Annotated in this window: 50 protein-coding genes and 1 tRNA gene (1 of these 51 running past the window's edge); 24 read left to right on the top strand and 27 right to left on the bottom strand. The window is 52.6% G+C overall.

The window, feature by feature from the left end:
• Positions 1 to 1166, top strand: partial view of a SusD/RagB family nutrient-binding outer membrane lipoprotein gene (locus F7231_RS26475; protein ID WP_166694242.1) — the 3' portion only. Its footprint begins 268 nt before the window's first position; only the last 1166 of its 1434 coding nucleotides appear in the window; its start codon lies off the left edge, out of view; the stop codon is at positions 1164 to 1166.
• Positions 1167 to 1174: 8 nt separating this feature from the next.
• Positions 1175 to 2659, top strand: a complete 1485-nt coding sequence (locus F7231_RS26470) for a calcineurin-like phosphoesterase C-terminal domain-containing protein (RefSeq protein ID WP_166694241.1) — start codon at positions 1175 to 1177, stop codon at positions 2657 to 2659.
• A gap of 74 nt (positions 2660 to 2733) precedes the next feature.
• Here F7231_RS26470 and F7231_RS26465 read toward each other — a convergent pair whose 3' ends face one another.
• Positions 2734 to 3042 (bottom strand): plasmid stabilization protein, encoded by a 309-nt coding sequence (locus F7231_RS26465; protein WP_166694240.1) that lies wholly within the window; start codon positions 3040 to 3042, stop codon positions 2734 to 2736.
• Between the two features lie 243 nt (positions 3043 to 3285).
• On the opposite strand from F7231_RS26465, the gene F7231_RS26460 reads away from it, so the two are divergent.
• The gene (locus F7231_RS26460) at positions 3286 to 6570 is read left to right on the top strand and encodes a S41 family peptidase (RefSeq protein WP_166694239.1); all 3285 of its coding nucleotides are present in this window, start codon (positions 3286 to 3288) and stop codon (positions 6568 to 6570) included.
• 198 nt (positions 6571 to 6768) lie between these two features.
• A complete protein-coding gene (locus F7231_RS26455; protein WP_085413056.1) occupies positions 6769 to 7230 on the top strand; it encodes a VOC family protein in 462 nt (153 codons plus the stop codon).
• A 60-nt stretch (positions 7231 to 7290) separates the two neighbouring features.
• Here F7231_RS26455 and F7231_RS26450 read toward each other — a convergent pair whose 3' ends face one another.
• Positions 7291 to 8301, bottom strand: a complete 1011-nt coding sequence (locus tag F7231_RS26450; protein WP_085413057.1) for an alkaline phosphatase D family protein — start codon at positions 8299 to 8301, stop codon at positions 7291 to 7293.
• Between the two features lie 349 nt (positions 8302 to 8650).
• Here F7231_RS26450 and F7231_RS26445 point away from each other — a divergent pair, with 349 nt between their 5' ends.
• Positions 8651 to 10237: a M28 family metallopeptidase gene (locus F7231_RS26445; protein WP_166694238.1), complete on the top strand. Its 1587-nt coding sequence runs from the start codon at positions 8651 to 8653 to the stop codon at positions 10235 to 10237.
• 95 nt (positions 10238 to 10332) lie between these two features.
• Here the strand turns inward: F7231_RS26445 and F7231_RS26440 are convergent, their stop codons facing one another.
• The 3 genes from F7231_RS26440 to F7231_RS26430 all read right to left on the bottom strand — a co-directional run bounded on the left by F7231_RS26440 (position 10333) and on the right by F7231_RS26430 (position 14397).
• Positions 10333 to 11466 (bottom strand): formylglycine-generating enzyme family protein, encoded by a 1134-nt coding sequence (locus tag F7231_RS26440; RefSeq protein ID WP_166694237.1) that lies wholly within the window; start codon positions 11464 to 11466, stop codon positions 10333 to 10335.
• 90 nt (positions 11467 to 11556) lie between these two features.
• Positions 11557 to 13269 (bottom strand): arylsulfatase, encoded by a 1713-nt coding sequence (locus F7231_RS26435; protein ID WP_166694236.1) that lies wholly within the window; start codon positions 13267 to 13269, stop codon positions 11557 to 11559.
• 69 nt (positions 13270 to 13338) lie between these two features.
• Positions 13339 to 14397: a glycoside hydrolase family 2 TIM barrel-domain containing protein gene (locus F7231_RS26430; RefSeq protein ID WP_166694235.1), complete on the bottom strand. Its 1059-nt coding sequence runs from the start codon at positions 14395 to 14397 to the stop codon at positions 13339 to 13341.
• A gap of 170 nt (positions 14398 to 14567) precedes the next feature.
• Here F7231_RS26430 and F7231_RS26425 point away from each other — a divergent pair, with 170 nt between their 5' ends.
• Both F7231_RS26425 and F7231_RS26420 read left to right on the top strand, forming a co-directional pair.
• Entirely contained in the window at positions 14568 to 15971 is a 1404-nt protein-coding gene (locus F7231_RS26425; RefSeq protein ID WP_166694234.1) for a hypothetical protein, read from the top strand.
• Positions 15972 to 16172: 201 nt separating this feature from the next.
• Positions 16173 to 16796 carry a hypothetical protein gene (locus tag F7231_RS26420; protein ID WP_166694233.1) on the top strand — a complete coding sequence of 208 codons (624 nt, stop codon included), beginning with the start codon at positions 16173 to 16175 and terminating at the stop codon, positions 16794 to 16796.
• Between the two features lies 1 nt (position 16797).
• Here the strand turns inward: F7231_RS26420 and F7231_RS26415 are convergent, their stop codons facing one another.
• The 4 genes from F7231_RS26415 to F7231_RS26400 all read right to left on the bottom strand — a co-directional run bounded on the left by F7231_RS26415 (position 16798) and on the right by F7231_RS26400 (position 21955).
• A complete protein-coding gene (locus tag F7231_RS26415; RefSeq protein ID WP_166694232.1) occupies positions 16798 to 17556 on the bottom strand; it encodes a ZIP family metal transporter in 759 nt (252 codons plus the stop codon).
• Between the two features lie 121 nt (positions 17557 to 17677).
• Entirely contained in the window at positions 17678 to 20191 is a 2514-nt protein-coding gene (locus F7231_RS26410) for a bifunctional glycoside hydrolase family 9 protein/polysaccharide deacetylase (RefSeq protein ID WP_374757389.1), read from the bottom strand.
• A gap of 77 nt (positions 20192 to 20268) precedes the next feature.
• Positions 20269 to 21315: a sensor histidine kinase gene (locus F7231_RS26405; RefSeq protein ID WP_085413066.1), complete on the bottom strand. Its 1047-nt coding sequence runs from the start codon at positions 21313 to 21315 to the stop codon at positions 20269 to 20271.
• Positions 21284 to 21955 carry a hypothetical protein gene (locus tag F7231_RS26400; RefSeq protein WP_166694230.1) on the bottom strand — a complete coding sequence of 224 codons (672 nt, stop codon included), beginning with the start codon at positions 21953 to 21955 and terminating at the stop codon, positions 21284 to 21286. The genes F7231_RS26405 and F7231_RS26400 overlap by 32 nt, the downstream gene beginning before the upstream one ends.
• Before the next feature lie 281 nt (positions 21956 to 22236).
• On the opposite strand from F7231_RS26400, the gene F7231_RS26395 reads away from it, so the two are divergent.
• The gene (locus F7231_RS26395; RefSeq protein ID WP_166694229.1) at positions 22237 to 22812 is read left to right on the top strand and encodes a hypothetical protein; all 576 of its coding nucleotides are present in this window, start codon (positions 22237 to 22239) and stop codon (positions 22810 to 22812) included.
• A 101-nt stretch (positions 22813 to 22913) separates the two neighbouring features.
• On the opposite strand, the gene F7231_RS26390 is transcribed toward F7231_RS26395, so the two are convergent.
• From F7231_RS26390 to rpoN, 6 genes are all read right to left on the bottom strand, one after another.
• Positions 22914 to 22987 (bottom strand) — tRNA-Arg (locus F7231_RS26390).
• A 49-nt stretch (positions 22988 to 23036) separates the two neighbouring features.
• Positions 23037 to 23831 carry an enoyl-CoA hydratase/isomerase family protein gene (locus F7231_RS26385; protein ID WP_166694228.1) on the bottom strand — a complete coding sequence of 265 codons (795 nt, stop codon included), beginning with the start codon at positions 23829 to 23831 and terminating at the stop codon, positions 23037 to 23039.
• A gap of 133 nt (positions 23832 to 23964) precedes the next feature.
• Positions 23965 to 25161 carry an acyltransferase family protein gene (locus F7231_RS26380; protein WP_166694227.1) on the bottom strand — a complete coding sequence of 399 codons (1197 nt, stop codon included), beginning with the start codon at positions 25159 to 25161 and terminating at the stop codon, positions 23965 to 23967.
• Positions 25162 to 25283: 122 nt separating this feature from the next.
• Complete coding sequence (locus tag F7231_RS26375; RefSeq protein ID WP_166694226.1) at positions 25284 to 26531, bottom strand: helix-turn-helix domain-containing protein; 1248 nt, start codon at positions 26529 to 26531, stop codon at positions 25284 to 25286.
• 13 nt (positions 26532 to 26544) lie between these two features.
• Positions 26545 to 27183 carry a hypothetical protein gene (locus F7231_RS26370; protein ID WP_229370415.1) on the bottom strand — a complete coding sequence of 213 codons (639 nt, stop codon included), beginning with the start codon at positions 27181 to 27183 and terminating at the stop codon, positions 26545 to 26547.
• 104 nt (positions 27184 to 27287) lie between these two features.
• The gene (gene rpoN / locus F7231_RS26365) at positions 27288 to 28745 is read right to left on the bottom strand and encodes an RNA polymerase factor sigma-54 (RefSeq protein WP_085413072.1); all 1458 of its coding nucleotides are present in this window, start codon (positions 28743 to 28745) and stop codon (positions 27288 to 27290) included.
• Positions 28746 to 29066: 321 nt separating this feature from the next.
• On the opposite strand from rpoN, the gene F7231_RS26360 reads away from it, so the two are divergent.
• The 7 genes from F7231_RS26360 to F7231_RS26330 all read left to right on the top strand — a co-directional run bounded on the left by F7231_RS26360 (position 29067) and on the right by F7231_RS26330 (position 38331).
• Positions 29067 to 29774 (top strand): HAD family hydrolase, encoded by a 708-nt coding sequence (locus tag F7231_RS26360; RefSeq protein WP_166694225.1) that lies wholly within the window; start codon positions 29067 to 29069, stop codon positions 29772 to 29774.
• Positions 29775 to 29855: 81 nt separating this feature from the next.
• Positions 29856 to 30494 (top strand): vWA domain-containing protein, encoded by a 639-nt coding sequence (locus F7231_RS26355; protein WP_166694224.1) that lies wholly within the window; start codon positions 29856 to 29858, stop codon positions 30492 to 30494.
• A gap of 107 nt (positions 30495 to 30601) precedes the next feature.
• Positions 30602 to 31732 carry a hypothetical protein gene (locus F7231_RS26350; RefSeq protein ID WP_166694223.1) on the top strand — a complete coding sequence of 377 codons (1131 nt, stop codon included), beginning with the start codon at positions 30602 to 30604 and terminating at the stop codon, positions 31730 to 31732.
• Between the two features lie 12 nt (positions 31733 to 31744).
• A complete protein-coding gene (locus F7231_RS26345; protein WP_166694222.1) occupies positions 31745 to 32203 on the top strand; it encodes a hypothetical protein in 459 nt (152 codons plus the stop codon).
• Between the two features lie 121 nt (positions 32204 to 32324).
• Positions 32325 to 34373 carry an NAD(+) synthase gene (nadE, locus tag F7231_RS26340; RefSeq protein WP_085413077.1) on the top strand — a complete coding sequence of 683 codons (2049 nt, stop codon included), beginning with the start codon at positions 32325 to 32327 and terminating at the stop codon, positions 34371 to 34373.
• A gap of 105 nt (positions 34374 to 34478) precedes the next feature.
• A complete protein-coding gene (locus F7231_RS26335) occupies positions 34479 to 35369 on the top strand; it encodes a DMT family transporter (protein WP_310589399.1) in 891 nt (296 codons plus the stop codon).
• Between the two features lie 106 nt (positions 35370 to 35475).
• The gene (locus F7231_RS26330; RefSeq protein WP_166694221.1) at positions 35476 to 38331 is read left to right on the top strand and encodes a T9SS type A sorting domain-containing protein; all 2856 of its coding nucleotides are present in this window, start codon (positions 35476 to 35478) and stop codon (positions 38329 to 38331) included.
• A 61-nt stretch (positions 38332 to 38392) separates the two neighbouring features.
• Here F7231_RS26330 and F7231_RS26325 read toward each other — a convergent pair whose 3' ends face one another.
• The gene (locus tag F7231_RS26325; protein ID WP_085413079.1) at positions 38393 to 39184 is read right to left on the bottom strand and encodes an OmpA family protein; all 792 of its coding nucleotides are present in this window, start codon (positions 39182 to 39184) and stop codon (positions 38393 to 38395) included.
• Positions 39185 to 39385: 201 nt separating this feature from the next.
• On the opposite strand from F7231_RS26325, the gene F7231_RS26320 reads away from it, so the two are divergent.
• Positions 39386 to 40444, top strand: a complete 1059-nt coding sequence (locus tag F7231_RS26320) for a hypothetical protein (RefSeq protein WP_208295703.1) — start codon at positions 39386 to 39388, stop codon at positions 40442 to 40444.
• A 58-nt stretch (positions 40445 to 40502) separates the two neighbouring features.
• Here F7231_RS26320 and F7231_RS26315 read toward each other — a convergent pair whose 3' ends face one another.
• Positions 40503 to 41549: a glycoside hydrolase family 130 protein gene (locus tag F7231_RS26315; RefSeq protein WP_445451890.1), complete on the bottom strand. Its 1047-nt coding sequence runs from the start codon at positions 41547 to 41549 to the stop codon at positions 40503 to 40505.
• Positions 41550 to 41642: 93 nt separating this feature from the next.
• On the opposite strand from F7231_RS26315, the gene F7231_RS26310 reads away from it, so the two are divergent.
• The gene (locus F7231_RS26310) at positions 41643 to 41873 is read left to right on the top strand and encodes a hypothetical protein (protein WP_085413081.1); all 231 of its coding nucleotides are present in this window, start codon (positions 41643 to 41645) and stop codon (positions 41871 to 41873) included.
• 16 nt (positions 41874 to 41889) lie between these two features.
• Entirely contained in the window at positions 41890 to 42066 is a 177-nt protein-coding gene (locus F7231_RS26305; RefSeq protein WP_157510639.1) for a hypothetical protein, read from the top strand.
• A gap of 112 nt (positions 42067 to 42178) precedes the next feature.
• On the opposite strand, the gene F7231_RS26300 is transcribed toward F7231_RS26305, so the two are convergent.
• Together F7231_RS26300 and F7231_RS26295 are read right to left on the bottom strand one after the other, a co-directional pair.
• The gene (locus tag F7231_RS26300; RefSeq protein WP_085413082.1) at positions 42179 to 42820 is read right to left on the bottom strand and encodes a LysE family translocator; all 642 of its coding nucleotides are present in this window, start codon (positions 42818 to 42820) and stop codon (positions 42179 to 42181) included.
• A 110-nt stretch (positions 42821 to 42930) separates the two neighbouring features.
• The gene (locus F7231_RS26295; RefSeq protein ID WP_166694220.1) at positions 42931 to 43479 is read right to left on the bottom strand and encodes an NUDIX domain-containing protein; all 549 of its coding nucleotides are present in this window, start codon (positions 43477 to 43479) and stop codon (positions 42931 to 42933) included.
• 50 nt (positions 43480 to 43529) lie between these two features.
• Between F7231_RS26295 and F7231_RS26290 the strand changes: the two genes are divergently transcribed.
• Positions 43530 to 44531 (top strand): cation diffusion facilitator family transporter, encoded by a 1002-nt coding sequence (locus F7231_RS26290; RefSeq protein WP_085413084.1) that lies wholly within the window; start codon positions 43530 to 43532, stop codon positions 44529 to 44531.
• Between the two features lie 325 nt (positions 44532 to 44856).
• Positions 44857 to 45771 carry a sugar phosphate isomerase/epimerase family protein gene (locus F7231_RS26285; RefSeq protein WP_166694219.1) on the top strand — a complete coding sequence of 305 codons (915 nt, stop codon included), beginning with the start codon at positions 44857 to 44859 and terminating at the stop codon, positions 45769 to 45771.
• A gap of 79 nt (positions 45772 to 45850) precedes the next feature.
• On the opposite strand, the gene F7231_RS26280 is transcribed toward F7231_RS26285, so the two are convergent.
• From F7231_RS26280 to F7231_RS26260, 5 genes are all read right to left on the bottom strand, one after another.
• Positions 45851 to 46276: a BrxA/BrxB family bacilliredoxin gene (locus F7231_RS26280; protein ID WP_085413086.1), complete on the bottom strand. Its 426-nt coding sequence runs from the start codon at positions 46274 to 46276 to the stop codon at positions 45851 to 45853.
• 149 nt (positions 46277 to 46425) lie between these two features.
• Positions 46426 to 46737 carry a DUF59 domain-containing protein gene (locus F7231_RS26275; protein WP_085415149.1) on the bottom strand — a complete coding sequence of 104 codons (312 nt, stop codon included), beginning with the start codon at positions 46735 to 46737 and terminating at the stop codon, positions 46426 to 46428.
• 23 nt (positions 46738 to 46760) lie between these two features.
• A complete protein-coding gene (locus tag F7231_RS26270) occupies positions 46761 to 47177 on the bottom strand; it encodes a SufE family protein (protein WP_085413087.1) in 417 nt (138 codons plus the stop codon).
• Between the two features lie 13 nt (positions 47178 to 47190).
• Complete coding sequence (locus F7231_RS26265) at positions 47191 to 48429, bottom strand: cysteine desulfurase (protein WP_166694218.1); 1239 nt, start codon at positions 48427 to 48429, stop codon at positions 47191 to 47193.
• Between the two features lie 180 nt (positions 48430 to 48609).
• Complete coding sequence (locus F7231_RS26260; RefSeq protein WP_166694217.1) at positions 48610 to 49347, bottom strand: phytanoyl-CoA dioxygenase family protein; 738 nt, start codon at positions 49345 to 49347, stop codon at positions 48610 to 48612.
• 444 nt (positions 49348 to 49791) lie between these two features.
• On the opposite strand from F7231_RS26260, the gene F7231_RS26255 reads away from it, so the two are divergent.
• From F7231_RS26255 to F7231_RS26240, 4 genes are all read left to right on the top strand, one after another.
• Complete coding sequence (locus tag F7231_RS26255; RefSeq protein ID WP_229370413.1) at positions 49792 to 50379, top strand: acetylxylan esterase; 588 nt, start codon at positions 49792 to 49794, stop codon at positions 50377 to 50379.
• A gap of 87 nt (positions 50380 to 50466) precedes the next feature.
• Positions 50467 to 51909, top strand: coding sequence for a family 43 glycosylhydrolase (locus F7231_RS26250; protein ID WP_166694215.1), 1443 nt, complete (start codon positions 50467 to 50469; stop codon positions 51907 to 51909).
• Positions 51910 to 52648: 739 nt separating this feature from the next.
• Positions 52649 to 53377, top strand: a complete 729-nt coding sequence (locus tag F7231_RS26245) for an acetylxylan esterase (RefSeq protein WP_166694214.1) — start codon at positions 52649 to 52651, stop codon at positions 53375 to 53377.
• Positions 53378 to 53431: 54 nt separating this feature from the next.
• Positions 53432 to 54883 carry a family 43 glycosylhydrolase gene (locus F7231_RS26240; RefSeq protein ID WP_166694213.1) on the top strand — a complete coding sequence of 484 codons (1452 nt, stop codon included), beginning with the start codon at positions 53432 to 53434 and terminating at the stop codon, positions 54881 to 54883.
• 109 nt (positions 54884 to 54992) lie between these two features.
• Here F7231_RS26240 and sufD read toward each other — a convergent pair whose 3' ends face one another.
• The 3 genes from sufD to F7231_RS26225 form a co-directional block, all read right to left on the bottom strand.
• Positions 54993 to 56315, bottom strand: a complete 1323-nt coding sequence (sufD, locus tag F7231_RS26235) for a Fe-S cluster assembly protein SufD (protein WP_085413093.1) — start codon at positions 56313 to 56315, stop codon at positions 54993 to 54995.
• 113 nt (positions 56316 to 56428) lie between these two features.
• Positions 56429 to 57184 (bottom strand): Fe-S cluster assembly ATPase SufC, encoded by a 756-nt coding sequence (sufC, locus tag F7231_RS26230; RefSeq protein ID WP_085413094.1) that lies wholly within the window; start codon positions 57182 to 57184, stop codon positions 56429 to 56431.
• Positions 57185 to 57370: 186 nt separating this feature from the next.
• Positions 57371 to 57671, bottom strand: a 301-nt coding sequence (locus tag F7231_RS26225; RefSeq protein WP_166694212.1) for a hypothetical protein, incomplete at its 5' end; no start/stop codon positions are given.

Genomic DNA, 57671 nt, shown 5'->3' with positions numbered 1-57671 from the left:
GGAATAACTATTACCTGACGCTGACAAACGTGCAGGATATGTATGACCGTGCCAGGCAGACGAACAATCGCAACCAGATGGCGGCAGCCCAGACTGTTCGGGCGTGGCTGTATCAGAACCTAACCGACGCCTACGGTGATGTGCCGTATTCGGAGGCCTTAAAGGGCTATCCTGATTACCTCATCGCGCCAAAATTCGACGCGCAGTCAACGATCTACGCCGATTTGGTGAATCAGCTCGACTCGGCGAATGCGCTGTATGACGTCACAAAAACAATGACGCCGGGTACCGATGCGTTGTTTGGCGCCGATAAAAGCGCGGCAGGTACAGTGAAGTGGCGCAAGTTCACGAACTCGCTACGACTACGTTTACTAATGCGGGGTGAAGCCAAATCGGACGTGTTCAAACAGAAAATCCGGGAGATGCTGGCCAATCCCATGAAGTATCCGCTGATGGCCGCTCCTGAAGAAAGCGCGTCGCTCGTGTTTACGGCCGTCAACCCGCTGCTGAACCCATTTGCCGATGACCGTGATTACGATTTCAACGGGGCTAATGCCTACTCGACCTTCTTTATCAATACGTTATCCGCCTGGCAAGATCCGCGCCTGAATGTGTGGGCTACCAAAGTGAGCGGAAAGTTTGTGGGCGTTCCCAGCGGTTATCCGTTGGGTGATGCAGCAAAAGTGGCCGCCATCTCATCATCACGGTTGAACAAAACCCTGAAAACGTCGCCCTTGCTGGGGAACATCATGCAGTATGCCGAAACCGAATTTCTGCTGGCCGAAGCTGCGTTGAAAGGCTACAGCAGCGATTCGCCCAAAGACCATTACGAGAAAGGCATCCGGGCGTCGATGGCCTATTGGGGGGCTGCCATGCCGGCCGATTTTCTAACGCGCAAAGGTGTAGCCTACGCCGGTACGATCGAGCAGTTGATGACCCAGAAGTACATCTCCCTATTTTTTACGGAAATGCAGCAGTGGGCCGAATACCGCCGCACGGGCTATCCGGTATTGCCTAAAGGAACGGGGCTGGAAAACAATGGCCAGATGCCCGCCCGGATGATTTACCCCCTCTCTGTGCAGTCGCTTAACCGCGCTAATTATGCAGAAGCGTCGGCGCGTATTGGGGGCGATAACATCAACACAAAAGTATGGTGGGCTAATTAATGAAACCGATGGTAAACAGACGATCTTTCCTCAAATATATTGGCTGGTCGGGGGCCGCTGCCACCGCCTCGGCTCCGGTAGCGCTGGCCACTACGTACCCAGTTCAAACCGCTCCTAAGAGTGTTTCCGGTCGGGTTCTCAGTAACGGCAAGGGTATCGCCAATGTGGCTGTTACGGATGGGTATTCGGTGGTCGTGACAGACAAGGCCGGGCATTACTCGCTTATGCCCCACGCGTCGGCAGGCTTTATCTATATCAGTCTGCCGGCTGGCTACGTGATTCCGAATGAACGGGGCATGGCTCGGTTCTACCAGCCGATCACCGCCGGTAACGGAACGGCTTCCATTGACTTTAGCCTCGAAAAGCTTCCCGTCGATGACCGGAAACATCAGTTTGTGGTTTGGGCTGATCCGCAGATTATCTCGAAGAAAGATGCAGAGCAACTGAAAGCTCAATCGGCACCCGACCTGCGCGACCTGATAGCCAGCTATCCGAAAGGGTCCCTTTTTCACGGCATCGGTTGCGGCGACTTGGTCTGGGACCACTTCGAACTGTACGCTGACTATAAGGAAGCCATCGGTACAACGGGCGTACCTTTTTTCAACGTCATCGGTAACCACGATCTGGATCTTGATGCCCGAACAGATGATTACTCGGCTACTACCTTCAAGCAGCAGTTTGGTCCTACCTACTACTCGTTCAACCGGGGTGAGATTCATTACGTGGTCCTCGACGATGTGTTTTTCATCGGAACGGCAAAGAAGTACATTGGCTACCTGACCGAAAACCAACTGCACTGGCTTGAACAGGACTTAGCGCTGGTAAAACCCGGCACAACGGTGGTGGTAAGCCTGCATATTCCGACGCAGACGGGGCACAAACGCCGGGAAAACATCAAAGAAGACGAACTGGGTGGGAGTGTGTCGAACCGGAAACAGCTGTACGAGATGCTGAAGCCCTTCAACACACACATCATGTCGGGCCACACACACGTAAACGAGAAGTGGCAGGAGGGGCCGGTGATGGAACATGTGCACGGCACGGTATGCGGTGCCTGGTGGACGGGCCCGATCTGTACGGACGGCACGCCGGGCGGCTATGCCGTGTACGAAGTCGACGGCGGGGCTATTCGCTGGTATTACAAGTCGACGGGCAAGCCACGCGAACACCAGTTGCGGATTTACGAAAAGGGACGCGTAAAAACGGCCCCGGACCATATGACCGTGAATGTCTGGAACTGGGACCCCAAGTGGAAGCTGGAATGGCTCGAAGATGGAGTGGTGAAGGGGGTACCCGAACAGCGCGTTGCCCATGACCCTTGGGCGGCCGAATTGTACGCGGGTCCGGACCTGCCTAAAAAGCACAAGTTTGTTGACCCCACCATGACGGATCACCTGTTCTTTTTTCAGCCATCGCCCTCTGCGAAGAAAATCACGGTGCGGGCAACCGACCGCTTTGGTACGGTATATTCTGAGTCAATGACGTTTGCATAGTCCCGTCTTGGCTTTGCCTCCAACATACAGTGGGGGTAAAGCCGAGACGAGACTACGCAAATGTCATTGACCAATTATTTTGCTGCTGCGTTGCGCTTCCGCGTTTCGGCGGCTTTTTTGGCGGAGGTAGATCGCTCTTCAGCGGTGCGCGAGGCCGAGGCAGCACCCCCCTTTTTTCCGCCTGTTTTCACCGGCTCTTTATTCTCGGCTTTTCCACGGCCCGAACCGCTTTTTTTGCCGCCGCCCGAAATTTTATTCACCGTGGCCCAGGCCCGAGCCTCCGCTTCTTCTTCGGGTACGCCTTGTTTTTCGTACCCCTCTTCAATATGCTCGGCCTGACGAATCTGCTTATCCGTGTACGCCGATTTATCTCCTCGTGGCATAGCTGTAGGTTGTTAAGTTGTATTTATATTTTTGTCGATATAACAAATAGGTTTATTAACTGTTTTTGCCAGACCCAGTCAGGTGCTACACTGTTTGCGTAAGATTATACCGCGAAAAGGCTAGACAAAAACAAGCTATTGCAATGCGTAAATGAACTGATTGTGAACGGCGTTCCTCTAGCGGCTATATTTAAAATACCGCTTCAGGTACGTTCAACAACTTTCTTCATCATACCGATGCATATGCGCAACCCTATACGTTTTTTCGTTCCTCTAGTAGCTTGTTGGGTTAGTAGTTACCCAACGGTTCACGCGCAGTCAGCTAGCCCGACGCCTAAATACGCCTTCGCTGAGCCTACGGTATCACCCGATGGCAGTGAGATCGCCTTTGTTTCAGGAGGCGATATCTGGACCGTGCCCACCACTGGTGGCGAGGCACGTCTGCTGGTTGCCCATGCTGACAATGAATCAAGACCCCTCTATTCGCCTGATGGCAAGCATATTGCGTTTAGCTCATCACGTTCCGGCAACGGGGATATTTACCTGTTGACGCTGGAAACCGGTGACCTGCGGCGATTGACCTACGACGATGGGGCTGAGAGCTTGACGGCCTGGTCGAAAGACGGCAAGATGGTTTACTTTCAATCGACTAGCCGGGATATTGCCGGGATGAATGACATCTACCGGGTAGCCATTACCGGTGGAACGCCCATGCCTGTTACGGCTGATCGCTACGCCAGCGAATTCTTTGGTGCCCCCTCGCCCGATGGGACTACCTTGGCTTTTTCGGCCCGGGGAATTTCGGCGGCGCAATGGTGGCGGAAAGGCAGTAGTCATCTCGACCAAACCGAAATCTGGACGTGTAAGATCGGTACGAAAAAGGGGGATAAGCCAACTTATGAACGCCTGACAGAAGGTGGTGCCAAAGAGCTCTGGCCGCTCTGGAGTACCGACGGCCAATCGATCTACTTCATGTCGGACCGTACTGGCAGCCAGAACCTATGGTCGAAACCGCTAAAAGGCCAGCCCACCATGCTGACGACTTTTAAAGAGGGTAGGGTACTATGGCCGTCCATGAGCAACAATGGCAAGACGATTGTTTTTGAGCGCGATTTTCAGATCTGGAGCTACGACATGGCGTCGAAAAAAGCCAGCCCGGTAGCCATTCGGTTGCGGGGTGCGGCGGCTGGCTTATCGGTCGATCACCAGAAACTGACGAGCCAGTTTCGTGATCTGGCCGTTTCGCCGGATGGCAAGAAAGTAGCCTTTACGGCGCATGGGGAGGTGTTTGCGGCGTCGGCCAAAGACGGTGGCGATGCCATTCGGGTTAGCAACAGCCCCGCCGTGGAGTCGCAGGTGGTTTGGCTGCCCAATAGCCGGAGCCTCATTTACGCCAGTACGCGTCACGGCATGGCTAATCTCTTTCAGTACGACTTCGCGACCCGCGCCGAAACCCGCCTGACCGATTCGCCGCTCGATGACAGTTCGCCGGTCGTGTCGCCAGACGGGCAATCGGTTGTGTTCATGCGCAATGGGCAGGAGTTACGCTTGCTGGAAATGGGCTCGAAAAAGGAGCGGGTGCTGTACAAAGGCTATCTGGGTCGGGCACCGTTCGCGGGATCAGGTACCTTGACGTTCTCGCCCGATGGCAAATGGGTCGCCTTCGTGGCTTATGGTACCAAAACGTTCCGCAATGTGTGGGTGGTGCCCGTGGCTGGTGGCGAAGCGAAACCAGTGAGTTTTCTGGCCAACACGTTTGGCGGTAACGTGAACTGGAGTCCGGACGGAAAATACATTCTGTTTGGTACGAACCAGCGCACCGAAACGGCTCAGATTGCCCGCGTAGACCTTGTACCCAAGTTGCCGAAGTTCCGCGAAGACCAGTTCCGCGATCTGTTCAATGAAGAAGTCCCCCGGAACGTGCGGACCACCACACCAACCAGCACGTCGGTAACTCCACCAGGCCGCACGCCGATTGATACAGCCTTGGCAGGTAAAAAAGGGGCAGGTAAAGAAGCAACAACTGTTGTGTTTGATGGCATCCGGCAGCGACTCAGCCTGTTGCCGGTGGGAATTGAGGTCGATCAACAGTCGATCAGTAAAGATGGCAAAACGCTGTTGTTAGTGGCCAGCGTAGCCGGTCGGCAGAATTTGTATACGTTCTCGCTGGACGAAACAAGTAGCGAACGCCCGGTGGCTCGTCAGTTGACCACTACGCCAGGCCAGAAAAGTAGCGCCCAGTTTACGGCCGACGGTAAAGAGGTATACTACCTCGAACAGGGGCGCATTCAGTACATCTCGCTGGCCTCACGCGAACCCAAACCGCTGGCTGTAACAGCTGAATTAGACGTCGACTTTGCGACTGAAAAGCTACAGGTATTCCAGCAGGCGTGGGATGTGCAGAATAAAGGATTTTATGACCCTGAGTTCCACGGCACCAACTGGAACGCGATCAAAGCCAGTTACGAACCCTACGCCGCCGGAGCCCGCACGCCCGACGAACTGCGCCGATTGCTGAGCCTGATGGTGGGCGAACTGAACGCGTCGCACTCGGGTGTATCGGGTCCGCAGGGCTCAACCGACATCTCAACCGGGCGATTAGGTCTGCGCTTCGACCGGATCGTGTACGAGAGTACGGGTAAACTGCTGATCACCGAAGTAGTTAACCTTGGCCCGGCGTTTCTGGCGGGTACCATCAAACCGGGCGACTACCTGCTTGCCGTTGACGGAACAACCATCGATGCGGCTACCAATCTGGACCAGCTGCTGAGCAACAAAATCAATCGCCAAACAACACTGGCCATTGCTGCGTCACCCACGGCACCGCCAAAAGAGATCAGTGTGATGCCGGTCAACCTGGCTACCGAGAAAGGCCTGCTTTACAAACAGTGGGTGCAACAGCAACGCGATTTCGTTGATAAAGCCAGTGGCGGCCGACTTGGGTACGTGCATATGTTTGATATGTCGGCCGAATCGCTGAACCAGCTATACATCGACTTGGACGCCGATAACCACGCTCGTGAAGGGGTCGTGGTCGATGTGCGGAACAATAACGGTGGGTTCGTGAACCCGTATGCCATTGACGTATTTGCCCGGAAAGGCTACCTGACCATGACGTCGCGGGGGCTGCCCGCCGCGCCTGCCCGTTCGCAATTGGGTCAGCGCTCGCTGGAAACACCAACGATTCTGGTGACGAATCAACATTCGCTGTCTGATGCCGAAGATTTCACGGAAGGCTACCGGACCCTGAAGCTGGGTAAAGTCGTTGGCGAACCGACCGCTGGCTGGATCATTTTCACCTCGGCGGCGCAGCTTATCGATGGTTCGTCGATTCGGCTACCGTTCTCGAAGATCACCGACAACACGGGTAAAGACATGGAACTGGCCCCGCGCCCTGTCGACGTACCTGTGTCGCGGCCCATTGGGGAAAGCTACACCGATCAGAACCTGCAATTGAGCACCGCCGTGAAAGAGCTAACCAAACAGCTGGACGACGCGAAATCGGGCAAAGTGATGAGCGGAAAATAGCGTGATAGAGTTGGTGTAGCGCGAAGCCACAATACAGTTCACAATCAGAAATGCCCCGAAGCATAATTGCTCCGGGGCATTTCTGATTGTAGCATCTACACGGTATATTGGCATAATCGCCCCCTCTTTCTGTCGTTTTCGCCCTTAGTCGATTGTCGACACATTGCTACATTTGCTCACGACAAACCTGTAAACAACATGCAAAAGATTACGACATTCCTGACGTTCAACAACCAGGCCGAAGAAGCCGCGCTGTTGTACACGTCGATCTTCAACAATTCAACGATCAACCACATAAGTCGATACGGCGATTCTGGACCGGGGGAGCCGGGAAGTGCTATGTCGGTTACGTTTCAGCTCGACGGGCAGCCGTTTTATGCCTTGAATGGTGGCCCACATTTTAGCTTTACAGATGGTATTTCGCTCTTTATAACCTGTGAAACGCAGGCTGAAATAGACCATTTTTGGGAGAGGCTATCAGCCGATGGTGAGAAAGGACAGTGTGGATGGCTCAAGGATAAATTTGGCGTGTCGTGGCAAGTTGTGCCCTCAGCATTGGGTCGATTACTGGGCGACAAAGATCCGGCGAAAGCGAAGCGGGCAATGGCTGCTATGATGAAAATGACTAAACTCGACATCGCTGCATTGGAGCAGGCGTAGGCCAGTCGGCTAGTTATTGGTTACCGGACTTTCTGTCAGCCAGTAACCAATAACTACTACTTAAAACTCAACCGCCTGGGTAAGGTACGTTGCCTGATTGTCGCCCTTGATTTTGACAGTTGCGGTCAAGGGTTTCCTGGCCCAGTCTATCGTGATCAGGCCGTAGTTGAGTTGGGTGATCATCTCGCCGACGCGGTGTTTGTTCGGCTCTTCGTGGGCTTTCGAAACGTGGGTGAGGCCGCTGCTGGTAATATCGAAGAGGTCGTACCCAAGGCCAGGTACGTTAACTTTCGATACTTCGGCCATGTGCCGGTCGCCGCTGATAAAGAGGGCTCCTTTGGGTTTAGTCTTAGCAAGTAAGTCCAGCAGGCGCTGGCGGGCGGTGGGGAAGTTGGCCCACTTTTCATAGACATGCTCTTCGGGGAGGACCTGAACGCCCGAACCGATCACGTGGACATCCGCATCCGAATTGGTCAACTCGTTTTCCAGCCAGCGCCACTGGGCGTCGCCCAGCATATCGCCCGACGGGTCAGGTACGTTGGTCTTGCCTTCCTTCTTCAGCGGATCCCGAAAATAACGGGCATCCAGCAGAATTACCTTCACCCGTTTTCCTTTGGGCCCGTACGTGTGCGACGAGTAAGCGCCCTCCTGTTTCCGTAGCGGGCTAGTGGTGGGTACGTCCAGAAAGTCAAGCATCAACTGCTGGCTTTCTTTCCGGCGTGGATACTCTTTTCCGCCATCGTTCACGCCGTAATCATGGTCGTCCCAAACGCCGATGACCTTCGCTGCTTGCCGAAGTTGCTGATACACCGGATTCGACTTTTGTCGGTCATACTTGGTCCGTAATGTATCCATGCTTTCCGAATCACCATAGATGTTGTCGCCAAGCCAGATCCAGACATTGGGCTTTTGCGCCACAATATCGTCCCACAGCGGTTGCGGTCGTTTCTGATCGCTGCACGAGCCAAAGGCAATGGTCGTGATGGGTTGCTGGGTGGTTTCGGGCCGGTTGGTACGGCAGTTGGCGAGTAGCACACAGCTTAGTACAGCAACTTGGATGAGGTGTTTCATGGGTATACGTTGACTCACAGAGCTGGCAAAAATAGTCGTTTAAGTCGGGCAGTGGGGTAGGGTCATTATTTGTTAACAACTCGAAGTTTCGCTGGTGAAGCTAGCGGCAATGGCTACATAGCCCCGTTGCCGCTTACCTGGAGGGGGCGGGCGGAGCTTTAGGTTTTGCCATTAAGTCCAGTCAACGGAACCGTAACGGGGAAATTAGCTGCTTCGCAAAACTATATTCGGCTAAAGGTGGTATTTGGGGACGAAAATATAGGCCGAAAGCAGTAACGTGTAGCCTTAAAGTAGACCCGTGTGTTGAAATCCTTATCTTCGGGCTACTTCCCCAACTTTACCAAATTACATGACAAACAAACTACTACTCACCGGACTGCTCGTTGGCGGTTCGTTACTTGCTTACGGCCAGGATGAGAAAATCGACATGGCGACGATGGACAAGATCCGGCAGGAAGGAATGCAAAAGTCGCAGGTGATGGAAACGGCTTTCTACCTGACCGACGTAAACGGCCCACGGATTCAGGGGCCCGGCTACATGAACGCCGCTAATTACGCCAAAGGAAAACTGGCGGGCTATGGCCTACAGAACTCCCGGCTTGAGTCGTGGGGCGATTGGGGCAAAGGCTGGAACGTGGAGCGGTGCTATTTCGCCATGACCGCGCCGTACTATAAGTCGATGATTGCCGTTCCCCGCGCCTGGAGTGGTAGCACCAACAAGCTACAAACGGCCGATATCCTGTTTATCACGGATACCGACACAATGGCGCTGGAAAGCTATAAGGGTAAGCTGAAGAATAAGATCATTCTGATGGATCAGACCTATAAAGTATCACCGTCGTTCAAGGCCGACGCTGACCGGTATACGGAAGAGGAACTTCAGAAAATGGCGAGTGCTGAAGCCCCACGGGGTAGCGGTGGTCAACGCGGTGGCGCGGGTGGCGACTCGACTATGCGCCGGATGATGCAGACCATGCGTACGCGCAACGTATTCAACCAGAAAATGCGCAAAATGGCCAAGACAGAAGGGGCTGTTGGTATTCTGAACAGCACTCAGACCAGCAAAGACGGTACACTTTTCGTCAGTGGCGACTACGCCAATGCCGCCCTGGGTGCCGTTCCCGACGACCTGGCCGATCTGTCGATTTCAGCCGAGGACTACATGATGCTGTGTCGCCTGATGAAAGCCAAAGTGCCGGTTAAACTCGAAGTTGACGTGAAGACCAAGTTCTTCGCCGATGACATCAAGGGCTACAACGTACTGGCTGAAATTCCGGGCACCGACCCTAAGCTGAAGGAAGAAGTGGTGATGCTCGGCGCTCACCTCGACTCCTGGCATGCTGCCACTGGAGCCACCGACAACGCCGCCGGCAGTGCCGTAATGATGGAAGCTGTTCGCATCCTGAAAGCAGTTGGTGCTAAACCACGCCGGACAATCCGTATTGCCCTTTGGAGCGGTGAAGAACAGGGCCTGTTTGGCTCGCGCAACTACGTGACTAACCACCTCGTCGACGCTAAAACATCTAAACTGACGAAGGACGGCGAAAACATCTCTGCCTATTTCAACGTCGACAACGGAACGGGTAAGATCCGGGGTATCTATTTGCAGGGCAACGTGGCGGCCGGTCCGATCTTCACGCAATGGCTGAAGCCGTTCAATGATCTGGGGGCGACAACCGTTACCGCTCAGAACACCGGCGGTACTGATCACCAGTCGTTTGATCGGGTGGGCGTACCGGGCTTCCAGTTCATTCAGGACCGGATCGAATACAACACACGTACCCACCATACTAACATGGATACGTATGATCACCTGCAACCCGACGACCTGAAGCAGGCCGCTACAGTTGTCGCCGCTTTTGTGTACAACGCAGCCATGCGTGATCAGAAAATTCCGGTGAAAGAACCAGTAACGGCCCAGCAGTCGAACCGGTAAATTTCTGCTCTGTCTGTTCATGCAAACGCCCACAAATGGTAAGTTCCAGCGGGACTCGCCATGTGTGGGCGTTTGCATGAATAGACTGCCTTAACTCAATCGGCTACGCAGCGGAAGCCAGTATGCGATAGGCCGGTATCGGGGCTGGATTTCATGCGGGCGGCTGATCGGTAGCTGCTGCAATACGAATCGTTGCAGAGAAAAGAACCGCCACGCTGCACGCGCTTGGGTATCGTTGGCTCGTCGGGATCGAAGCTTTGTGCAGGGCCGGTGGGGTTTTTGACCTGGCCCATCCTGGCCTGGGTCTCGTAATAATCGGGCCGGTAAAAATCGCTGCACCACTCCCAGACATTTCCGGCGATGTCATACAGACCATAGCCATTCGGGATGAATGATTTCACAGGAGCTGCCCGGTCAAAGCCGTCGCGTTTGGTATTCAGCGTCGGAAATTTCCCCTGCCAGCTATTCGCTTTCGGCTTTCCTTCATCAACAGGTTCGTTTCCCCAGGGGTAGATTGCCTGTTTCAGGCCGCCCCGTGCGGCCCATTCCCATTCCGCTTCGGTGGGCAATCGCTTACCTGCCCAGGTGGCGTAGGCAACGGCATCGTCCCAGGAAACCTGAATGACGGGGTAGTTGTCTTTCCCGGCAATAGAACTGCCCGGTCCTTCCGGGTGACGCCAATCAGCACCAGCTACCCACTGCCACCATTGGCTGTAATCGTCGAGGGAAATGGCTTGTTTTGGCTCGGTAAACACCAGTGAGCTGGCCACCAAAAGGTTATCGGCAGGTTTGGGTGTTCCGGGGGGCAACTGTTTTCGCATCTCCTCCCAGTCGGGTTTGCGCTCGGCCGTTGTTACGTAGCCAGTTGCCTTCACAAATCGGGCAAACTGGGCATTGGTCACTTCGGTGGCGTCCATCCAGAAGGCATCAATGCATACGGTGTGTTTCGGGTATTCATCGGGGCGCCCCTGATCAGCATCGGCCCCCATCGAGAACGTACCTGCCGGAATGGCCACCATCCCGGTTCGGTCAACTTCTTTGCCTGCTATACTCGTTGTCGATGACCCGGGAGCCAGTCGGCCCGGGAGAGTCGTGTGGCAACTGGTGATGGTATCAACTGACGATTGGGCCGTTTGCTGCGTGTTCTGTGACCCGTTTTTCTGACAAGCCAATAGGCAAACCAGCGCGGCAACACCACTACTTGCCCGGCGAAGGAGGCGGACTAACATACGTACCTGAACGAACCGTTGAACTTGAGAACCACTAGACAAAGGTACCTGAATTGGCTCACTTACTTCGCTGCTTTAACCGACAAACGGCTAGTTACGCTGGGGTTTGGGCAGTACCTGATGCGTATTGGCCCACTGTTGCCATAGCCCACGAAGCTGCCGTACTTTATCCGGATGCCGGGCCGCTATATTCTGCGTTTCTGATTTGTCGGTCGCCAGATTGTAAAGTTGCCAGGTAGTGTCGCGGCTCGACGATACGAGTTTCCAATCGCCCGACCGGGCGAAACGCGCGCCAAAGTGCTCATTGAACAGGGTTGCATGGCCGGCTGATTTTTTGCCGGCAAATGAAGGTGCCAGACTAATCCCTGTCGTGGGCGTGATGGCGTGGCCCTTGAAGGTAGTTGGGTACGCGGCACCGGTCAGCTCCAGAAATGTCTTCATGAAGTCCATAACATGCCCAACCTGGTCGCTGTAGCTGCCTTTTTTGGCGGTAATGCCCTTGGGCCAGTATGCAATCAACGGCGTATGAGCACCCCCTTCATTCGATTCCGCTTTCCAAAGTTGATACGGTGTGTTCGCTACGTTGGCCCAGCGCTGCCCAATCGATGCGAACGTGGTTTGCGAACCGGGCATAACCTGCTTTTTCAGGTCATAGACAACCTGTCGTCCGTCGCGGGTCGCGCCGGGTCGGTCAAAGCCGGGGCCGTAGCCAGCTGAACTTTCGGAACTGGCCCCGTTGTCAGACAGAAACAGAATCAGCGTATTGTCGAGTTGGCCGGTCTCGCGCAGGGCCTTAATCATCCGGCCAATGCCCTGATCCATGCGGTCAATCATGGCGGCGTGGACAGCCATGGCCCGCGCATCCCATTCTTTGTCCGGATTGGCATCCCAGCTCAGGTCATTGCCCCAGCGGTCGGATAGTTTAGTTGTTTTTGGGTCAATCAGCCCCAACCTGATCATCTTTTCGTATCGCGCTTTCCGGATCGCATCCCAGCCTGCTTTATAGGTGTCTTTGTACTTGTCAATGTCGTCGGGCAGCGCCTGCAAAGGCCAGTGTGGCGCTGTTTCGGCAATATACATGAAGAAGGGAGCCGACGAGGTGGCGAATGACTTAATGTACGCCACGCTGGTATCACTGATGGCGTCGGTGTGGTAGTAGTTCGCTGGAACGCGCTTGACCGGCCTGGTACCACTGACGAGGCTAAACGGATCGAAAAAATCGACCACTCCCCAAATGTTGCCAAAATACCGGTCGAAGCCCCGGCTGGTGGGGTATTGGCTACGTGGTGAAAAGTCGCCGAACTCTTTCTGGTGCGTCAGCCAGGCCATCTGATCCTGTGCATTTTTCTGAACAATCGTGTTCGAAACGTGCCACTTGCCTGTCATGGCCGTTTGGTATCCCGCTGTTTTCAGCACCTCGGCCAGCGTCACGGTGTTTTCGGTCATATGGCCCCGATAACCCGGCGTGTGGTCGTCGTCGGTCATTTTGCCAATTCCCGCCTGGTGGTTGTATAAACCAGTCAGCAAGGCCGCTCGTGTGGGGCAACAGCGCGAGGTATTGTAAAACTGCCGGTAGCGGATGCCATTGCTGGCCAGATAGTCCAGGTTCGGGGTCTTGATCTCGCTGCCGTAACAGCCTAAGTCTGAGAAACCAAGGTCGTCGGCCATGATCAGAATAATATTGGGTCGACGGGCCGCCTGCAAAACCGATGACCCCGGTTTTGTCTTGTGAAATCCGCTTAGGAGGAGAACAGCTGATACGGCGATGCAGGCTACTGAAACACCAATTAGCCACTTTTTCATACCTTGTATACTTGAATGGAAAGCCAATACGTCCGTCTGCTAAAGCAGACGGACGGAAGTGAAGACAGCTTATTTCTTGCCTGTTACGGCCTTAATCGTGTTGATCTCGTTCGGGCTGAAGGGCGTGCCATCTTTCCGGAAAATGTCGTGAAACCAAAGTTCAGGCTCCCGGCCATTGGCAATTGGAGTGTCCCAGGCGAAGATCGTATTGGTCTTGCCCGACACGAATCCCCAGTTAATTGCGCCTATGTTTTCCTGCTTCAGCATAGGCATGATTGTCTGGAACAGGCTCCCGTTTCGGCGGGCCATGTATTCGGTGCAGATCAGCGGGCGGTTGTGCTGCCGAAGGTCGTTGATACGCTTTATATGGGCATCGATGTATCCATATTGGTGGTATGTTACTACGTCCGAGTTTTCGAGTTGGAACGCATTTAATTCATTGAACCGGGGTCCCCAATTCCATAGGCCCGCGCTGATGGGTTGCGATGGGTTTACCGCCCGCGCCCAACTGAACACGGCTTTCAGCAATGGTAGGCTTTTGCTGGTGTAACCGCTGTTGCCAGGCTCATTATACAGGTCCCAGAGCAAAATACGCTCGTCGTTTTTAAACGTGGTCATCACATCCTTTACGTAGGCTTCCAGCATCGGGAGGCTGTCGGGCTGGTTCAGGATCATTGTGCCGGGGTCACGTACCCAGCCGCTGTTATGTACGCCCGGCTTTGGTTCGGGTTGCTTGCCGGGGCGGTATTCGTCGTTCCAGCAATCGTCGAAAAAGACCAGGATCGTCTTGATTTTGTGTTTGTTGGCGATCTGCAGGTATTGATCGAGGCGACTCTTGAATCCGGCTTTGTCAGAGGTCCAGGCAATGTGGTGGAGGTAAACGCGCATGGCATTCATACCCAGACCCTCGGCCCAGCCCAGCTCACGATCAATCGTTTGCGGATCGAACGTGGCGGCCTGAAACATCTCCAACTGATTGATGGCGGTGCTTGGCTGGAAGTTGCTGCCACTGACCCACCCTTGTTTTTTATACCAGGCATTGGCCTTCTCGGTAGTCCATTTTGTCTGCGCCCGAAGTCCTGAGATAGTCAGCAGCAGGCAGAGGGAGATGGTCAACAATTTTTTCATACAATATAAGGTAACTGGTTGGTTAGGAATAGATTAACTCGGTTGAGTGAATACACGTCGTACGCTCCAGTAAGAAGCAGCAAATCGGTAATGGCTACTTAGCAACGGCATAGGAACCTCGACAACGTTACGCTACACTTGGTCTGAGGGTAGGTGAAAAACAGAAGAGAATGGGCCGAATAGTAACGGATTCGCCGTTGTCGATAAAACAGGCGTTACTATACGTACCTGACATTCTGCCAATGATCCGCTTTGTTGCCATAGCCCTGCTTGCTACCTGTTGCCATATCACGAACAACCAGTCGCTCGCCGCTGGTCGTCTGCTTCCGAAAGTGCCAGCCGACAGCAGCCGAAACCGGGTGAACGTAGCCAGCATGACCGATGTGTCCATCCGGTCAGTCGAAGCGTTAAAGCAGTTTTTGGCGACGCCGCAAACCAACAAGCGGGCGCTGTTGACGGGCGTGTATGACCTGGGCACAGGCAGCGCCGAACGAACCGGAGAGTGGAACAACGTACTGGTGACCTCGTTGAAGGGAGCTACCATCCGTACGGCGGGCACAACGGCAATGATCTTTCAGGGCACGAAAGCGGTCAACCGGGTGAAACTCGACAACCTGACGTTTCAGTCGACGGCCACAGGGGGGGGCTACCCGATGCTGTTCTCCAACGAGTTGGTGTCGTTTCACGGTTGGGAAATTGCCCGCTGCCGGTTCATTGGCTCAGGCACAGGCAACTACAATGCCTTTGGGATCATCCAGTTCAGTAAAGCCAGTAATTCGGGTGGCAGTTCGACGGACCTGTACATTCACGATTGCTCCTTTTTGAATGTTCCCCGGATGGGTATGGAGATCCTGTCGCAGGGGTACGATAAAGTGCGGCTGTCGAACCTGACGATAACCCGGAACCGCTTCGAGAACCGGGCCGTCAACGGCGGTGAGCCGCACCGGATGGCAACGAGTCTGTCGGGCCTGATGACGAACATTTATCACGCCTACAACACCTCAATCAACGCCAAAAACATCGCCTACGAGTTCGTCAACGTTAAAGACGCCCTGGTAGACAGCAACGTGGCCATTGCCAAACTGGAAACCGCTGTGGGGTACTCCATCACCGACGATGGGCGTAACTCAACGGAACGCATCACCGTCAGGGGCGGAAAATTCGACATGACCAGTCGTCCCTTTCAGGTGTATGATGCCAAAGATGTTCATTTCATTGGTGGAACGTACCTGGGGCATCGGGGAGTAGACGTAAACTGTCAGAACAGCAGCTTCGATCGGCTGGCCATTACCGTGCATTCTACAACGGTTGAGAGTAGCTGGCAGTTTGGCGGTTCTTCGTCGGGCAACACGTTAACCAATTCCGTCATCAGCTCCTTCGGGGCCAACAAAGCAGGCTACCATCCCGCGTTCGAATCGGTGGTACTCCGGTCAGGTACGTCCCACAATAAAGTTATCGGAGTCACGACCCGACTGGGGAAAAAGGTCGATGGCATTCACTACACCAACGGCTCGGTACAGAACCAGGGTGCGGCCACCAATAGTATTCTGAAGTCGATTGTTCAGTTAGAGTAGAGGGTTGCCGAACGTGTCGATGCTATCGACAACCCGGCTAAACTGCCATTCGGGTAGCTGCAAGTCGGTGGTAGGCTACGCTTACTAAAATGGGGTGCTTATAACGGGTTGAAAGTCAGAGGTATATTATTGGAAAGGGCCAGGGTGCTCTATCTTTCCTGCTGTAAATGTTCTGCTCACCCTCCTGAACCCCTATACACGATGATAAGTCGCTTCGTTTCCACGCACACTTATTCGCTACTAGGCGGGTTGCTCCTTTTTGTTCTATGCTGTTCCTGCAATAAAGCCAGTAAGGAATCGACAACGTCGGCTCCTGCCAGCGTAACCGCATTGACCGACACAAGTAGTGCCGTATTGCCCGCTGAGACGCACTTTTACTCGCTGACGCTGGCAAGTACCTATTTTCAGGATCCGCAAGTAAAGAGGTCTAATTTGATGTTTAGCTATCTTTTCAGCAACGAAGGATTAACGCTGGAGGGGTGGAAGCTCGACAAACAAAATGGTAGTTTTGGTAGTGCTACTCCTGTCCGGGAATTAATGCCAACCCCTGTACAGTCAACCTCGCTCACGATTGAGAGCAACACCAGGTTGGGCAATCTGGCGATGAAGCGGCAACTGGTAACAAAAATCCACAATGCAGTTAGTGGCAAAAACGCTATTCTGTTTTTTACGCCTTCGCTAGTTACTATTGGCTCACCGCCGACTGTTCGATTTGAGGTGCAGTATACGATCACCATTAAGGAGGTGAAGCAGGGAGGGGCGCTTCAGGTTATCGACTTCTCTGAACTGCTGAACCCAGCACCACCTCATCAGGCTTTCGACTAGGTCATTCGGCTAGTTTCGACAGAATAAATGACACCATAAAGCCTAGCACAGTGAGTAGGCCGGCAAACTCGTGAGTTTCATTGAACGCTTCGGGCACCATTGTATCGACAAGCATAGCCAGAATTGCCCCAGCGGCTACGGCGGTAGTAGCGGCAACAACCGTATTTGAATAATCCTGAAAAACGGTGTACCCGATGAGCGCCGCCACGCCGGAAATGAGGGCAATGCCGCCCCAGATGCCCATCACGTAGCCAACCGAGCGGCCCGCTTTTTTCATGCCCGCCGCGCTGGATAGTCCCTCTGGTATGTTGGAAAGAAACACCGCAATGACCGCCACCATGCTGACTCCTTTACCCGCCAGCAGGCTAAGACCAATCACAATGGATTCGGGAATGCCGTCTAGCAACGCCCCAACGGCAATGGCCAAACCACTGCCTGGTTTGTCAGCCTCCGATTGCTGGTGCCCGCCCGATCGTTTACGGTGTTTGGCTCCCTGATGCGACAACACGTAATTGGCAACCGAATACACCAGGGCGCCACCAATAAAGCCCCCCGCCGTGGCGGTAAATCCGCCGGTACGGTAGGCTTCATCCATCAGTTCAAAGGAGAGTGCCGAGAAAAGTACACCGCTGCCAAACGCCATGATACTGGCAATGAGCCGCTGCGGAACCTGAGCAAAATAGCCGATCGCCGCGCCGATCAACAGGGCACCACCGGCCAGTAATCCCCAAAGTCCGGCCTGCGCCCATGCTGGTAGCATAATGTATAGTTAGTTTAACGTCCCAACACAACCCCTACGGTTGCCTTTTGTTAGAAACAGCGGGCAGCCAGGCGTCGCTACTTATGCGGTGTACCAGAACCGCCAGGAGCTTGTGATGCTGTTATAATGCATCAATCCTGACAAATTGATAGCCTTTCTTACGAAACGAAGTCAGCAACTCGCCCAAACGGTCATATAGTTTATCGGTTCGGGCCGGTGCGGAGCCGATGTGCATGAGCAGAATAAAGCCGTTCAAACCAGCCGGTTTCTCGATTTCGTACTTGTAAATAGAGTTCATAATGGTGGCGCTGCTCCGATAATTACGGTCCTGGGGTGTGGTGTAATCGGTGTGGCTCAACGTACCCGGCGTAAAATTGATCAGTTGCGCCCCTTCAGCTTTTGTCCAGACGGCTATGCTATCGTTATACCATTCGTAGGGCGGCAAAAAATACTTGCCAGCTTGCCCGGGCCTCATGAACGGAGCCAATGCCTGGTAGTTCGCCCGTAGATCAGCGGTGAATACCTGCCGGGATACCAGTAAACTGTCGCGATTAGTCCAATCGCAGTAGAGCAAGTGCTGGTCAGAGTGTGGCCCGAGGTAATGGCCGTTACGCTGTAGCTGCGCGATCAGAGTAGTAAAGGCGGGGTTCTTTAGAAAACGACCCGTCAGAAAAAAGGAAGCCCGAACGCCATGCTGCTGCAACGTTCGGGCAATGGCTGTGCCGCCATCGGCAAACTCGTCGCCGGTAAACACCAGCGCCAGGCGGCGCACACTGGTGTCGCCTCTGATTTTAGCGCCTTTGCTATACGTCGATTTTGCATCGGTCGACGGATTTGTCATTCCCTGCTTCACCGGCCGGACAACCCGTGATACCGGCTTTGCGGGGCGTCGCCTTAGTGGCTCTTTATCTTTAGCGGCTAGCAGGTAGATGAGCGAAGCCGTACCGTCCATAGTTGGTTCGTTGGTGCTGTAGTCGCCGTAATCGTCGTGATAGACCGCTACTTTGCTCTGAAATGCAGCGTACTCATCGGGTGCGTTCAGGGTAATGCCGATTAGGTTGCCGTAAATACTGCCCCGCACCGGCCCGTCGACCAGCCCCCCGTCGATGGGGTAATTTCTCAAATGGGTAAAGGCTGAGTGCGGATCGGTAGGCGTATCGGCATGGGCGGGTAAGCCGTACACAAAACTGGTTCCCCACGGATTGCAGCCAAACAACCAATCGAAATTGGCTTGCTCAAGCTGGGTAAACTGCGTGTCGCCCGTCAACTGCCGGTACCAGAAGCATTGGGTGGCAAACGAGGTGGTCAGGTTGTTGCTGCACCAGGTAAACGGCACCCCCCGGTAAAATGCATTCTGACCTGCTCGTTTCCAGACCGCCACTATGCCTGCTTTGTAAAAGTTCATCACGGTGTTTCGGTCGGCTGTGGGCAGGCGTTTTGCCAGTTCAGCGTGTCCCACGTTGACAAAGGGATACCACTGGTAATGGCGCGCCGTGTCGTCTACCATCCAGGGCGTAACCGGCTCCTGCCTGGCAAAATCGAGGGCCGTTTTTTGCCAGTTGCCGCGCTGTTTGGCTGCCAGGCTGTTTGTTAACGCCGCATTCTGCAACTCAACCGTGGCCAGTTCCATGTCATCGGCGTAGTTGTCTTCTTCATAGAAGTAAGGGGCCCGGCCCGGCGCTGTCTGGCAGTTTCCTGGCTTGTCGAGGCCTAACTTGTACGCCGATTGCGCGCGCCGATTTAATATAGCGGCGTAGGCGGCGTCACGCTGGCGGAGTTGCTGATACCCGAGCGCGAGCGCACTGCTCACTTTGCCGGCGGTAGAGGCTACACCCGTTGCTCTGTTTTTATGCTTAAACAGGCCCTGCGGCCGACCCGTTGCGAAATAGACAGGGCGTTCGGCGCCTTTGCCATACAAGCTGTCGAGCTTCGGAATACGCATTGATGAATGGTCGCGGTCGTCACCAAGCTGATTGAACAGCCAGGTGTCGGTGGGGTGCATTTTCAAGAGCCAGTTCAGGCCCCAGCGTGCCTCGTCGAGCACATCGGGTTGCCCGTTTGTGCCGGCTAATCCGTTGGCCTGATGGGCGTCGGCGAAAGCCTTGGGAAAATCGCGAAAGGCCGCCAGCAGGTGGTAAGTTGCGTTGGCCGAAGTGCTTACGTACTGCAAATAATCGGACGCATCGTGCCAGCCACCCGAAGCATCGACATGCGTACTGTCGGGCATGGGGCCATACATGGTATAACCGTCATGCGTATGGCAGGAATCATTCAGGAAGGGGTTAAATCCGCTTCGTTGCTGGCGCATGTAGCGTAAACAGAAGTCGGCGGCCCCATTATACACCTGTTCATCAATGCGAAATGTTGGCGAACGGGTGCCATCGTCGGTGCGTAGGTAGTAACGTCCCGGTTTGTACACAGCAGAGAAATCGAGCCGGTAGGTTTGTTGAAACGGCCCGTACTGCCCAAAGGCTTTACCCACCGGAAACTCCGCCACCGCCCGATTAGTCTGTTCATTGATTAGCTGACAAACGGCAACGTACCTGGTGGTCAGACTACCCCATACGGCAACTTTAGGGCTATTGGGCCGGTAACCGAGTAAGTTGATGCGGATAACGGCGTCCGGCTCCTGCATCACTGGGACCCAGGACGAGAAAAAAAGCAGAAAAAGGAGTAATACAGGCCGATTAATCATAACGTGACTATTGAAGGCTAGGCCAACGAAGGTAGATGAATGCCAAACTCGGTGCCTTCTCCCGGTGTCGTGGTTACTGTTAGTTCGCCTCCGTATTCGTTGGTGATAATGTCGTAACTGAGCGATAGGCCCAGCCCAACACCTTTGCCGGTGGGTTTTGTAGTAAAGAAGGGCTGAAATATTTTGGTGCTGATGGCGTCGGGAATACCCATGCCATTGTCACGTACCTGAATGGTGATGCGCTCGTTTTGCCGACTTGTGGTCACGCATACACAGGGTTTGAAGTCAGCTGCGCTCATTTTCTGCTTTTCCTGTACGGCGTAAAAGGCATTGTTGTATAAGTTCAGCAACACCCGGCCTATGTTCTGGGGCACTACCATTACCTTACCCATGTTGGGCGCAAAGTCAGTGACAAGATCGCAGGTAAACGACTGATTCTTTGTTCGGACTCCCTGATACGCCAGCCGGAAGTACTCGTCGGCCAGAGTGTTGAGGTTGGTCAACTGACGCTCTCCTGTTTCGGCACGACTATGCTCGAGCATCCCTCTGACAATACTGCTGGCCCGTACACCGTGGTGGTTGATTTTTTGAAGAATCTGGCTTAGTTCGTCGGTAAGAGCCAGCGAACCAGTCAGATTATTTGACTCAATTTCCTCTTTCAACTCGCTGAGCATGTCGTTGCTCAGTTCCGAGAAGTTGTTGACGAAGTTGAGCGGGTTTTGCATTTCGTGGGCAATTCCGGCTGTAAGCTCACCCAGAGAAGCCATTTTCTCGCGCTGAATCAAGTGCGTCTGGGTCGTTTTTAACTCCGTGAGTGACTGTTGAAGTGCTTCCTTCTGTTCACTCAGTTCAATCGTTCGCTCCTTCACCCGTTGTTCCAGCAGCATATTTTGTTCCTGCAGCACTTGCTGCTGCTTCTCATTCAATAGCTGAAGCTCCTTATGGTACTGCAACTTCTTGCGCTGCGAGGTCACAAAGGAGATCAAAAACACGCTGAACAGCAGCACCATCGCCGAGATGCCAATGATTACCCTATACTCCGTAGTGAGATCGAACAGGAACATAGATAGCTTTGGTTATGAACAGGCAGAGAATAATATACGCGAGGTTATGAACGCTCCACATACGATCGGCAAGCATGGAGTTCTCCTGAATCATAGGTACGTAGAACAGGAAAATAAAAAAATTCAGCACCACATAGATGCTTAGACCGGTTACGACCCAGAAGGCCTTATCGTCTTGAAAACGTTCTACATCCTCGCGTAACTGGCCGAGGTAATACAGAAGACAGTGGATCAGTAAAAAGTACGCCTCAAGCGTAAATAGATTACCATTGATGTGATTCTGGTCGAAGAAGTTCTCCAGAAAGATAGCATTGGCCCCTGCGGCCAGGATAAATAGATAAAGCAGGATTTGTCTGTACTTGGCAAAAAAACGCTGTTCAATCCGATTGAAAAAATAGATAAAACAGACAAATCGGAATAGGGAGTGGATATTATATAGAATCAGGTTTTGCTGCATCCAGCTTGGCAGATAAACCTCGAAGTCACCGATTATATCACTTACCAGATTCAATACAAAAGCACCCCACAAGTAATAAATCACCGGCTTCAGAAAGGCAGGCTGATGACGAAGCCGCAGGTAGGTTACCAGTGGAAAGACTAATGCCCATACTTCCGCCCAATTAAGAATGACCTGGAACATCGTAATCTGTTTTCTGACGGCTGATGACTGGAAAGGGGGCGTTTGTACCGCTACGTAGGATGAGTAGAGGCAAACACATAGCTGGAGCACCCCCGATGAACAGATGCGTATAATAAATGCAGTAAAAGTGGTTGATTTGAAGTTAGTTATAGCAAAAAAGGCCTATTAGTTTTAGCAGAAAGGGGTAGCAGCTGATACTTGATGCAACCTTAAGGGTGTTGTGCACCTCTTGGTTACTTACTTACCTATTATTGCCACACGAACCACATCTATTTACTACTATGGCCAACCCTACTTGCTTAACCAAAACGCTATCTTATATAGCACTTCTTACTTGCCTACTATACGCATGTAACAACAATAAGTCCGCTAAAACAGGTAGCAGTAAACAAACGCCTACATTTTATCTAGACTCGCTAACAGTGTCTACGGATGCTTTTAAAGCCATTGGCAACCAAAATATAACGTTCAGTTATTTCCTGGGCGATACATCGGTCACGCTATATGGTTGGGTCTTGAAGAAGGGAAAACGGCCCGGCGGCGGAGGTATGCCGCAAGATACGGGTAGCTATAACCCAACGGCTGATTTGATATTGACGCCGGTCGGAAAAACGACAGTGGCGGTCGGGCCAAACACGTTTATTGGCAACCAGGTGCTGTTGAAGAAACAGGTAAGCGACCTTGTCCGCTTCATTGGAACCAGAAAGGGTAATCTGCTTTTTGTGCCCATGCTGGATGCTACAAACCGTACAGTCAAGTATAGGATAACTTGGCTATCTAAAATTGCCAGTGACACATCTATGTTCGATAACGAGTTTTTAACTAACCCGGCTCCGCCTCATCAGGCTTATGACTGAGGGAATCGCTGACTAGGCTGTACTGACTGCTTCGTGAACCCATCAGCCGATCAGATATAGCCTAAAAACAGAAAAGCCGCTTCGATTGAAGCGGCTTTTTGTGCTCTCGTAGGGATTCGAACCCCAAACCTCCTCATCCGTAGTGAGGTGCTCTATCCAGTTGAGCTACGAAAGCATTCCCGTGTTGGGATTGCAAAAGTAGTACAAAAAAGATGTGAGTCAAATTAGCGGCCCTTAAATTTTGCCGATTTTTTCATCAGGAATGAGCCAATACCTTCTGATACGTCGTTTGTATGGCCTAGATTGTCCTGATTGTCAGCTTCATGGTCGAGCTGATGAGCTAGGTCAGAATAGAGCGATTGATTCAAAACTTTTTTCATTGCACCGATCGCCAGGGTAGGTGCAGCGGCATAATAGGCCACTAACTCGTCGATTGCGCTGTCTAGTGCATCCACCGGCACCGATCGGTTTACTAGACCCATCTCCGCGGCTTCGGGACCATACACTCGCCGTCCGGTGCTGCACAACTCGAAGGCTTTTTGCGAACCAATGAGCCGGGGCAGGAAAAACGTAGACCCAGCATCGGGCATCAGGCCGATGTTGACGAAGATCTGACTGAAATAAGCCTCGTTGCTGCAAACGATCACATCGCAGGCCAGCGCCAGGGAAAAACCCGCGCCTGCCGCTACGCCGTTTACCCGCCCGATAATGGGCTTAGGCAGGCTACGCATGGCCAGAATCATTGGGTTATAGCCCGTTCGCAGCGACTCACCCAGCGCCATACCGCCCGCCGTTTGGGCGTTGGCGAAACCCTCTTTTAAATCGGCTCCAGAGCAGAAGGCTTTCTCGCCCATTCCCGTAAGCACGACCACGCGCACAGTTTCGTCGCTGCCCGCCGCCGTAATGGCCGCCGTAATGTCGCGGATCAGGCCGGGACTCAGCGCGTTATAAACCTGTGGGCGATTAAGGGTGATGCGACAAACGCCATTGTCGACGGCATAGAGCAGGTTTTCAAACACGGCTTTTCTTGGTCTTGAGCTGAATTAGTAGGCAAGCATACTACTTTTTATGGGGAAACAGAAGTGATTTGGTTTGTCGTTTGAGGTTTGACGTTGCTCCGCCAGAGCCTGACCACAGATCAGCGGAGCAACGTCAAACCAAATTCACCCCGAAGACCAGGCGTGTGAGGCGGAAAGGGCGAATGAGCAGCAGGTACGTTAGTGTGCAAACAGCCAGTGTGGCCAAGCTGATGCTCAGAAAGCCACTGTAAATACCCAGCGGCGTACGGGTGAGTACATAGTAGCCGATTAGCACGATAACCGTCTGGTGCAGGATGTAGAACGGGTATACGGCTGCATTCAGTTGCGGGAGCCAGCGGTGAGGTCGGTTCAGGTACCTGTAGCCGTAACCGATGGTTATCAACACCGAAAACCAGGTCAGGCCGAGGTTATTGAAGCTGTAGAGGGTGCGGGTCACTGCCGTATAGGCGAGTATATCGTTGGCAAACAGCGCGCGTACGCCGTAGAAAAAGCCCGTGCAGATGAGCGTAGCGGTCAGAAAATACCGGCGTTGATCGGCGATTAGCTGCCAGTAAGCGCGGCGGCTGATGAGCAGATATCCACCCCAGAATAGCAGCAGGTTCTCCATGAAATAACGCCAGTCATTGATTAGCGCGTGGGTTTCGTCGGGGAAAAAGCCGCCCAGTAGCAGATCATTCAGCAACAGAGGGACAACCAGCCACAAGGCACCGCCCGGCCGGGTGAGCAACGTACCCAGCCGATCGGTAAAGCGTTGCCCCCCGGGGCTTTTCAGCCAGCGAAAGGCGGGGATGCTCAGCAGCGAATACAGAAACAGGTAGGCAACAAACCACAGGTGATGCCAGCTAAATGCGCCGCCTGTGCCGCCATCCTGATAGGGCTGGAAATGGAACACTTCCGGGTAAAAATCAAGGTAGCTACCAGCGAATCGTTTCCGAAACAGCCATTCGATGTAAATCTGCGGCGGTACGATCACAAACATGCCGAACACTAGCGGAATGAACAGCCGACGTACCCGCTCGCGGGCATAGGCTCCGTAGCTTCGTTTTTGTAAGGCGAAGAACGTACCTGCGCCGGAAATGAAAAAGAGAAGCGGCATCCGCCAGCTATGTAGCCAGCGCATCACAACCTCCATGGGCAGGCTATGTTCAGCACTTTTTATATGCCACCCCCACGACACATAGATCATGCCGGTATGGTAGAAGAAAAGCGTCAGGATGGCGATAATTCGCAGCCAGTCGAGGTCGTGTCGGCGACCGACCGTGGGTAGGGGAGTAGACGGGGCAGAATCGGGGATGGTGACCGTTTGCATAGCGGATTGCGGTGATTTGATGCCCCGAAAGTGCTGCTTCTGCCCATTTTACGGCCTATCTGCCCATCGTCGCGAAGTTCGTGCCGACCGGGACGAAGTTTTTCGGGCAGGGCCAAGGGGTCTTAGTTGCCGGTGGTTGGGGCCGCATCGCGAAACTGAGCGGGCGTCTGGTTCGTGATCCGTTTGAAGGCGGTATGAAACGCCGACGGTGAATTGTAACCAACGCGTTCGGCAATCTCATCGATTTTCAGGTAGGCCGTGGCGGGGTCGCGCAGGAGTTGTTGGGCTTCAGCCACCCGATACGTGGCCAGCCAGTCAAAAAAGCGTTGTCCCAGCCGGTCGTTGAGCAGTTGCGATAAGTGATGCGGACTGGTACCGAGCCGTGCCGCTAACTTCGGCAGCGACATGTCGGTTTGGAGGTAGGGTTTTTCGGTACGCAGCAACTGGTCCAACTTCCGGAGTATAGCTTCCTCCACTTCGTCGGATAGCGACGATTTCTCGTATTTCCGTCGCGGCTCGTCGACCAGCGAACCGGGAAAATCTACTATTGGTTGCGGTTGCTCAGGTACGTTGTTGGGCTGGTCGTCGGTGAGGGAAGGTACGCTCAGCCGGAAAAAGTCGGAGCCGCTCATGACCAGAAAACTGGTGACGTAGATCACTGCCGTGAGGTAACAGGCCAGCAGGTAGTCGCCCAGGTCTTCGTAAAACTGCGGTTTAACTACGACAATCAGTAAGGGCATGAGCGCGAATAGCCCCGTCAGGTTTCGCAGGTGTACCAGCATAACGGGTTCCGAACTCCAGACCGATCGCCCTGCCCGTCGAAACGCCCGCCGAATGACCAGAAAAGCCAGCACCACGTAAACCAGACAGCTCAGTAACGTTAGCTCGTTGATGTAGTCACGAACACAAAAAAAGTCTTCCGGTAGGTAGGTGGACGGTTCGCTTACCAGCGGTAACTCGGGATGCCAGGCCTCGATGTAGTTATTGTACTTAAGCTCGATAGGCTGGTAGAGCCACGAAACCGAATACAGCCCCCAAAGCAGTGTGGGTAGCAGGTGTAGGGACCAGTAGCGAGGTGGCTTGCTGCGGATACGGGTCGCCACGTACAGAAAAAAGAGCGGACCCATCGCAAAGTTCGCCGGCTCAGAAAAGTCGACCCAGGCCAGGGTCCGAAACATGTAATTGCTATAGCAGAAAACGATTTCGCCGATAATGGCAGCGATTCCGAGCATCAGCCAGCCCAGGTAGTGATTGGCGCGGTCTTTGGCGCGATTACCCGTTAGAAAAAACAGCCCCAGAAAGAGCCCTTGGGCCACCCCGAGCAAAATAATGAGGCCAAAAAGATCAAGATAGGGCGGTAGCGTACGCATACCACAAACTTACCTAAACCAGCCAGAAAACGGCGAGGCCACTTACCAGCACACCTAAACCCAGGCCTGCACCTACCTGGCCAACCGTGTGGGCGTTAAGCTGCAGCCTGGCCGAAGCGACCAGCCCGCTCAGGGCAATCAGCCCTACAAAAGGGAGAAAAAGGTCGGTATCGCCGTATTTTATCAGCATCAGCATAATAGTCCCCAGTACACCGCCAATACCCACAGTGTGAGCGCTGATTTTCCAGACCGTATTGATGATCCCCACCAGGAGAATAGAGAGCGTGATACTACCCAAAATAACGGCTACACCCGGCGATGTCTCTGAAAAAAGACTCATTCGGAACGCGAATAGGTAGGTGACTACCGAATAAACGATACCTGAGATGAGGTAGGGGAACCGCCGATCGGCGCGTTCTGGCATAGTCAAGTCGGTCAGGAGTCCCGTGCGAAAAAGGTATAGGATCAGCAGACTGGGAATGGCAAAAGTGCCTACAAAGACAAGAATCAGCAGGCTGAGCCGCACATCCGGCGAGTACGTATCGACATTTAGACGGACCGGCGCTACATAAAGTAATAAGCCAAAAAGCCACGTGGGCATCAGTAACGGGTGGAAAACAACTGACAGGATGTAGGCGAGACGGGGGTGCAAGGGGCGTTTGACGTTTGATGTGTAGAGTTTGACGTTTGCTGCCTGCAAAGCAGTTGCCTATAGTCGGGGCAACGTCAAACCATACACATTAAACGTCAAACTGGTTAAAGCTGTTTCCGTAGCCGGGCCACCGGAATATTCAATTGCTCGCGGTATTTGGCAACCGTGCGGCGGGCAATGTTGTAGCCTTTATCATTCAGCATTTTCTCCAGCTTATCGTCAGAAAGCGGATTCACCTTCGGCTCCGTGTCGATCATGTCTTTGAGAATATTCTTCACCTCGCGGCTGCTGACATCCTCACCCGAATCGGTGGCAATCCCTTCCGAGAAGAAATATTTCAGCGGATAGATCCCAAATTCGGTTTGTACGGCCTTGCTGTTGGCGACCCGCGAGATCGTTGATACGTCCATGTCGATCATCTGGGCGATGTCTTTCAGGATCATGGGCCGCAGCTTGTTCTCATCGCCGGTCAGGAAGAAATCGTACTGGTAGCGCACGATGGCGTTCATTGTTTTTAGCAGGGTCTGCTGGCGCTGTTTAATGGCGTCGATAAACCACTTGGCCGCGTCGAGTTTCTGTTTTACGAAACTGACGGTTTCTTTCAGGTTCTTATTGGTCTTGTTGCTCTTGTCGTACGTGTCGAGCATATCGGCAAACGATCGGCTGATCTTCAGTTCGGGGGCGTTGCGCGAGTTCAGAGTCAGTTCGAGTTTTCCGCCGTTGTTGGTCAGCAGGAAATCAGGCATCAGGTATTGCACGGTACTATCATCGCCCTCAACCGAACCTGGTTTAGGGTTTAACTTGATGATGATATCAACCACCCGTTTCAGCGCTTCGTCGTTTACGTTGAGCCGCCGCTGAATTTTGTCGTAATGCTTCTTCGAGAATTCTTCAAAAAACTCCTGAATGATCCGGATCGCCAATTGAACGTAGGGGTCCGACGAATCTTTGCGGCGTAGCTGGAGCAGCAGACATTCCTGCAAATCGCGGGCGGCAATGCCCGGCGGGTCGAATGTCTGAATCATGTGTAGCACCTCTTCCACTTCTTCCGCATCGACGAAGATATTCTGCGAAAAGGCCATGTCATTCACAATGGCCTGCAGTGACCGCCGGATGTAGCCATCGTTTTCGATGCTGCCCAGCAACTGGAGACCAATGGCTTTCTGGTCGTCGGACAGGCGCAGATAACCAAACTGCTGGGTCATCGAATCCATCAGGCTCGACATAGTGGCGATAGGCATCTCGCGGTCTTCCTCGTTGTAGGAGCCGTCGCCCTGCATTTTGTAACCAGCAAACTCATCGTTGGCCAGATACCCATCGATGTCCAAATCGTCGCTTCTGTCGGAATAGTCGTCTTTATCGTCGTACTCTCCGCTCTCGTCGAACTCATCTTTGGTGTCGTACTCCTCGTCCATACCCTCTTCCAGGGCCGGATTGATCTCTAGCTCTTCTTCGATTCGAGTTTCCAGTTCGGCTGTCGGTATCTGCAACAGCTTGATAAACTGTATCTGCTGCGGTGACAGCTTCTGCTGTAATGACTGGCTAAGGCTAAGTTTCTGCATACGTTAATAGTGCCGAAGCGGAGTGGGTTAGTAAAAAGCAAGCATAAAAGATGCAAGGCCCATGAGCCGCCCCTCAATTATCAGACCAATTTACTTTGATTTTGTTAAGGGTGTCAAGTAAAAAAACGTGAACGTTGTACCAGACTAGTGGCTGGTGACGTTATAACTGGTTGTTTTCTAGGAAATATGGCTAAATGAGTGGGCGTTTTGAACCCTGAAAAAAAATTAAATATGAGTAAATGGATCTATGTTGCCCTGAACCACTGTAGCTGATAATTGAGCAGTTGGTAACCTATGAGCCGGTTTTGGGTTAGGGATAATATGACTTCTTCCAAGCGCTTCGTCGATCAGTACGACGTGATCCTGCTCGACTTGATGGACACCCTGATGTTTGGTGGTAACCGCTTCTCTGAGGAGCAGGACTACGCCCAAACGTACCGCAGGCTGGGCGGTAAATACCATTCCGATCGGGAAGTACAGTGGGTGATTCATCAGGTGTACGAAACCATGAGCGAACACTACGCCGACCCGGCCTACCACGAAAACTTCCGCCCAGCCAGTACGTACCTGATTGAAACGCTCGATGCATTGGGTTTACCGCAAACCGACGCCGCCCGCCTGCACAATGTTTTTGCGCACCATGAACTCGGGCACGTACCTGACGGCCATTGCCAGGCGTTGCAGCAACTGGCTAAAACGCACCGACTGGGGTTGGTCAGTAACTTATGGTCTGAAAAAGCTCTCTTCGTGCGGGCGTTCCGGCGCTGTCATATTCATCATCTCTTCGACACGCTGGTTTTCTCTTCCGATCACAGCCTGATCAAGCCCTCGCCGAAGCTGTTCCAGAAAGCACTCGACCAGTTTGATACGCCGACGCACCGGGTGCTTTTCGTAGGCGACAGCCCCGAGCGTGACATGGCCACGGCCGAAGCCCTGGGAATGGGTACGTTGCTGGTCACGGCTACTGGTAAAACAACGTACCCCGGTCGCAAAGCGGTTGATATTTGCGCCTTGCTCGACCAACTCTGATTGCGCTGCAAGGTTGCAGGTTCGTTGTTGCTGGGGTGGGGCCAGGCTAGTTTTGTGGCCTTACTCAACCGCAAAAGGAGCATGCACAAGCACAAAGTTTTCAATCTGATTATTCTGGACGAAAGCGGGTCAATGGAAGGCCTAAAAGCCGCCACACTCACTGGTTTCAACGAACTGGTGCAAACGGTGCAGGGTGCCCAGACCCAGTTTACCGAGCAGGAACACACCATTACCCTCGTTACCTTCAACGGCTTGGGAATCAAAACACTGCTGGCCAATCAGCCGGTCGATAAACTGGCGCCGCTCGACGCTACGCGTTACAAACCCGCCGCCACCACACCGCTGAACGATGCCCTGGGGCAAAGCCTGCTGCGCCTGCAGTGGCTCACCGAACGCGAACGCGACTACACGGTGCTAGTCAGCATACTGACGGATGGTGAAGAGAATGCTTCCCGTGAGTTCTCTACCCAGCAGGTGCGGGCTATGATCACCCGCCTAAAGCAGCACAACTGGTCGTTTACCTACATGGGAGCCAACCATGATGTAGACCGGGTGGCCGCGTCGTTGTCCATTCAGTCGGCCGTTCGCTTCGAGGCCGATGAGCAGGGGATGAAATCGGTATTCGACGCCGAGCGCAAGGGTCGGATGGCCTACTACGAAAAACGCAGCCGGGGCCTGTCTAGTCAGGAGGCTGAAGAGGGGTACTATCAGCAACCGTAACAGCGTGGCCCAGTTACGACCGTTTACGAAACAGATTGGCTAACCTGGTACGCTACCAGCTAGGCAAAAAAGTACTGGTTGTATCTTACAGGCCCGCTTCGCCCCTTATGACCGTTCATCTTCTTCGCACTCCCGATTACAATCCTAACGATTTCTTCGCTGTTCTGTCGCTGCTTCAGTCGTTCAGTGCAACAGACATTACGTTTCAGGCCTTTGAGCGGGAAACCGATCCCGATGAGTTCCCCTTTCTGCACCGGCGTGTAGACCGAAGCCGGTTCGAGTACGAGCTGATGGAAAAAGTTACGTACCTGCCCGATCGGGGATTTCCACTGTCGTGGCGTGAGTTGTTCGAGGTCTGCGATCGTTTCCGGCAGGAGCGGCAACTGCCCAAGGGCGACGTAGTCATTCTACTTACTTGCCGCCCTAACTCACTGAACTGGTTCTCAGCGACGGACGGGCAGCGCAATGCCTTCGTGCATACGGCCGACTGGGAGTTGTTTATGCCCTGCCACCACAAGTATCCGGTTGCCTACCAGATATGGGCTAACATCCTGCGGATGGGCATGAACCTGCCGTCGAACGATGAGCATCCGTACTGGCACCAACAGCCCATTGGTTGCATGAACGATTTCTGCGAGAAAAAGGGCGACATCGCGCTGAAACTGCGTACCGGCGATATTTGTCAGCCCTGTTGGCAACGACTGATTGCCGCCGGTGCCCCCGAAAAACTGATTCTCGATGGCCTGTCTGCCTTCAACGGATTACGCGAACAGATGCTTTTTCAGCAGGGTTTCCGGCGTGCGGTGTCGCTCAGTCCGCTGGTGGTTACGCCCTATCTGAACATCACCTTAAGCCAGTTTGGTCACCTGGAAGTTAAAATGCCGGCACTGGCTAAGGTGCTGTATCTGTTCTATTTACGACATCCCGAAGGCGTTCGGCTTAAGGAACTGAGCGACCACCGCGAGGAGCTGACTTACCTGTATTGCCGCCTGACGGGGACCGATAGAACCCCCAATATAGCCGAGCGGATCAGCCGGTTTGTCGACCCGCTAGACCCGAGCGCCCGAAACCAGAATCTGTCGAGGGCTAACAAAGCCTTCCGCGACATACTGGATGCCACCATGGCAAAATCGTACCTGATTGAAGGCGAACCCGGCGAACGGTACCGGATCAACCTGGCCGCCGAACTCATTACTTTACCCGATTCCCTGCTTTCCGTTTCTTCACCACACCTTTAACATCAATTTACTATGTGGATCGCCTCTACCCTTGGTTTTTTCTCGGTTGTAAAAAGTAGCCGAGATGGTAATTTCATGATCCGCGCCCGCCGCGCCGCCGACCTTCAAAATCTGACGCAGGCGGGCCTCGTGGGTACGTACCTGGAAACCCCGGAGGCCGATTATATTGCCCGCCTGATCGTCACGCCCAACGAACTGCCGCGTTTTTACACGATGCTGGCCCAAACCGTCGATTACCACAACTTCAAAGGTAAAATTCACGACTTGCCCGATCAGGCTAATAAGCTCGGCATGTACGGCAATATGTGGTCAGCTGCTTATGCGTATCAGCAACAAGTACGGGAGGCCGAAGCAGCCGATTGGGGAGAAGCTATATCGCTGGATGAAGTTGCAGAACAGACGGACGGTGGCGACTACCAGGCCGAAGCGTATCGACGGTGGAAGCAACTGCAAGCAAAGGCGAAAGAGTAGGTACTCTCAGGTTCCTTTCAACGTTGATGGATTTAGCGGTCAATAATAGCGTGTTGATAAGCGGCCAAACCCTTTCCTGCCGCATCTTTGTTAGCCAAGTATACAATTCGCTCATTCGACCTTGAAACTACTGAAAGTTGCCGCTGGGGTGCTGAACCAGACCCCGCTGGATTGGGACCATAACCAGCAAAATATCATCAATGCCATTGAGGCGGCTCGCCAGCAGGGTGTTAGTCTGCTGTGTTTGCCTGAACTCTGTATTTGTGGCTACAACTGCGAAGACATGTTCTACGCGCAGAACACCATTGATCAGTCGATTGCTTCATTGCTCGATATTGTTGGGCATACAGCCGACATTGCGGTGTCTGTGGGGTTGCCCATGCGCCACAACAATCGCACGTTCAATGTGGCTTGCTTTATCGTGAACAAGCGTATTCTGGGCTTCGTAGCCAAGCAGTACTTACCCGGTAATGGCATTCACTACGAGCCGCGCTGGTTCCAGCCCTGGACGGTGGGGGTACGTGACGAGACCCATATCGGCGAATTCAATTATCCCTTCGGCGATCTGATATTCGACCTGTCGGGTATTCGGATCGGCTTCGAAATCTGCGAAGATGCCTGGATCGCCGGTCGGCCGGGGCGGGCACTGTACGAGCGGGGCGTCGACGTAATTCTGAATCCGTCGGCCAGCCATTTTGCGTTTGGTAAATCGGTTACCCGTGAGCGGCTCGTTGTCGATGCGTCGCGGTCGTTTGGGGTTAGCTACGTGTATACCAACCTGTTGGGTAACGAAGCGGGCCGGGCTATCTACGACGGCGATGCCATGGTGGCCTCCAACGGTGAACTGCTGGTGTCGGGCCCCCGCCTGAGCTATGAAGACATGCACATTGTACCGGCTGTGGTCGATGTACACATGACCCGCCTGAATCAGACGCAGAACCGGGGAAACCTGGCGTATGCCCTGCCAAACCTGCGGGTAACTGATCGGTTCAACTGGCCAGACGTAACGCCTATATTTCACAAGGCTGAACTGGAACCATGGGAACGGTTCGGCAGTATCAAAGAAGAAGAGTTTGCTCGCGCCGTAGCACTCGGCCTGTTCGACTACCTGCGCAAAAGCCGCTCGCAGGGGTACGTCCTCAGCCTGTCGGGTGGAGCCGATTCGTCGGCGATTGCAGCCACGGTATACCTGATGGTGCGGATGGCCGTCGAAAATATTGGTCTTGATGGCGTGAAGAAAAAGCTGCACCACCTGAATGCCGTCCAAGATTGCGTCAGCGCCGAGGCGATGGTAGGTAAGCTGCTGACAACGATCTATCAGGGCACCAGCAACTCGTCGGACGATACGTTCAACTCGGCGAAAGAGCTGGCCGAGAGCCTGGGCGCTACCTTCATGAACATCAACATTGACGGGCTGGTTGATACATACACAGGCTTGATTGAGGGGCAGATTGGCCGCAAATTGTCGTGGAGTACCGACGATCTGGCCCTGCAAAATATTCAGGCGCGGGTACGTGCCCCAGGTGTCTGGATGCTGGCCAACCTGAAAAATGCATTGCTGCTTAGCACCTCTAACCGGTCAGAAGCCGCCGTTGGCTACGCCACGATGGATGGCGACACGGCAGGGAGTATCTCGCCGATCACCGGCATCGATAAGCATTTTTTGCGGGGCTGGCTGCGCTGGCTCGAAACCGAAGGACTCAATGTGGTGAATACGCCGAGCCCCGATGAGCGCATTAAGTTAGCGGGCCTGAATCGGGTGAATAACCTGCAACCCACCGCCGAACTGCGTCCGCTCGATCGCAACCAGACTGACGAAACAGATTTGATGCCCTACGATGTGCTGAACGCTATTGAGGATGCTGGTATTCGGGACAAGCAGGCACCGGTCGATGTATTCAAGATCGTTGAAGTGAAGTTTGCCGGTCAGCATAGCCGCGAAAACCTGCTGATGTGGGTGGAGCGATTCTTTAAACTCTGGAGCCGCAACCAGTGGAAGCGTGAACGGTACGCCCCCAGTTTCCACCTCGACGATCACAGCCTTGACCCACGTACCTGGATGCGCTTCCCGATCCTGTCGGGTGGTTTCGAGAAAGAGCTAGCCGAGATGCGCGACTGGGCACAGGAACACAGCAAAGGCGGAGGCCGTAAAGGAAAGATCGGTTTTTAACGCTGTCGTACTCGTAGAGCTTGCTGTGGGTGCCTGGCTGGTTTTGCCCTTCGATTAGCCAGGCAGCCATTGTAAGGGTCATCTTGTTATTTTTTAACTGCATTTGTGAATACAGCATCTACCCGCTCTAACCTGGTCATTCCCGGAATTCTCTTTGCCATGTTTTGGGCGTCGGCGTCGGTGGCTACCAAGTTTGGGGTGCAGTCGGCGGCGCCGCTGGTGCTGGCCACAGTCCGGTTCCTGATTGCGGGGACCGGCATGCTACTGGTTGCGTATGTGTTCCAGAAAGGCAACCCCCTGCCAACAGGGGTGGAATGGAAGCGCCTCACCATCTTCGCAGCTCTGAACACAACCATTTATCTGGGGCTGTTTGTGCTGGCACTCAAGCAGGTGTCGGCAGGTATTGGTAGTCTCTCAACGGCCACCAATCCGTTGTTTATCACGCTGATGTCGGCGGCTTTCCTCCGGCGTCCGCTACGCTGGCAGGAAGGGGCGGGCCTGTTGCTTGGGCTGTTGGGCGTGTGTGTGGCGGCTTATCCGCTACTAGGGCAGGCCTATGCCACCGTCGAAGGGCTGTTGATCCTGCTGGGCAGCATGCTGTCGATCTCGGCGGCAACGGTCTACTACGCCCGCTACAACTGGCGGTTGCCCAACCTGGTGATCAATGGCTGGCAGGTGCTGATCGGTGGCCTGTTGATTCTTCCCGTCACCCTCCTCACGACCGATATCAGCGCGACTTCGTTCGATGGGCGGTTCTGGGCGTCGGTGGGCTGGCTGATTGGGCCGGTATCGGTTCTAGCGTTGCAACTGTGGTTCCGGCTGGTTCGGGCCGATGCCGTCAAAGCGTCGTTGTGGCTGTTTCTGTGCCCTATTTTTGGGTTTGCGTACTCGTCAGTTCTTCTGGGCGAACCCATTACGCTATACACCGTAGCGGGTACTGTGCTGGTTGTGGGCGGGTTAGGGCTCGGTCGAAAAACAGCGGTGGCCACAGACTAACTTCTGTATATGATAGCGCTGTTCCATTCGTTACGGCCATACCAGCACGTGCCGTCACGTACCTGAGCTTTATCGACTATTGACGTTTAGTACAACTTGTTCCTGTATGATTCGATTCTATCGGCTTTTTTTGATATTCCTGTTCTGCTCTCTAAGTGGTTTATTATCAGCGCAGAACAATCAGCGATATCTAATGCTGTCGCTTGGCAATAACAACATTGGTAACGGCGATAACGGCATTGAGACAATCAATCAACTGAAAGCAAATGGGGGCAACAGTGTGTTGATCACCATGCTCTGGAGCACGATCAACAACTGGCGCAAAGACGACCCCAACCCCTGGCAGCAGTACGACGATCAGGTGGCCGCTGCCCGCCGAAACGGCATGAAAATCGCCATCCGGCTCTGGATCGACAATCAGCGTCTCGACACCCCCTCGGACCCCAACAATAACTTTGAAGACGGATACAATGGCTGGAACGCGGCCGACCGCATGCAGGGGTTCAACATATTCGGCCAGAACCTGCGCGTCTATCAGCAGTTCGATGGCCTGTACCTCAACCAGGGTACGTTTCGGGTATTTACTAGTTTTGCCGCCCCCGCTACCGTCGAGAAAGGCACCACGTTTGCCGCACGGGTAGCCCAGCGCTATAGCTATTTACTGAATACCAACGAACTCCTGTTTATCTGCGTGGGTACCACCGGGCAGGGCGAATTCGGGTATCCATCCAGCACGACAAAAGGCTTGCAGGGTGATTTTGAGCGGCTATACGACTATTCGGAGCCAATGGTGCAAGGCTATAGAGTGTGGCTGAGGTCGAAATACCGTGGGTCGATCAGCCGGTTGAAAGCCGCCTGGAAAGGAGACGGACAGCCGTCGGACAGCTTCGACCAGATTCGGCCTAAAGCACCCAACGGGGAGTTCAAGGGCGCATTTGAAGGTGAAGCCGGACGCGACTGGTACCGCTACCGGCATAGCGTGATGAAAACGTTTATGCTGGAGGTAGCAGCGGCGCTGAAAGCTGTAGACAACCGGTTTAAGGTCATTCAGGAATACGGTTCGGTATACGATAAACAATCGGTTCAGCGCGGAAGCTACAGCTTTAAAGACACCGGCGAAAGTCTCGACGGCATAAAAATAAATGACGATCACTCATCCGACTATCGCTTTTCAACCGACCTGATCCGATCCAATTCGCCGGGAAAACTGATTGTAAATGAAGTAGGTGGTAACCTGGGTCGGCTATCGAATCCGGTGCCACGCGAAGAGATGATTCGCCAGTTTGTCGAATGCTACGAGCACGGCACCCAGATTATTACGGCCTTTAATTTCGACTTTACGTATTCGATAGACCGCGACGTGATCCGGGAAATTGCGGCCCGTTACATTGCCAACACGGAGCCCGTAGCCCGTTTGCCGAAGCAAAGCGTAACCTTTACCACGTCGGGAATCCTGTACGGTGATGGGTGTGCGACAATCAGGAATTTCTACGTGCGCGATTGTCAGGCGTATAAAGACTGGCGGGCGGTGTATGACCTGAGCGGCGGCCAGCCGGTCAATCTGTTGCAGCAGGATGATTTGCTTATGGCCCCAACCATTGAGGCACCGCGTTACAACCGGGTGCTTGTGATTGGTAATGCCCTAACTGAAAAGGCTCCCGACGCCACCATTGGCTGGACAGGTGGCCCCTGGGGCATGGCCGCGACCAGTCGGGATAAAGACTATGTGAGCCTGCTGACCGAAAAGCTGCGCGAGCAAAATGCCGAAGTGTCGGTGCAGCGGCTCCGGCTCGATGACTGGGAGCAGACCTACACCAGCAAGACGTTTCCGTACCAAACAGCGGTAGCCAGCAAGGTCGCGGCGCTGTGGGGTGGTAACAAGCCCGATCTGGTGCTGATTTCTCTAGCGGAGAACATCGATCAGACTAACTTCAACGCCGACGTATTTCGGGACGAACTTCTGAAACTGGTCGTGTCGACGGGCGTGACCACAGGTATGGTTGTCTTACGCAATTCCTTTTTACCCGGTCAAAGCAAGTCAAATCTGGTGCTGCGGCAGGTGGCCAATGAAGCGGGCTGGCAGTTTGCTAATCTCAACTGCATTCGCAACGACGTGGGCTTAACGGCCCAAACCGACTGGCCGAAGGCCGACAGCCTGGTGAAACGCTACCCGGGTGATGCGGGCATGAAAGCCATCGCCGATATATACTGCGCACAGATTCCCGGCCTCAATTGCAATCAGACCGCGCCGGTGCCTACGGTCTCTAAAATACGGGTACATTTTGGCGTCGATTCCTGCCAGACCTGTAGCGACCGTTGTCGGAATGGCGTGGTGCAGGGTTCGCAGGATGGCGTTATCTGGACCACACTGGCCATTACAAGGCAGCCGGGCAAGGGTTGGAATGACTTTGTTGTCAATGCCGATCAGCCGTGGCGATATGTCAGGTACGTTGCTGCCAAAAACTGTTTTGGTGAACTGGCTGAGCTTGAGTTTTATGCAGGAAACCGGAAACTGCGCGGAACGCCCATTGGCAGTGGGGCCAGTACAGAGGATACAAGCTACACCGCTGCTTTTGATGGCAATACTGCTACGATCTGGCGGGGTACGTCGGCGGGCCCGCAGAACACGGCTGGCCTCGACTTTGGCGTGCCTTCGTCGGAGCCCGATCCGATTAGCTGGTGCCCCGACCTGGATGAATCAACAAAGGCGGCGCATCTGGAACTGGCGCCAAACCCGGCCGACGACTACCTGACGTACCTGTACCAGATGCCCACCAGCGAGGTCGTAACAATCGAAGTGTTCGATCTGGCAGGCCGGCTGCGGAGCCGTCAGCAACTGGCGGGTAGTGAAGCCCGGCAGCAGTATCAGGTCTACGTAGGTACCTGGCAACCGGGTATGTACATCGCCAAAATCAAGGCGGGCAACTATGCCACGTCGAAACGCTTCCTGATTGCCCGGTAGCGTTTCAGGTCGAGGCATAGCTACAAACGCAGAGCGATGAGTTGAATTGCCGGATTTGTAGCTATTCTTTGATGACCCGCATTTCGACACGCCGATTGAGCTGGCGGCTTTTCTCGTAGTTATTGGTGGCCACCGGGCGGGTTCCACCGTACCCCTTTGTGAAAATGCGAGTGGGCGCTACGCCTTTACCAACCAGAAATGCCTTAACCGTTTCGGCTCGTTGACGCGACAGGGCAACGTTTTGGTCAAAATCGCCCTGGTTATCGGTATGACCGGCCAATTCGATACTAATCGCTGGATTCTCGTTCAGGAAGGTAAGTACGCGGTCGAGGTCAACTCTGGCTTCCGGTACCATGTCGGCCGTGCTTTGGGTAAACTGAATGGCCCGCAGTTCAACTGTCTCGTCGGTAACCGTTAGTGGCTTTGCCGCGGCCGTTACCGGGGTTGCTTTCTGGTCGATCGCCAGTTTGGTGCCTGTCGACGTGGTCGCTACCGGCGCGGTGGGCATTATCGCTTTCCGCAGCAAAATAATTTTTCCCGTACGGCGATTAACCCGCCCGTCTGAGAAGTTCATCGATTCGCTGTGAGGAATGTAGCTCTGCGCCCGCACGACTACCGTGAATGCTTCTTTGGTACTCAGTTCGAGCCGAAAACTACCGTCTTTCTCGGTGAACTTAGATTGAAGCGTTTTTCCATTTGTGCCCACGCCCATTACAGTGGCACTGCTAATAGGCTGGCGGGTAGCTGCGTCGAGGATCAGGCCCTCGAGCGATGCTCTGTCATTCTGGCAAAATCCAGGGAGCGTACTGCAAACAAGCCCCAATGCGAGGCACACGTTACTGAATATGGTCATACTATGTAAGCAACGGGAAATAACCGTCAAAAGTACATCCAGCCCGTCGATAAACGCCAAAAAAAGCCTGTGTAATAGCGTCAAAAAAGGTTACAAAAAATGCCGAAAATTTATGTATAATACCTTGTATGTCAATGGTTTATGTGGGGGTCTAAAATGGTGAAAAGTGAACGCGCGCGTAGCCTTGTGCGTTAGTAGTGTATGAGAGAAACAACCAATGTGTCGATGGCTTCCATGCCTACGCAGATGCCCGTGCAACCTGCTCAGCCGGTGGACGAAAACTGGCGTAAATCGATTCCGGCGCAGGTGTTTTTGAACCACTTCTTCGCCATGGATTACCACATCCAGCATCAGAATGACCTGTTCGATGTGGCCAAATTTCCGATCTTCCGGCAGTTCGGAGGCTTGGGCGCGGCTGATCGGCAGTCGGCGTTGGAGAAGTTATTACTCAATAGCTGGAGTGCCGAGTATGCGCTCCGCATTACGCCTGTTATCAACGATCGGTCTGCCGACTCGGAGCAATACCTGCAAAGTTCGTTGCACTGGACGTTCCCGCAGGCTTATTACAGCGTGTTATTTAGTGCCCGCGCGTTTCTGGCCGTGCAGGGTATCAATGTGAGCAATGAAGAGCTGATTCGGAAGCGGATCGGCAACATGGTGGTGAAAGGGCATTATCCGGCTTCGGTTGGGTATTATGCGCTTGGCCCCATCAACAATTACCGCATCCAGCGCCTGCCCATGGCCAAACGGATGGCCGAGGCCGGCCGGTCTGACCTGACCCTGCCCTCTCGGCATACGTCGGCTCAGGTCGAAGTGGCGCAGTTTCTGAAAACCACGCGCGATCAGCGGATCAAGGCACTGCGTAATGCCGTGCAGAATAACCCCAAAACGGCCCTTCGGTCGTCGCGTACGGGCGAGATTCTGCAAAAGTTTGGCCCCGAGCAGTACAAGCAACTGGCCCGCCAAATCGGGTACACTACCTACTTCGATATGCTAAGTCGGCTGCGTATTTCGTCGACCAACCGGGAGATTGAGCGCTTTGTTGATTCCGAAGTAGACGTGCGGCTGTTTCACCAGAGTCTGGTTAGCATTGTGGCGCACGTGAACTCGCTCCACGAGGCGTATGTAGCCAAGGCGCTGGGTATCGAACGGTACCGGCAGTTGGTAGCCAAGCTGCCCACGTACCTGCAGGAGAGTTTTGTCCGCGACCGGCTCACCACTATCATCGAACCGTTGCTGACGGCCGCCGTTGCGGAGTAAACTACCCCTTTTGATTACCTTTGGTGAGCCCCTGTTTCGGAAACGTAATAGGGGCTTTTTACTGTAATTCCGTCAAAATAGCCAGCCCCACGCCCGAATCGGCCGCGCCGTAATAAACCCACCATTCAGTTGCTCCGTTTGGTAGTCGATTAGTCACCCAGCCGTTGCTAAATACCACATTGGGGAAAAAGCCGACCTGTTCCCACGGCAGGTCTGGCGTGAGGAGCGGTGTCTCCGACCGGGCAAGCAGTAAACCGGGGTCATCGGTATCGAGCAGGGCCAGCGCCAGCCCGTAGGCGTGTGTTTCACTGGCACCGTGATAGAGCAGCAGCCAGCCATCTCGGGTACGTACCGGCTCGGGACCAGCTCCAATTTTAGCGTACTCCCAGGCCGACCCTGATGCACCAAACACGTACCTGTGGTTGCCCCAGTGCACACCGTCTGGCGATTCACTGATCCAGACAGAGGGCTTCCCGATCTCAGAAACCATCGGACGGTGCAGCATGAGCAGTTTGCCGTTTACCCGTTCCGGAAAAAGGCAGGCGTCTTTGTTAGGGGGCGGCAATACCATGCCTACCCGGTCAACGTGTATAAAGTCGGTGGTTTTAGCCAGACCAACACCTGGTCCATTGGCCGATACTGCTGTATAGGTGATCCAATAGGTATCGTCGATGCGGGTAATTCGGGCGTCTTCAATGCCAAATGCTTCGTCGGGCCGGGCGGGGAAAAGGAAAGGCTGCTCATCAATAGTGAAATGAATGCCGTCGCGGCTGCGGGCCAGTCGCAGGTGACTCAGTGAGGTCAGGTACGTTTGCCCGTCCAGGGTCAATACCCGTGGGTCGTAGGGGGCGGCTGGTTCCGGGAAACGCCTGACCGTTAAAACTGACTCGCCGTCGATTGTTTCTACGATGGGGACGCTCAGCCAGCCGGGTTCAGAGGCAGGTGCTTCAGCTACCCGCAATAAGAGCAGAATCTCGTCGCCGAAGCGGCAGGCGGCGGGGTTGAATGCGCCAAGTACATTAAAGCCGGGGCCGTAGGGAGTAACATCCCGGGTGGTCAGGATTGGCTGGTCACTGTAGCGGTTAAGTGCGTAGTTTTTCATCATTTTTAGAGCCCACTGGCTCAATTCATACTAGCTTAACCAACTAATCAGGAGGTAATCTGTTATCTGGTTCGGAAACCTATTCAACACACAACAATGGCTTATAACGATACCCTGCTCGACGATGAGCAAGACGACGTGCTGATGATGACCCCAGACGACGACGCTGACTATGACGACGAAGGCTCTGGCTCGACCAGCGGCTACGGAGACACAACGGAAGACGACCTCAGCCTCGCCGATGATGAAGACGTCGAAGAACCGCTGGAGATTGACCCCGACGCTGATCTCCAGGGCGACGATTTTGACGACGATGACGACCTTTAATTAACCAACCAACAAGATGCCAGAAGACGCAGAAAAACCAGGCCAGACGGATCGCCGCCAGGACGACACCACAGCTCCGGACAGCGAAACCCAGTCGTCGGCAGATTCTGCCCAGGGCGAGCGGAATAATCCCGAAATTAACGAAGAAAAAACCGGCAGCCGGGTCAATGAACCGGCCGAGGGAGGGAGGTAAATTACGTTTGGGGTTTGCTGATTGTCGGTTGCTGTAACGCTGCTATCATTCCATTTCCATGGAGTGGCAACGCAACAGGAACCGGCAACCAGCAAACCCCAAATTTTTTAGCTTACCATCGATCGAGTAAAGCCATTAACGGATCGTAAAGCTTGGTCCAGGCTAAGCGGGCAGCTACAACAATGAAAACAACGCCTGTAATGCGATTGAAGGCCAGAGCCACGTTGGGGGTAAAAAACCGCTTTAGTTTGTGCGCGAAAATGGCCAGCGACGATTCGGCTACGGCCACGCCAAGTAGCGCAAATCCCATAAAAACTACCTGCTGCGTAGTATCGTAGCGCAGCGAATGGCGCAGGTACGCGGCAATGGTTACCCACGATACGAAGTTGATTGGGTTAAGCGCGTTCAGCAAAAAACCTGTGGTAAAATAATAGGCGTAGTTGCCAAATTTTGTCTTGGGATACGCGATGCGGGGCGTTCCTTTTATGATGTTGAACAAGCCCAATGCCACCAGAAATAGCACGCCAATAGCCGCCAGAACGGGCTCCAGCGCGTTGGAATGGGGAATGATCGACGTACCCAGTAAGGCAAACGTGACGTAGATTATATCGCCCAGCACCACGCCAAGGGTAATGGTAAGTCCAGCTTTGTAGCCGTTGTCGACGCTATTCTGTATGAGGGCGAAAAAGACGGTTCCGAAGGTCAGGCACAGCGCCACGCCCGTCAGAAAACCGAAAAGGATAGGTAAAAACATACGTTGTTGACCGTGCTGCACAAAGCAACAGGCAGTCGTTCAATAGTTAGTTGAAAGCGCACTGTATACTGCTACTCCCAACGGGCACTAAAAGTTTTAAGGTAGCGCATTTATATACCACGTTGCCGGGCCACCATCAGTAAGGCAGCCATGCTGATCGAGTCGGTAATTCGGCCATCCATTACCATGGCTACGGCCTCGCTAAGGGGTACTTTCAGCAACTGTAGATCTTCGGTCTCTTCGGGGGCGTGCGGGCCAGGCGTCAGGTCTTCGGCAACGTAGATAAAGCCTTCTTCGTCAGTAGCCGAGTTGGAGGTGTGAATCCGGGCGAGTTTCGTCCATCGGCCGGCAACAAATCCGGTCTCTTCCTGCAGCTCGCGTTGGGCCGACGCCAGTAAGTCGGTGCCGATGGGCGACCCCCCTTCGGGTATTTCCCAGGTGTATTCGTTTAGCGCATAGCGGTATTGCCCAACCAGGTACGTATATCCTTCTGTGTCTATAGGTATTACCCCCACCGCTTTGTTTTTAAAGCTTACTACACCGTAGATACCGGGAGTGCCGGCTGGTGTAATTACATTTTCGTGCCTGATTGCCAGCCAGTTATTTTCGTACTTAACTGTTGAATCAAGCGTTTTCCAGGGGTTTTTCGTTGTATCCATAAGGCGAAAATACGACGGTTTATCCCGTTCGCCGTATCTTTGTACACTCTATGAAGCTATTACAACACCCCAAAACACGCTGGATGGCTGTGTCGCTGGTGGTTGGTATCGGATTGCTGGTACTAAAATTTACGGCATTTTTTCTCACAAACTCGACCGCTATTCTGACCGATGCGCTGGAGTCGATTGTGAACGTAATAGCAAGCGCGTTTGCCCTGTATAGTTTGTACCTGGCCGGGCAGCCCCGTGACCAGAACCACCCCTATGGGCACGGTAAAGTCGAGTACCTGTCTTCAGGGTTCGAAGGTGCGTTGATTTTATCGGCTGGGTTAGTTATAATCTATGAGGCGATTGTCAGCTTTTTCGAGCCGACTACGCTCACCGATCTTGGCTGGGGACTTGGCCTGATCGGGTTTACGACGGCGGCCAATGCCTTACTGGGGTACACCTTGACTCAACAGGGCCAGAAAGCAGACTCTATTGCGCTGGTTGCCGATGGGAAGCACCTGCTGGTCGATAGCGTAAGTAGCGTTGTGGTAATGGTAGGCGTGGGGCTGGTGTGGCTGACAGGCTGGCTTTGGCTCGATCGAGTACTGGCGCTCGGTTTATCGTTGTTCATTATTTACAATGGCTGGTCCCTGGTTCGGGAATCGATCGGGCGGCTGCTCGACGAAACGGACCTGGCAACCATTGATCGGGTCGTCACCATTTTGGCCGACAACAGGCAACGGAACTGGATTGACGTGCATAACCTGCGGGTACAGAAATACGGAGCGGACCTGCACATCGATTGCCACCTTACCTTACCGTATTACTGGGATCTGCTCAATACGCACGATGAAGTCCGCCGGTTTGAAGAAACGCTACAGCAGGGTTTCTCGAGCGAAGTAGAAATTTTTGTGCACGCGGACCCCTGCCTTCAGGAGTGCTGCCACTATTGCAAAGTGGCCAACTGCCCTGTTCGCGCTCATGAATTTGTACGCGATGTGGTTTGGACAGCTGAAAATCTGCCGATCAACCAGAAGCATTTCGTGCCGGTAGGCTACCGTTGAAACAAGCTGGTATACAGCGATTCCATAAAATTGCACGGAGCTTTTTTATTGAAGAAAGGATTGACCCCGCACGGCCACGCAGCGCCTCTGTATAAGTTTATAGTATAGCTTCTTCTTTTCTTCTTGACATATTCGCCGAAAAAATTGTACCTTTCGGATGTATCATTTCGCTGATGCCAAGGGTTGGTTCACCAACAGAATGATATTCAGGTTGTATTCTGAACTGGAAAGACGGGTTGCCTTACATCCCGTCTTTTTTTATGCCGTAGATTCTGGCCTGTATTAACTTATAGTCGTAGAAAATAACACGAACCAACTAGTCGCCATGACGAATCTAGATCGCCGGTCCTTTCTTAGATCTGCCGGAGCCCTCGCTGCAGCTACTGCCTTACCCGCCTGGGCCGAAGCTGGTGCTGCCAAGTTACCGTTTTCAATTTCACTTGCCGAGTGGTCACTTCATAAAGCCCTCTTTAGTAAGCAGATTACCAACCTCGATTTTCCGGGTATTGCCAAAAAAGAATTTGGCATCAATATCGTCGAATACGTAAACCAGTTTTTTAAAGATAAAGCGCGGGACAAGGCTTATCTGGATGAGCTGCTGATGCGCTGCAAAGACAACGGCGTGACCAATCACCTGATCATGATTGATGGAGAGGGCCCGCTGGCTGATCTGGACGCCACGAAGCGTAACCAGACGGTTGAGAACCATAAAAAATGGATTGAGTGCGCCAAGTACCTCGGGTGTAAAACTATTCGGGTCAATGCGCAGGGTAGTGGTTCACCTGAAGAGGTAGCCAAAGCAGCCGTAGAAGGACTTAGTAAACTAGGTGAAGTGGGTAAGGCGTCGGGTATCAACGTGATCGTTGAGAACCACGGCGGTATCACATCCAACGGTGCCTGGCTGGCTGGTGTAATTAAGCAGGTGGGGATGAAGAACGTGGGTACGTTACCCGACTTCGGTAACTTCTGCATGAAGCGCAGCGCTACCGGTTGCGACGATTCGTATGATCGCTACAAAGGCACGCAGGAGCTGATCCCGTATGCCAAAGGGCTATCGGCAAAAACCTACGATTTTGATGAAAAAGGAAATTGCGTCGAAACTGACTATACCCAGATCATGAAGATCGTAAAGGATAGCAAGTTCAAAGGCATCATCGGCATTGAATACGAGGGCAGCAAACTCGACGAATACGCCGGTATCCGCAAAACAAAGGAGCTGCTGGAGCGGGTGGGGCAATAACAGGTTGAGGTTGCGCTGCTAGCCTACCATATGGTGAATTAGCGGCGCAACCTCAAACGACAAACGTCAAACTAGTTCTCTACGCTTTCTCGCAGAACTCTTCCAGCGCCATTTCCAGGTGCTGCGCGATCATCTGAGCCGAACGGCCTTCGATATGGTGGCGCTCGATGAAGTGTACCAGATCACCATCTTTGAAGATACCGATGGCTGGTGACGAGGGCGGATAAGGCAACAGGTACTCGCGCATCTTCGCTGTAGCGTCGATGTCAGCACCAGCAAATACTGTATACAGGTGATCGGGCTTTACGCCAGCCAGCGACAAGGCTGCTTTCACACCCGGACGGGCAGCACCAGCGGCACAGCCGCATACTGAGTTTACAACCACCAGCGCGGTACCTTCGGCATTGGCCATGGCAGCGTCAACGTCGGCGGCAGTTGTCAATTCCTGAAAACCAACGCTGGTCAGGTCTTCCCGCATAGGGGCAACTAAATGAGGAGGATACATACTGATTATTCGTCTTGAAAATCGTTTTTGAAAATAAAGCCGAGTCTTGAAAGCCAGTTTTGTGTAATAGACCTACCTGGCGCTGTCACGAAACGCGACCTTCCAGGCTTAGTACTACCCCTTAAAAACGGCCGTCCAGCCTCAAAAGATTACATAAACCCAAGTTCTAATTTAGCCACTTCCGACATCATTTCGGAACTGTAGGGCGGGTCGAACGTCAATTCGACGCTTACATCGTTCACGCCCGGTACGTCACGGACTTTCTGCTCAATTTCGCTGGGGATCTCCCCGGCCGACGGGCACGAGGGGGAGGTCAGCGTCATGAGAATATACACGTTGTTGACCGGAAAGATCTTGATCTCATAGATGAGGCCAAGCTCGTATACATCTACCGGAATTTCGGGGTCATATACACTTTTAAGAGCCAGTACAACCTGCTCTTTCAATTCAGTTTCTGACATAATCGTCGCATTCATAAGGCGTATCAGGCGTTTGCCAGGGCAAACGATTTCATGCGTTGGATCATTGATGCCATACCGCCGGCGCGCCGAGACGTAACCAGATTACTGAGGCCGATACGGTCAATGAAGTACAGATTGGCACTGGCTACATCGTCCGGCTTTTCGTCAGAGAGCACCCGGATGAGCAGGCTAACCAAACCCCGGCTAATCTGAGCGGTTGGTTCAGCATCTGCTTCAAAATGCACCAGCTCGCCGTTTAGTTCGCTGTTTAGCCACACCTTCGACTGACAGCCCGGAATTAAATTCTCGGGTACGTGCAGCGAGTCGGGGAGTGGCGGCAGTTTTTTGCCGAGGTCAATAATGTATTGCGTTTTATCTAGCTGATCGTCGAAGAGGTCAAACTCCTCGATGATCTCGTCTTGCTTCTCGTTTATTGTCATACGCTGTTTACGCCTAGGCCATCATGGTTTTTACACGGTGTAGCCCTTTCACAAGCCGATCGATTTCGTCGGTTGTGTTGTAAACCGAAAACGAAGCCCGCGTGGTTCCGGCAATGCCGAGGCGGCGCATCAGAGGCTGGGTACAGTGATGGCCCGTCCGAACGGCGATACCCTGCTGGTCGAGAATGACGCCGGTATCTTCGTGGTGAATGCCATCCAGCACAAACGAGATTACGCTGATTTTTTCTTTGGCGGTGCCAATAATGCGCAGCCCGTCAATGCTTTGGAGGGCGTTGGTTGCGTAGGCCAGCAATTCGTGTTCGTAGGCGGCAATGTTATCTTTTCCCAGCGAATCGACGTAATCGATGGCGTTCTTCACGGCGATCACATCGGCGATGTTGGGCGTACCTGCCTCAAACTTATAGGGAATGTCATTGTAGGTCGTCTTCTCGAAGGTAACTTCCTTGATCATCTCGCCGCCACCCCGGAAGGGCGGCATCGCTTCGAGGATCGCCCGTTTGCCATAGAGCACGCCCATACCGGTCGGCCCAAACAGCTTATGGGCCGAGAACACGTAGAAATCACAGTCAAGCGCCTGCACGTCGATGTCGATATGAGAACTAGCCTGCGCGCCGTCGATCAGTACCACCGCGCCTACCGCGTGCGCTTTGTCGATGATCGTTTTAACCGGGTTAATGGTCCCCAGGGCATTCGACACGTGCACGACAGACACCAGCTTGGTGCGTTCGGTGAGCAGTTTCTCATACTCGTCCATCAGCAGTTCACCCGCGTCATTGATCGGGATCACCTTTAGCGTACAGCCACGTGCCTCGCAGAGCATCTGCCAGGGTACAATATTGGAGTGGTGCTCGAGGGTCGAGATAATGACCTCATCGCCCGGTCCCAGGTACGTTTGTCCATAGGTTTTCGCCACCAGGTTAATACCATCGGTAGTGCCGTAGGTGAAGATGATCTCTTCAGCCTCCCGGGCATTCATAAACGACTGAACAGCCCGGCGGGTAGCTTCAAAATTGGCGGTTGCCCGTTCGGCCAGCGCGTGGATACCCCGGTGAATATTGGCATTGTCGTGCTCGTAGTAATAGGTGAGCGCGTCGAGCACGGTACGGGGCTTCTGCGTAGTGGCGGCGTTGTCGAAATAAACGAGCGGCCGGCCGTTGACAAGTTGGTCAAGTACCGGGAAATCGGCCCGGATCTTCTGAATATCGAGCGGTGTCTGCGTAATGGCTTGCATACGTATAGAACACCGGAACCGCCCGAAAAAGTTGACTCAACCTATATGAATCTGGCCGTTGACTGTCAGTTCATAAGCGTTTGTAAGGTCCTGGAACTACATCCCGTGTCTTAAGAAATGCCTGTCTCGCCTCTTCTATGATTCAGGCATCACTATACGGTAGGCGTTCATCAGAAGGGATCAGACATCTAAAATCTGCCGGCCTTTCTCGCCGATTCGCTGTAGGGTTTCCTGTGTTATATACTTTTTTTGGTCAATTTGTTGCGGCTGGTCTCTGGTACTGAAATAGCTATGGATGCTCCGCCGGTCGTGGTCTGTCTTATTGGTTGTGCCACCATGCCATACATGCGAGTTGAAAATAAAGACAGACCCGGCAGGCGCGATGATGTAAATCTCGTCTGGATGTTTGTCAGAAGTGTCTGCCATAGCTTCACTGGGCAAAACAGACAGTTTGTGCGTTTTGGGGACTATTCGCGTAGCGCCATTGTGTTCCGTAAAATCGTCTAAAAGCCAGATGCTGTTACAGACCTTATACGATCCGTGAGCGACCGTATTTTTCCAGTCTACATGAAGTTGCTGAAGGCCCTTGTTTGGTTTGGCAGCCCGATAATTCAACGACGATAATTTGTAATGCTGCCCTAAAACGGCTTCAATTCCAGCCAGCACGCGTGGATGCGTATAAAAGACATCAAAGACCTCTCCTTTATTGACAAGGTCTGCCAACCGATCAGCGCCCTCTTCTTTTGGATGACGTATGTACTTCGATTCAGCCAATTCATAGCCCGCGTTCGCTCCTTCGCTTTGTATCAGTTCGGCAAGACGATCATTGATCCGGTTCACCTGATCAGTCGTCAATAACCGGCCTAAATCCAGATACCCATAGGTATCTAGAAACTCGATCTCTTCTTTCGTTAGCATACCAATGAACGATATGTAAGGAGTGATACTATCTCAATGAAAAGACAGAAGCGGGATATCCTAGCTTTTTAACCACTATCTTCTACCCGATGGGGGATCACTGAACGTCCTAGTTGGAAACTAGTGTGACTGTTTTTACAGACGAATTCAGGCTAGTTTAATTTCAGACGAATCTCGAGACCCATTCAGCCCTCGTTTTAGTCGTTTCTTTGAGTAGGAGTAGGTTTACTTAAATGAAGCTTACTGTAAAAACACCGACCCTTACCAGAGAAATCTGCTATGAACAGAAAGCGCGAAACCTTGCTGTTGGCTATACCTTTTGTTGTTTTATCTGCATTACAACTAGGTGCCTTTGCCGCTTTTGCACAGGGCCCGGGACAAAGACTACCGCTACCTCCTATACCGTTGAAAAGCGATACGACCCATAGCTTATCCAAACACTTCTTGCCCGCTTCTATCACCAAAAAAGCACCGGATACTAAGGGCTTTATTCAGCGTTGGCTGGTGCTGGAACCGGTGAAGAAAGATATTGTCAGAAATAATATTTTCACCGACAACTACCTCCGAACAACGTTCGCGGCCGATAATTTTTCGGACGATTACAACGCAGTCCCACGAAATGGCGACTCGGTAAAGGTGGGAAATCAGGAACTGAAGTGGTATGCATTGGACAGCAAAGTGTTCAACGTTAATCTATACCATTTTACTTATGCCATTAACAAACCCAGATACGGAATACTTGTCTGGCTTGTCACGGTTATCGATTGCCCCGAAGAAATCCAGAATGTCAGGATGGCCGCCGGGTGTAATTCCGGGAGTATGTGGTGGCTGAACGGGCAGGAAGCAATGCTGCTTTCCGGTGACCGGGATATGATTGCCGATAATGTTACCTCAGACCGTTTAACCCTCAAAAAGGGGCGGAACATCATCCGGGGGGCAGTCATAAACGGACCGGGTATGGCTAATTTCTGCATTCGATTTTTAGACGAGAAGGGATCGCCCGTGAAAAATCTCGGTATTAGCTACAAGTAGGCACTCTTCTACAAAAAGTAGCTAGGTCAAAATTGCTTTTGGGTGAAGGCCCTGGAAGAAATAGCCGTCTGTTCAACGATAGTTTACATGAAAGGAATGAACGTACCTGGCTTAATAAGCTTACTCGCTTTACTGACAACACAAACTGTATGGGCGCAGGTCGGAAGACCATTTATCCATGATCCGTCGACAATTCAAGAATGTGAAGGGAAGTTTTACACGTTTGGCACAGGTGGTGGCGGATTAATTTCCGGCGATGGCTGGACATGGAATGGAGGTGGAGTGAGGCCGGGTGGCGGCGCGGCCCCTGATGTCATTAAAATCGGTGATCGTTATTTGGTCATATATGGAGCAACCGGTGGGTCGCCCAACCACAAAGGAGCCATTCTGACCATGTGGAACAAGACGTTGGACCCTAAATCACCTGATTTTAAGTATTCTGAACCCGTTGTCGTGGCTACGTCGGATGGCTATGAAGAGAATGATGCCATTGACCCAGGTGTGATGTTGGATCCTACTACCGGTCGTCTTTGGCTAACCTACGGCACCTATTTTGGCTTTATACGTCTGATCGAGTTAGACCCCAAAACAGGGAAGCTCAAGGCAGGGAACAAACCTGTCGATGTGGCTATTGTGTGTGAAGCCAGCACCCTCGTATTTCGTGATGGTTGGTACTACCTGCTTGCCACACATGGCAGTTGTTGCGATGGGGCCAACTCTACCTACAATGTTGTAGTAGGCCGTTCCAAAAAAGTAACGGGCCCTTACCTCGATAATGTAGGAAGAAGCATGTTGGAAGGGGGTGGTAAAATGGTAGCTGCCACCCGCGGAGGATTGATTGGCCCCGGGCATTTCGGACATATCGTTCTTGAGAAAGGCGTTGAAAAAATGTCTATCCACTACGAAGCCGATTTAGAGCAGGGTGGTCGGAGCGTGTTAGGCATACTACCGGTAGTCTGGAAAGATGGATGGCCCATTGCTGGAGAAAAATTTAAAGAGGGCAACTATGAAATTGAATCAGTACGAAGAGGATATGGGTTAGAATTGGCCGTTGATTTTACCAGAATGCCCGTTGGTCCACGGGGATCTGGACAGCCTAGCAATAACCCAATTAAGCCCGTTCCGACTCAGCAGTTAGCCGATGTTATGAAAAATTGGCCCACTGGAACAATTAGTTTGCGCCTAGGCGACTACATGTCTCGTCCCCATCAGAAATGGACGATTGTCGATGCCCCTGACACGACCGGGTATTTAGGCGGACCTTATTATAAAATTGTACTGGCAGGTACAGACCGGGCATTAGCGGCCACTGCCGATGCAACCGTACTTACCGTACCCGCGTTTACCGGTGCGCCTGAACAGCTATGGCGAATCGATCAATTGACTGATGGTACCTATCGAATCATGCCTAAGGAAACTCCTAATTCAAGGAAGAAACTAGCGCTGGTATCTTCTGGAGATAGCACACCGACATTAGCGGAGTTTGATTTTAATAGCGATAATTCTAAATGGAATTTTAGAGCTCCGTAAGTATAGGCTCTTATACGAGTAGTGATAAAATCAATGCTGCTGTATATCTAAAAAATTTAGTCTGAAAAGATTGTTACATAACCCAACGTTGGACAGCTAGTTTCGTTGGCTAATTAAAAAATCAGCGAACCAGCACCTATACTTGCTGGTTCGTTTATGTTAGGCATTTCAGAAGCGCGAATTTATCTATTCAGGCTATCAGACAAGAATACTGACTAATTCATTCAGAATAAATACCGCGTACCTGGTAAGCAGAGCCCGGACAACTAATTAATTAAAAATACACTTGTTTTTTTTTCTACCCCAAAAGGATAATGCGTTCTTATGTTGGCTTGGCCCCGAAGCGTATTCATTGCTATCAATTTAGCTAAATAGAGAGATTTACTTAACTAGTTAAAAATCTTCATAAAGAGGGATGGAAAGTATAGATATTTAACTATATGATTATACTTTGTTGTTTGTGATTGGGTAAACTGGCATAGCCACATTGAAAGCGGCGACTTTTATGCAATGCGTTGGTTTTCAATGGTTATATGCTAAAAGTGAAGGGTTCGAAAACCGACCTTGACAATATACGTACCCATTCCCACTTGCGGAGAAGACTGTTTTTGCTTTGGCAGGAATGATTAAACGCCTTCTGTAACACGCTTCCTTTTTTCAATACTGTACTTTTTGTACCTAGATGAAGCGCCGTTCCTGATTATAACAAGTATAAACATTGTAAGAATTAACTATGACTATGAACCGTAAAACACTGGTGTTGGCGGCGGGCTTTGGAATTTTGGCAGGTCTAGGGTTACAAAGTTGTTCCTCTACATCAAAGGGACCAATGAAAGGTACCGCCAAAAGCGACACTACACGCAGTATTGCCCTTTACTTCACGCCGGCTACGGCATCAAAAAAAACACCGGATGCCGACGGTTTTATTCAACGCTGGCTCTTGTTAGAGCCAATTAACAAGCCAAACCGCAGCAACACTGTTTTTACAGATAGCTATCTCAGAACAGCCTTTGCAACCGAGTATTTCCCTAACCAATTTACCGTTCTTCCTAAAGGGGGTGAAAAAGTAAAAGCAGGCGAGCAGGAGTTGACGTGGCATGCACTGGAAAGCAAAAACTTCAATGTCAAATTATTTCGCTTTGCATACGGGTTGAACAAACCAACGTACGGCGTTCTGTTTTGGGCGGTAACGGTAATCAACAGTCCGCAGGAGTTGAAAAACGTACGGATGGCTGTTGGGTCAAACGCCGCATCAATGTGGTGGCTGGATGGTAAAGAAGCTCTGCTGCTTTCTGGCGATAGACGCATGGTAATGGATGATGGTGTCTCAAATCGCCTAACACTTAAAAAGGGGAAGAATATAGTCCGGGGAGCCATTATTAATGGCCCTGGAATGAGTGATTTCTGTGTTCGCTTCCTGGACGAAAAAGGGGCGCCGGTGAAAAACCTCACTATTAGTTACGAGTGAAATCAGTTAGTCATCCCGTTTTAAACGTTCAATTCTACAGAAATTGGCAGTATCATGAAAGTAAGGAGTACACTACTGGGCGCAATAGCCCTGTTATCCGTGTGGTCAACCGGGACCGTGCAGGCACAAATTGGGAAGCCATTTATCCATGATCCGTCGACAATTCAAGAATGTGAAGGGAAGTATTACACATTCGGTACAGGGAGAGGCGGCTTAATATCTGAAGATGGCTGGACTTGGAACGGTGGTGCAGAACGGCCGGGTGGAGGTGCTGCCCCGGATGTACTAAAAATTGGCGATCGGTACCTGGTTGTCTATGGCGCAACGGGTGGTGGTTTGGGCGGTGGCCATAATGGACGAATACTCACCATGTGGAACAAAACACTTGACCCAAAGTCTCCCGACTTTAAGTATTCGGAAGCGATCGTAGTTGCCTCGTCCGACGGTGTTGAAGATAATGATGCCATCGATCCTGGATTGCTTCTTGATCCAACCGATGGTCGTTTGTGGGTATCATACGGTACCTATTTTGGGTTCATTCGCCTTGTTGAACTTGATCCCAAAACAGGAAAGCGAGTGGAAGGGAACAAGGCAATTAATATTGCCATTGACTGTGAAGCCACCGACCTGATGTATAAAGATGGTTGGTATTACCTGCTCGGTACACACGGCACCTGCTGCGATGGAGCAAACTCAACCTATAACATCGTGGTTGGCCGCTCCAGAAAAGTAACCGGTCCATACCTTGATAATGTAGGCAGAGACATGCTAAAAGGGGGCGGTAAAATGGTGCTTGCCGCTGGTGGACGAGTTAACGGACCCGGACATTTTGGCCGTATCGTTATCGGCGATGGCGTTGAAAAAATGTCCTGCCATTATGAAGCAGATTTAGACCAGAGCGGACGTAGTGTATTAGGGATTCGTCCATTACTCTGGAAAAATGGGTGGCCTGTTGCCGGCGATAATTTTAACGAAGGGACGTACGAGATTGAGTCTGAACGAAGAGGATATGCTCTGGAATTGGCAGTCGACTTTACAAGAATGCCCGTAGCCCCGCGAGGAGCCAACCGGAACAATGACGAACCGGTGAAACCTGTACCCTCGCAGGGATTATCGGACGTTATTAAAACATGGCCGACCGGAACTATTGGTGTGCGAATAGGGGATTACATGTTTCGCCCTCATCAGAAATGGACGATTACGGTTGTTCCCGGTGCGGGCGGTTACTTGGGTGCTCCTTATTACAAAATACTGATTGCAGGAACAGAGCGCGCGTTGGCAGCAACAGCTGATGCCGAAGTGATTTCGGTTCCCACATTCACCGGGGCTCCGGAACAGCTATGGCGAATTGAGCAACTGGTTGATGGGACATATCGAATAATGCCTAAGGTCGTGCCGAATTCAAAAGAGGACCTAGTATTGGTATCTTCCGGAGATAGCACACCGACACTGTCGACGTTTGATATGACTAGCGATAATTCTAAATGGAATTTTAAAGCTCACTAAACAAAGTTTAGAGTCGCGTTTCTGTTACGCATAATCACGATACAGTCAATAAAAAAAGGGGACGCTACAACTATGTAGCGTCCCCTTTTTTTATTGACTGTAGACGTACCTACAACGCCAGTTTTTCGCGGATGATACCTTCGAGGTACTCACGGATAGGCTGGATTTTGATGTTGCTTACTACCTCTTCAGCGAAGGCGTAGAGCAGCAGCGTACGGGCCGCATCTTTCGGAATACCGCGTGATTGAAGGTAAAACAATGCTTCTTCGTTCATTTTGCCGGTTGTTGTTCCGTGCGAGCATTTTACATCGTCGGCGTAGATTTCCAACTGCGGCTTCGTGTTCATGCTGGCATCGGGCGACAGCACCACGTTCTTGCACGACTGGTAGGCGTTGGTTTTCTGGGCGTCGGGGCGAACGTAGATCTTACCGTTGAAAACACCCGTGCCTTTATCGTCCAGAATGCCTTTGTACAGTTCATTGCTGTAGCAATTGGGCATCGCGTGGTCAACGAGCGTGTGGTTGTCGACATGCTGTTTGCCATTAGGCATGTACAGACCGTACATAAACGACTCGCAGTGCTGACCATTGAGCACGATATTCAGGTCATTACGCACAAAGCCACCGTTCAACGTGATCGTGGCGTTGTAATAATGACTATTGTCGGCCTGGTTAACCTGGGTACGTCCAATGTGATACGCCCGCTCCGAATCATTCTGAATCCGGTAGTGCTCAACGCGCGCCTCCGCCGCTACTACTACTTCGGTCACTACGTTGGTAAAGCCGGCGTTGTCGCCCAGTGTCCGATACGATTCCGCCACTTTTACTTCGGCGTTACGGCCCACCACAATCAGGTTGCGGGGCTGAACGGCCACGTTGTGGTAACGGGCGTCAGTGATGAATCGCAGAATAACGGGCTGGTCAACTACTTTGTTGTCGGGAATGCGAATGAACACCCCATCCTGAGCAAAGGCTGTATTCAGGGCCGTAAAGGCGCTATCCTGAAAATCGGCGTAGCGGCTAAAGTGCAGCCCAATCGTTTCAGCATCGGTTTGCTGCGCTTCGGCAAAGCTTTTGATTTGCAGATGGGTAGCCGGACTAACGATCTGCGAGAGGTCGGCGCGGTAATGCCCATTCACGAAAAAGAGGATGTTGCCTTCCAGGTTTGGAATCTGCAACGGAGCCATATCCTCGGCGGTAAGCGAAGAGCCATCGTCGAACGAGTACTGCTCACCGATCATCGATTTCACGTTCGAGTATTTCCACTCTTCGTGCCGGATGGTGGGAAAGCCCAGCGTCTCGAACGACTGCAGGGCTGACCGACGTACCTGATGAAAGGCTGATTTACTTTCGCCGTTCATGCGTTCCTCGCCCTCGCGGAAAGCCGCGATCAGCTGGTCTTTGAAAGACGTATATTCTTGATTGGAATTCATAGGAGTGAAGTCTTGATAGTCAGTAGAACTAAGTAGCCCGGAGTCTGAACCGCTGAAAAGTGCTTATAAACGACTTTCTCAGCTCCGGACGTACGACTGTTACCGACTAAAGTTTACGCGGCTTCCACTTCGGCTTTGATCCAGTCGTAGCCTTTTTCTTCGAGTTCGTAGGCCAGTTCTTTCGTACCTGATTTCACGATCCGGCCTTTGTAAAGTACGTGTACGTAATCGGGAACGATGTAATCGAGCAGACGCTGGTAGTGGGTAACCACAATGGCTGACCGTTCTGGTGAGCGCAGCTTGTTCACGCCTTCAGCAACGATACGCAGCGCGTCGATGTCGAGGCCAGAATCGGTTTCATCAAGAATAGCCAGTTTCGGTTCGAGCATGGCCATCTGGAAGATTTCATTTCGCTTTTTTTCGCCACCCGAAAATCCTTCGTTCAGCGACCGGCTCAGTAATGACTGGTCGATGTTGACGAATTTCATGCGTTCCTTCATCAGCTTCAGGAACTGTACGGCATCCAGGGGGTCCTGACCGCGGTATTTCCGAATCTCGTTCAGGGCTGTTTTCAGGAAGTTGGTGGTGCTTACACCCGGAATCTCGATAGGGTACTGGAAGGCAAGGAAAATGCCTTCGGCGGCGCGAACTTCGGCCGACATATCCAACAAATCTTTACCGTCGAAGTCAACATGGCCACCGGTGACATCGTAGTCTTCCCGGCCAGCCAAAACAGAGGCCAATGTACTTTTACCCGAACCGTTCGGTCCCATGATGGCGTGCACTTCACCTGGCTTAATTTCCAGGTTAATGCCTTTCAGGATCTGCTTATCGCCAATGGAGGCCTGTAAGTTACTGATGGATAGCATATTATCTTATATGTGTCAGCTAAAATGAAGGGGCAAAGGTACGCTTTTAGCCCCAATGTGTCTGTATGGCTAACAAACAATTCCTGGTAAAAGTTGAGCGTTTATGCCGGGTCAGTAAACGTAAAAACGCCTCCTGCCGTGAAGCAGGAGGCGTTTTTATAAACTACCGGTACAATCAGGTCAGAATTAGTTGACCTTCCGAATCATAATCGGTACGCAGGCTGGCACTGGACACACACAGGCGGCCGGGTCAAGGGCTACCGTAAGGGTGCTTGTGCAGATACCATCGGCGCCGTAGAGACGAACCAGGTACGTTACCCGTTGCGTTGGGTTCGGCAGGTTCGTAAACGTGTAGGCGTTGCCCGTTACGGCTACCGCACTGGCGAAGTCAGGCAGGGTAGTGCCGTCGGCCGCTGAGATGCTTACCCGTACCGTGTTCGACAGACCTGTCAGAGCGATGCTGGCGTCGTTGTTAGCCGTTGCCCCA

This window comes from Fibrivirga algicola, assembly GCF_011742925.1.
Classification (GTDB): Bacteria; Bacteroidota; Bacteroidia; order Cytophagales; family Spirosomataceae; genus Fibrella; species Fibrella algicola.
The sequence above is the reverse complement of the archived record's forward strand: the minus strand, read 5'-3'. Positions and strand labels throughout refer to the sequence as shown.

What these genes read in the sequence shown, in the direction of transcription:
- F7231_RS26435 (WP_166694236.1), bottom strand. Translation starts at nt 13,269, where the DNA reads ATGAAAAAGTGGCTAATTGGTGTTTCAGTAGCCTGCATCGCCGTATCA.
- F7231_RS26310 (WP_085413081.1), top strand. Translation starts at nt 41,643, where the DNA reads ATGGCTTATAACGATACCCTGCTCGACGATGAGCAAGACGACGTGCTG.
- F7231_RS26315 (WP_445451890.1), bottom strand. Translation starts at nt 41,549, where the DNA reads ATGATGAAAAACTACGCACTTAACCGCTACAGTGACCAGCCAATCCTG.
- sufC (WP_085413094.1), bottom strand. Translation starts at nt 57,184, where the DNA reads ATGCTATCCATCAGTAACTTACAGGCCTCCATTGGCGATAAGCAGATC.
- F7231_RS26245 (WP_166694214.1), top strand. Translation starts at nt 52,649, where the DNA reads ATGAACCGTAAAACACTGGTGTTGGCGGCGGGCTTTGGAATTTTGGCA.
- F7231_RS26405 (WP_085413066.1), bottom strand. Translation starts at nt 21,315, where the DNA reads ATGTTCCTGTTCGATCTCACTACGGAGTATAGGGTAATCATTGGCATC.
- F7231_RS26395 (WP_166694229.1), top strand. Translation starts at nt 22,237, where the DNA reads ATGGCCAACCCTACTTGCTTAACCAAAACGCTATCTTATATAGCACTT.
- F7231_RS26400 (WP_166694230.1), bottom strand. Translation starts at nt 21,955, where the DNA reads ATGTTCCAGGTCATTCTTAATTGGGCGGAAGTATGGGCATTAGTCTTT.
- F7231_RS26275 (WP_085415149.1), bottom strand. Translation starts at nt 46,737, where the DNA reads ATGTCAGAAACTGAATTGAAAGAGCAGGTTGTACTGGCTCTTAAAAGT.
- F7231_RS26285 (WP_166694219.1), top strand. Translation starts at nt 44,857, where the DNA reads ATGACGAATCTAGATCGCCGGTCCTTTCTTAGATCTGCCGGAGCCCTC.
- F7231_RS26415 (WP_166694232.1), bottom strand. Translation starts at nt 17,556, where the DNA reads ATGCTACCAGCATGGGCGCAGGCCGGACTTTGGGGATTACTGGCCGGT.
- F7231_RS26240 (WP_166694213.1), top strand. Translation starts at nt 53,432, where the DNA reads ATGAAAGTAAGGAGTACACTACTGGGCGCAATAGCCCTGTTATCCGTG.
- F7231_RS26330 (WP_166694221.1), top strand. Translation starts at nt 35,476, where the DNA reads ATGATTCGATTCTATCGGCTTTTTTTGATATTCCTGTTCTGCTCTCTA.
- F7231_RS26445 (WP_166694238.1), top strand. Translation starts at nt 8,651, where the DNA reads ATGACAAACAAACTACTACTCACCGGACTGCTCGTTGGCGGTTCGTTA.
- F7231_RS26350 (WP_166694223.1), top strand. Translation starts at nt 30,602, where the DNA reads ATGACCGTTCATCTTCTTCGCACTCCCGATTACAATCCTAACGATTTC.
- sufD (WP_085413093.1), bottom strand. Translation starts at nt 56,315, where the DNA reads ATGAATTCCAATCAAGAATATACGTCTTTCAAAGACCAGCTGATCGCG.
- F7231_RS26280 (WP_085413086.1), bottom strand. Translation starts at nt 46,276, where the DNA reads ATGTATCCTCCTCATTTAGTTGCCCCTATGCGGGAAGACCTGACCAGC.
- F7231_RS26300 (WP_085413082.1), bottom strand. Translation starts at nt 42,820, where the DNA reads ATGTTTTTACCTATCCTTTTCGGTTTTCTGACGGGCGTGGCGCTGTGC.
- F7231_RS26465 (WP_166694240.1), bottom strand. Translation starts at nt 3,042, where the DNA reads ATGCCACGAGGAGATAAATCGGCGTACACGGATAAGCAGATTCGTCAG.
- F7231_RS26270 (WP_085413087.1), bottom strand. Translation starts at nt 47,177, where the DNA reads ATGACAATAAACGAGAAGCAAGACGAGATCATCGAGGAGTTTGACCTC.
- F7231_RS26425 (WP_166694234.1), top strand. Translation starts at nt 14,568, where the DNA reads ATGGGCCGAATAGTAACGGATTCGCCGTTGTCGATAAAACAGGCGTTA.
- F7231_RS26260 (WP_166694217.1), bottom strand. Translation starts at nt 49,347, where the DNA reads ATGCTAACGAAAGAAGAGATCGAGTTTCTAGATACCTATGGGTATCTG.
- F7231_RS26470 (WP_166694241.1), top strand. Translation starts at nt 1,175, where the DNA reads ATGGTAAACAGACGATCTTTCCTCAAATATATTGGCTGGTCGGGGGCC.
- F7231_RS26410 (WP_374757389.1), bottom strand. Translation starts at nt 20,191, where the DNA reads ATGCAGGAGCCGGACGCCGTTATCCGCATCAACTTACTCGGTTACCGG.
- F7231_RS26305 (WP_157510639.1), top strand. Translation starts at nt 41,890, where the DNA reads ATGCCAGAAGACGCAGAAAAACCAGGCCAGACGGATCGCCGCCAGGAC.
- F7231_RS26360 (WP_166694225.1), top strand. Translation starts at nt 29,067, where the DNA reads ATGACTTCTTCCAAGCGCTTCGTCGATCAGTACGACGTGATCCTGCTC.
- F7231_RS26420 (WP_166694233.1), top strand. Translation starts at nt 16,173, where the DNA reads ATGATAAGTCGCTTCGTTTCCACGCACACTTATTCGCTACTAGGCGGG.
- F7231_RS26290 (WP_085413084.1), top strand. Translation starts at nt 43,530, where the DNA reads ATGAAGCTATTACAACACCCCAAAACACGCTGGATGGCTGTGTCGCTG.
- F7231_RS26440 (WP_166694237.1), bottom strand. Translation starts at nt 11,466, where the DNA reads ATGTTAGTCCGCCTCCTTCGCCGGGCAAGTAGTGGTGTTGCCGCGCTG.
- F7231_RS26460 (WP_166694239.1), top strand. Translation starts at nt 3,286, where the DNA reads ATGCGCAACCCTATACGTTTTTTCGTTCCTCTAGTAGCTTGTTGGGTT.
- F7231_RS26250 (WP_166694215.1), top strand. Translation starts at nt 50,467, where the DNA reads ATGAAAGGAATGAACGTACCTGGCTTAATAAGCTTACTCGCTTTACTG.
- F7231_RS26455 (WP_085413056.1), top strand. Translation starts at nt 6,769, where the DNA reads ATGCAAAAGATTACGACATTCCTGACGTTCAACAACCAGGCCGAAGAA.
- rpoN (WP_085413072.1), bottom strand. Translation starts at nt 28,745, where the DNA reads ATGCAGAAACTTAGCCTTAGCCAGTCATTACAGCAGAAGCTGTCACCG.
- F7231_RS26450 (WP_085413057.1), bottom strand. Translation starts at nt 8,301, where the DNA reads ATGAAACACCTCATCCAAGTTGCTGTACTAAGCTGTGTGCTACTCGCC.
- F7231_RS26265 (WP_166694218.1), bottom strand. Translation starts at nt 48,429, where the DNA reads ATGCAAGCCATTACGCAGACACCGCTCGATATTCAGAAGATCCGGGCC.
- F7231_RS26325 (WP_085413079.1), bottom strand. Translation starts at nt 39,184, where the DNA reads ATGACCATATTCAGTAACGTGTGCCTCGCATTGGGGCTTGTTTGCAGT.
- F7231_RS26375 (WP_166694226.1), bottom strand. Translation starts at nt 26,531, where the DNA reads ATGCGTACGCTACCGCCCTATCTTGATCTTTTTGGCCTCATTATTTTG.
- F7231_RS26430 (WP_166694235.1), bottom strand. Translation starts at nt 14,397, where the DNA reads ATGAAAAAATTGTTGACCATCTCCCTCTGCCTGCTGCTGACTATCTCA.
- F7231_RS26295 (WP_166694220.1), bottom strand. Translation starts at nt 43,479, where the DNA reads ATGGATACAACGAAAAACCCCTGGAAAACGCTTGATTCAACAGTTAAG.
- F7231_RS26355 (WP_166694224.1), top strand. Translation starts at nt 29,856, where the DNA reads ATGCACAAGCACAAAGTTTTCAATCTGATTATTCTGGACGAAAGCGGG.
- F7231_RS26320 (WP_208295703.1), top strand. Translation starts at nt 39,386, where the DNA reads ATGAGAGAAACAACCAATGTGTCGATGGCTTCCATGCCTACGCAGATG.
- F7231_RS26345 (WP_166694222.1), top strand. Translation starts at nt 31,745, where the DNA reads ATGTGGATCGCCTCTACCCTTGGTTTTTTCTCGGTTGTAAAAAGTAGC.
- F7231_RS26380 (WP_166694227.1), bottom strand. Translation starts at nt 25,161, where the DNA reads ATGCAAACGGTCACCATCCCCGATTCTGCCCCGTCTACTCCCCTACCC.